Source organism: Escherichia sp. E2562 (assembly GCF_005781075.1).
Classification (GTDB): Bacteria; Pseudomonadota; Gammaproteobacteria; order Enterobacterales; family Enterobacteriaceae; genus Escherichia.
In genome coordinates this window covers 1-57,671 of the sequence record NZ_VATM01000021.1, presented here as the reverse complement: position 1 = coordinate 57,671, position 57,671 = coordinate 1, and the positions used below count along the sequence as shown (strand labels likewise).

Genomic DNA, 57,671 nt, shown 5'->3' with positions numbered 1-57,671 from the left:
GGGCCTTTGACCAGTCACGGAAGCCTTAAAGGTTTACTTTAAGATAACGTGCGCGTCGATCCTCGGATAATAAGCTCGCAGTCCATTAAACGTGAGCCGCTTCCGACCGTTTGCCCCTGCATTTGATCAAGCAGTAACAGCATAGCTTCCCGACCAATTTCGTAGCGCGGCTGTGCAATGGTTGTCAGCGGCGGATCGCAAAATTGTGTCAGGTCGATGTTGTCAAAACCGATTATGGAAAGGTCGTCAGGGACTTTCAGCCCCTGGCGTTTCGCCTGAGAAAGTGCGCCGAGCGCCATGACATCGCTATGACAGAAGACGGCAGTTGGCGGTTGCGGAAGGTCGAGCAGCTGTTGCATGGCTTTACTTCCGGCTTCGAAGGTGAAGTCGCCCCGGGCGATATATTGCGGATCAACCATAATGCCGCAGCGACGCAGTGCCTGCACGTAGCCTTGTAGACGGTAGTGACACAATGGCATCTCTTCGGGGCCGGCAATACAGCCAATCAGTTTATGCCCTTGTTCATACAGATAATTTACGGCATCAAAGGCAGCGGTCAGGTTGTCGATATGAACCGTAGGCAGTTCCAGCTCTGGTGCGAATTCGTTCGCCATCACCATCGGCGGCAGATTACGTTGTTCCTCTATGCTTGCATCAAACGGCAGCCTTGAACCCAGCAGCAACATGCCATCAATTTGTTTGGTGATGATCAAGTCGATAAAGGTCTTTTCCTGCTGATTTTGGTGTGCGCAGTCGCCAATCAGTACCAGATATCCATGACTTGCCGCCGTGACTTCGATACCGCGAATAATTTCGCTAAAGAAGGGGTCGCAGATATCCGGGACAATCACCAGAATCGTTCGGGATTCATTACGCTTAGCGTTACGCCCCATTGGCTGCGGAAAATAACCCACTTCCCGGGCTGCTTTTTCAACCCGATTACGGGTGGCCAGGGAGACTTTATCTGGATTCATTAATGCTCGGGAGACGGTCGCTGTAGAGACTTTTGCCTTCAGGGCAACGTCTTTCATTGTTGCGGCAGTTTCCTGCTTCTTCGCTTTCACACTCACTCCTCGCCTGGCACGTCAGGCGTACTACATCCATGTTTACTTCATATCGGCAACATTTTTAGCAGATAGTGCGTGAAAACGGTTACAGAATTTTCATGAAAAGTGTGATGAATATTTAATTTTTCGATCCGCCTCGCATCGTGAGTGGTTTACCCCTCAATGGGATCAACATCCAGCACCCATTTCACTTTGCGTGAATCCGGTATGGTATTGATAAGCGCCAGTGTGCCATTGATGATGTGTTGTAAACGCACGCGGGAAGGGTGCTGCAACAAGATTTGCCAGCGCCAGCGACCGCCGCGTTTAGGCGCCAGCGCCGGAACCGGGCCGAGAACCCACAATTTGTCATCCGCCAGTGGGCTGGAGAGAAGCAGATTACGCAACTGTTGCAGGAACAGCGGCGCGTGCTGATTGTTATGATCCTCCGCGCGCACAATCACATGGCTGGTCCACGGCGGCAGTTGCATCATTCGCCGCTCGGCCAACGCTTGTTCCGCAAAAGCGTCATAACCTTTATACAGCAAGGTTTGTAAGAGAGGATGTTCCGGATGGTGCGTTTGCAGCACCACTTCGCCTTGTTTACCTGCGCGTCCGGCACGGCCTGCCACCTGGGTGTATAGCTGGGCAAAACGCTCCGCCGAGCGAAAATCGGCAGAAAACAGCGCGCCGTCCACGTCCAGTAATGCAACCAGCGTTACATCCGGGAAATGGTGACCTTTCGCCAGCATTTGCGTGCCAATCAAAATTCGCGCGCCGCCGCGATGCACTTCTGCCAGTTGCTGCTCCAGCGCGCCTTTACGGCTGGTGGTATCGCGGTCGATACGTGAAATGGCTACACCAGGGAAAAGCGGCGCTAACGTCTGTTCAAGTTGTTCTGTTCCCAGACCCACCGGCACCAGATGGGTAGAGCCGCAGGACGGACACTGGCGCGGTACTGGACGCTGACTGTCGCAATGATGGCAGCGCAAATGCTGCTGCGCCTGATGCAACGTGTAGTAGTGATCGCAACGTGGACATTCGGCAATCCAGCCGCAGTCGTGGCACAGCAGTGCAGGCGCAAAACCACGGCGGTTAAGAAAGAGAATGACCTGGTTATCGGCCTGCAAATGCTGGCGCATACGGGTGATTAACGCCGGAGCCAGCCCCGCCTGCACCTTCTGACCTTTTAAATCCAGTACATGTTGAATTGCCGGACGCGCATTACCCGCCCGACGTGTCAGACGCAGCAGGCGGTATTTTTTCTGCTGCACGTTGCATAACGTTTCCAGCGCGGGTGTTGCCGAACCGAGAATTATCGGGATTTTCTCGCTGTGCGCGCGATATACCGCCAGGTCGCGGGCATGATAGCGCCAGCCTTCCTGCTGCTTGTAGGAACTATCGTGCTCTTCATCGATAACAATCACACCGAGATTTTTAAACGGTGTAAACAGTGCGGAACGGGTGCCAATCACAATCGCCGCCTCGCCATTTTTCGCTTTCAGCCAGGCCGAAAGGCGCTCACTGTCATTCAGGCCGGAATGCAGAACTTCCACTGGCGCATTAAACCGTTCACGAAAACGGGCGATCGTCTGGGGTGTCAGGCCGATTTCCGGCACCATCACCAGCGCCTGCTTGCCCTGAGCGAGCACGTTTTCCAGCACGCTCAAATAAACCTCTGTTTTACCGGAACCGGTAACGCCCGCCAGCAGCCAGGCAGAAAAAGTATCCGCCGCGCTATGAATTGCGCCAACGGCGGTGGCTTGTTCGGTATTCAGCCGTAGACGTTCGCCAGTAACAGCATAGTTCGTTCGCCAGTCGCTAAATTCCGGCGTTTCGCTTGCCAGCTCGCAAAGACCTTTTTTGCGCAGCGCCTGTAGTGCGGCATCGTTGAATTCAAGTTCCGCTACCTGGTCACGCCAGATTTTCCCTTGCCGCAACGCCGCCAGCGCCTGTTGTTGCTTAGGCGAACGTTTCAGGCTATTGATATCCACCGCCTGGCCTTGTTCGGTAGCAAACCAGTACCACATGGGCGCGTTCGCCGCAGGCCGCCCCTGGCGCAATAAAATCGGCAAGGCATGAAACAATACATCGCCAATTGGATGATGATAGTAATCCGCCGCCCAAAGCAGTAAGCGCCAAACGGAACTGGAAAAAACGGGTTCACTGTCCAGCACTTCTACTACGGTTTTCAGTTCGTTGAGCGGCAACTCGCTGACGTCGGTAACTGACACGACAATCCCGATGCGCTCCTGCTGTTTGCCAAACGGCACGCGCACGCGACACCCGGCTTTAACAGTCATGCCTTCTGGCAGGAGATAGTCAAAGGTGCGGGGAAGCGGAACGGGCAAGGCAACGTGGGCAACGGGCATAGCATCATCCTGACTTGAAATTCGGTGGAACAGTATACACATTGCGGTAGAGGAGTGCGGATCAGTTTGCATACGCTGGTTAATTTCTGTATGATTCGGCGCCTTTGATACGAAATGATCGTATTGAAACTATACTTTAAACATCGCGTGGTGTCTGGCGTTAGGGCTGGAAGAGCGACGCGGCCTTAAACCGAGGTTTTCCCATGAAAAAAGATATTCACCCGAAATACGAAGAAATTACTGCTAGCTGCTCTTGCGGTAACGTAATGAAAATCCGCTCCACCGTTGGTCATGATCTGAACCTCGACGTGTGCAGCAAGTGCCACCCGTTCTTCACTGGCAAACAGCGTGATGTTGCTACCGGTGGCCGTGTTGACCGCTTCAACAAGCGTTTCAACATCCCGGGCAGCAAATAAGACCGGATTTCCGAAAAAAGCGCCGAACGGCGCTTTTTTTGTGCCTGAAAACTTTCATTAGCAGGATAACGTATTGGATTGTTATCTTTCCTTTACATCGCGAAAATCCATTTTATCAATACCGTATTTTTTCATGCGCAAATACAGCTTTTTTCTGGGGATCTGAAAGTAATCGGCAACGTCGTTGATACGTCCCTGGAAGAAGTTGAGTGCATCAATAATTATTTGTCTTTCATAGCTTTCTACACGTTCATCAAGTGGTGTTGGATCAGCATCCATCATCTGCAAACTGACTGAATCGTCCAGCATTAAAACACCCACAGCCACCAATTCTGCTGCATTTATTAATTCAATGATATTACCGGGCCAGGTTCGCGCCATCAGTCGCTTATAAAACGTTTTCCCCAGCAGCGGTTGTTGGCGATTTAATCGTTTACAGGTGAGAGTCAGATAATGGTGAAAAATAGGCTCAATATCCCCCGGGCGTTGACTTAGCGGTGGGCATTCGATGTGGGTAAGTGAAAAAAGAAAATACAATGCGGGAATAATTTTTTGTGTGGCGGCAAGTGCAGCCAGAGGGCTTTGATTAACAACAATCAGACGAAACGACCGATCCTGTGGGCGTTCCTGGAGTTGAATCAAGAGACGCTGATTTTCTTGCGTTAAATATTCAAGTTCTTTTAATAACAGCGTGCCACCTTTGGCTTCTTCCACCCATTCTTCCAGCGGTTGCTGACTATTAGCGCTGAGTGTGCGTTCAATTAAAGGCCTTTCCTTGCGAGAACTAAATTGGTGAAGATAATGGGCGGCTAATGTTCTGCCGGTTCCAGGTTCGCCGTAAAAACAGACGGGAAGATCGGTTTCTGCCAGAGTTTCAAGCTGCTGACGCGTCTGACGAACCCAGCCACTGTTACCAATTAAGTGCCGATTAAATTGCGCTCGTCGCCATTTTTTTTGTTCCAGATAATCTTCACGCTCTGCCAGCGCTTTTTCGATAAGCGATAAAAATTGTTCCGGATTAATCGGTTTTTGCAGGAAATCCCACGCTCCTTTTTTTACCGCTTCAACGGCCATTGGGACATCGCCGTGGCCGGTGATCATCAGAATGGGAAGATTAGGATCAATCAGCATTATTTTTTCCAGCAGCATAATGCCTGAAATATCCGGCATGCAAACGTCGCATACCACGATTCCTTCCCAGGTATCTTGCAGCAATTGCAGCGCTTCTGAAGGATTGCTACAGGTACATACGGCATAACCCTCTTGCTGTAAGAGAGAACTGTAGGCTTGCAGAACATCATTGTCGTCATCAATGAGCAGTATTGTTGGAGTTGTATCTGTCATGCTTAAAGTTTCCTGAAACATAGAATAACCAACGCATGGCGGTCGAGGGTAGACGCGATATATAGCTCTCCCTGGCACTGACGCATAATAGAATGACTAATCGAAAGACCAATACCTAAACCTACAGCTTTGTCAGTCGTAAACGGTGTTAATAGTCGATCAGCCAGAAGCACTGGCCAGCCTTTTCCATTATCAGCAATATAGAGCGTTAACGTGGTGTCTTCTTCTTCAAAGTTAATGGTTATTGTGGGCGGTTTTTCCTGACTGGCTTCCAGGGCATTCGTAAATAAATTAACTAAAACTTGTTGAATCAAAACATCGTCGCCATAAACGGCAGGAAAATTATCCGGGTAGTGAAGAGATGCTTTCAGTGGCCGATGTTTCAATGCCAGAAGCTCCCAGGATGAATAAATTACCTGCTGTAAATTAATTGCTCCACCTACGAGTTCACCATCGCGGCGGCGGGCGAAGTTTCGCAGTCGTTTAACGATATTATCCATGCGCTCAACCAGCGATCGCATCGTAACGATATAGTTTTTCGCCAAACCAGCGTCTTGTTGCTCTATTGCGCGATTGGCGCTGAACAAGTACATAGATAATGCATTAAGCGGTTGATTGATTTCATGTGCCAGTGTTGTCATTGTCTGCCCGACTACGGCCAGTTTGGCGGTTTGGATCAATTCACTTTGTGCTGTTCGCAGATTTTTTTCTGTCGCGATTCGATCACAGATTTCCTGCCCCAGTTGACGTTGCTGCTGATTAATTTGCGCTATCGTCTGGCGGAGCAGGTTGGCAATTCTACCAAGCTCATCATTGCCGGAGACTGGAATATCTGCATCGAGTTCACCGTTACTTAATTTGACGACGGCATCATTCAGTAAGCGAAAACGGCGGATCATTCTTGGCCGAATGTAGAAGTAATTCACCAGAATAACGAACAGTAAGGCCGTCACCATAGCGGCAAAAATCAGTAGTCCACTAATTTGCATTATTTTTTCTAATCGCAGATTGAAAGTTTGTAGCTGTTGATGGCTATTACCCAGTTGCGTTTCTAATTGGCCACGTATTTGCGTAAATACACGCTCTTTATCCCTGATGGTATTCATAAGGGTCTGTTGAGCCTGCTGCCAGGCGGCCAGAGTTTCGGGTAGATAATTTTTCTGTGTACCCAGTTCCCACAGGGAATAAACTGTCTGGTGTAATGTAATAGTGCTGGAATAAGAAGCTAACGACCGCACATTTTCGTCAATGCTATGCTTCAAAAAATCCAGGTATTGAATATGTTGTCTTAACGACTCGGTATCATTGTTATGCGTGTTAAGCATCTCCTTTAAGGTACTGACGATTTCAGTTTCTATATGTGAGAGTTCGAAAACGAGCTGCAACTCGTTTTGAATAGATTGCAGTGCATTTTGCAACCCCTGGTTTTCGTGAAGATCTTTCCGTTGGCTGAGTTGATTGAGCAATGATGATTGTTGCCAACTTAAATCCTGAGTCAGGGAGTTGAGTTCATTATTGAAATCGTCATGCAACCAGTTAACTCTTGAAGAGATAACGTCGAGTTTTCCGTTTTCCTTATTATGTTCATTTAATGCTTTATCGAGATTACTCAGCAATTTGTGACTACTGGCGACCTGTTGGTTAAGCGCACTTTGATGTACTGAATCAAGATGGGGATTAATTGACTGAATTTTTTGTAGCCGTTGTTCAATTTGCTCTCTTACCTGAAGGCGGCTATCGGTGTTGGTTGTCTGTTGTAGTTCATTGAATTCATTTACCAATGCCGTAAGGTTTTCTTCAAAAAGAAATGAAGCCTGAATTCGTGGGAAATAATCGTCAAGTGCGTAGCGAACCTGGGAATTTTGTTCATGCCAGGAATAAAGGCTAACTACACTAACGAATAGCGTAAGAACGGCACTAAAAACAAAGGCGAGACGCAAGCTCGTCCCGATAGTATGTAGTTGTTTCACTTTAATGACTCAAGTTGCGTATTCACTAATTGCTGCTGCTGCAGGAAAAACTGCTGCCATGCCATAATCTGGGCTTCACGAAAACCTGATTGCAGTTCGAATTGCTGTAGATATGTAGGATTAACAGACTGTTGCGGAGTAACGGGAACCGCGGTTAATAGTGCGCGCATCTCTGGCAATGTCCGCTTAAGCCGATGTTCTGCGGCATATAATGCTTTCCAGCTTTTCTGAAGCTCGGTAAGGCGAAAAGTAATCGCATAATCAAATAACAATTGCACGAGCTTTTGGCGTTGCATGATCAACGGGTAATCAAGCGAAGGAGATGCAAATAACCGCATTTGTTGGTCAGCGAGTGGAGTGCCGGAGGGCAGAGGATATACCGGATACTTCCCTGAATCAGAATCGCTCAGTGCTTGCTGACCTTCCGGACTCAACAAGAAATCAATAAAACGTCCCGCCTCTTGTGGATGATTACTGCCTTCTGTAATGGCAATAAACATAGGCGCTGCGCGCGAGTTGGGGAAATAGCTGAAACGTAAAGTTGAATTATTAAGCAGTACGTTAGCGTAATTGTCGATTACCGGACCAGCGTCCCCCAGTCCTGTACTGATCTTATTTGCTACGCCGAAGCTACGTGATGAAATGGTGGCGAGATTACCGCCTATTTTCAGTAGTGTACTCCAACCGCTACTCCATCCTTGTTGCTGCAGAAGATCTTCAATCATCAGATGAGTAGTATCTGAACGAGAAGGACTGCTCATTAATAGCGTTCCTTGATAACGCGACTTACTTAATTCCTGCCATGACGTTGGCACCGGCTCTTTTTTGTCTTCCAGATGCGCCACATTGATAAGAATGCCGTAGCCCGATATGGCAACAGCAACGGTGGTTGAACGAATGGATTCCGGTACTAACTTTCTACTTGTTTCTATTTGATTATTAAATGGCTGGAGCAGATTTTTACTTTGTAACCGCTGTAGCAACATAGGGGATGAACTCAGTACCAGATCAATATTTTCACCCAATGGATTTTCCAGCAGGCGCTCAATAGATGCACTGGTTCGGTTGAGCGTACGGATTTTGGTTGCCTGTGGTTGCTTTTGCCATTGACTGATAATGTGCTCTGTCGCTTCCGAAGAAAGCGTTGTAGCAATCACTAATTCATGCGCTGAGGCAACGCTGATATATAAAATCCAATAGATTAGTGCTCTTTGTATAATGCGAATCATGTCAAAAATCCCATTAATAAGAGATAAATTCCTGGGCTGTAATCCATGTTGTTATCCATTAGTTAACATAAGCAACGAACTTCAAGCCATGTGTTTTTGTATTTGTAAATTATCATTAATTCGGCAAGCAACCAGCATTACTATATCCGCAAGTGACTGTTACGGAAATGCGCATTAATTAATTTCCACATTTTCGCTCTCAGATTCAGGTTCTGACTGTATAGCAGTAAAAAATGAAATTTGTTGTTGGCGGCTTCATCCCATTTTTTTACTCGTTGAGGATGGTAATAACAAGCACTATCGTAAATAGGGTCATCTGCGGTGGCCTGATGCAGACTTAGCGTCTCAGTAATCATGACGGAGTTCCAGTCTTCAGAAACCATAAAAAAGGCCCTAATTTGAGCGCAAATCAGCGTGTTACGACGGATATCCTGAAGGTGTTCAGACTCTGCTTTTTGTTGTGCGGTGATGAAGGTTTTCATGTTGTGCAGCATGGTTCTCTGGCATAACAAGAACAAGTATCTTCAATGATCCCGATTATAGAAGCAAAATATGTGATTGAACTCAAAAAATGAAAATTTTAATAAAACTAATTTTTTTTAAATTGGGCCTGTTGTAACACGTTAAGGTTTAAATAATAACCATGTTGCATTTTCCAAAATCAAATATGGGAAAGAAATGGAACATTGAATTTGTTTTTTTGAGTCAGTTTTGACTCATTTGCCCTGTATTGTAACTTAAACTCTCTTGCTTCACTATCTTCAAAACTCACTAAGCAAAGGCTTTTTAAATACTCATCAGAGAGTAGTAATGAGCATTGCTATGAATATTATTATTTGATTAAACAACACTATGAACTGGAAGGTGATATATGCTTTCTTTATTGAAACCTAAAGTGGCAACACATAAGGTTCCTGAAAGTGAAGTGAAAAGTACCTATAATCGTTACCGTATGCAGGCGTTATTCAGCGTATTTATCGGTTATCTTTCGTATTACATTGTCAGGAATAACTTTGTTCTCTCTACACCGTATTTAAAACAAGAGCTCAATCTTTCTGCGACGCAAATAGGGCTGTTAAGCAGTTGTATGCTGATAGCCTACGGTATTAGTAAAGGGATAATGAGCAGTCTGGCGGATAAAGCTAATCCTAAAGTATATATGGCAGTGGGTTTAATACTTTGTGCTCTCGTTAACGTGGCACTTGGTTTTAGTTTCGCATTCTGGATGTTTGCAGGACTTGTCATTCTGAATGGTTTCTTTCAGGGAATGGGTGTTGGCCCGTCATTTATTACGATCGCCAACTGGTTTCCTCGTAAAGAACGGGGCATTGTCGGCGCGGTCTGGAATATTTCGCACAACGTGGGTGGTGGTATTGTTGCTCCGATTGTCGGCGGCGCATTTGCCGTACTGGGCACTGAACACTGGAAAATAGCAACATATGTTATTCCAGCGATTGTCTCTGTTGTCATTGCTATCGTGGTACTGATGTCAGGTAAAGGTTCACCGGTAAGTGAAGGTTTGCCGCCATTAAACGAAATCGTTCCGGACGACGTCAGCATTAAAGCAAAAGATGATCGTGCGCCGGAAGATATGACGGCCTGGCAAATTTTTTGTACCTATGTGCTTAAAAATAAGAATGCCTGGTTTGTCTCTTTCGTTGATGTTTTTGTCTATATGGTGCGTTTCGGAATTATCAGCTGGTTACCTATTTATTTGTTAAGCGTGAAGCATTTTACAAAGACCGAAATGAGTACGGCATTTTTAATCTTCGAATGGGCGGCTATTCCAACGACATTATTTGCTGGCTGGTTGAGTGATAAATTATTTCATGGTCGCCGTATGCCGCCAGCGATTATCAGTATGGTATTGATTTTCTTCTGCCTGTTGGGCTACTGGAAAAGCGATTCTCTACTCTCTATTACTATTTTCGCTGCTTGCGTGGGCTGCCTTATCTATGTTCCGCAGTTCCTGGCCTCTGTTCAGACAATGGAAATTGTTCCCAGTTTTGCCGTGGGCTCCGCTGTCGGTTTGCGTGGTTTCATGAGCTATATTCTTGGAGCGACGCTTGGTACAAGCCTGTTTGGTATTATGGTCGATGAGGTTGGTTGGGATGGTGGTTTTTATCTTCTGCTTGCTGGTGTTATCTGTTGCATCATTTTCTGTACGTTAACGCACTTTGGTGCGATTGCTATGGAAAAACAACGTCAAAATGATGCTGAGACGTATCAACCAGAGCTTCAGACCCAAAAAAGCTAAGTTTTAGGGCCAGTCACGATGTGATTGGCCCACTTGCTTCTCCGCACAATTACCTTTCATCATCGATTTCGTACCCGTTTGGTTGCGTAAAGCGCATTTCGAGTTATGGCAAAACGCGATTAACGTTTGCGGCGTGAACGCCAGCCGTGTTCACAGTAATCCATTACCAGGAAAACAGCGGCCATTCTTTGGCAACCGTGGTGAGTTGTGGCGCATCGAAAACGGCTTGTGGCGAAACCACCGTTTCCTCAAGCGGGATATTTTTACCGTATCGTTCTTTAAGCTTTCCCTGGACCAGCGGGTTGCTAAGATCGAATTCTTTCAGCTTTTGCTGTTCACCTATGCGCATTCCCAGCGCGTTCTGATAAACCTTCCAAACGACTTCCGAGCAGTACTGACGATCATCGCTCCACGAGAAGCTAAAGTCATACGGTTTGCCGAGATAACGTTTTGCCGTTTGCGCCAGTTTTTGCTGTTGTTCGGTATTCAGTCCGCCTTCAACGCGGCGAACAATGTATTTGCCATCTTCACCGTGGGCGATCCACTGCTTGAGGGGGGTATATTTCACCGGGCCGACCGCTTCAAAAACGTAGGGCTTTTTGTTGCGTATCACCAGCATACCGGTGTGGCTGTAATCGGAATGAGTTGCCAGTTGGATCGCTTTACTTTGCGATGAGCGAGAGATCTGAAAGATGATGTCGCCGGTTTGTGGTTGCCAGGCAAAGGCAGGTACAGAAACCAGCAGGCTGAGGATCAGCAGCCTGTTTTTCATAGTTAAACGTCCATGTATAAAAAAAGCGGCTGGTTAACGCCAGACCGCTTTTTTCAGCATTAGTATTCCCACGTCTCCGGGTTAATCCCCATCTCACGCATGATCTCTTTTGCCGCTTCCGGAATTTCGTCGCTGCGCTCTTTACGCAGGTCGGCATCATCCGGCAGAGGTTGCCCGGTAAAGGCATGCAGAAACGCTTCGCACAGCAGTTCGCTGTTGGTAGCGTGACGCAGGTTGTTCACCTGACGACGCGTGCGTTCATCGGTGAGGATTTTTAACACCTTAAGAGGAATGGAAACCGTAATCTTTTTGACTTGTTCACTCTTCTTGCCGTGCTCAGCGTATGGGCTGATATATTCGCCGCTCCATTCAGCCATGAGATACTTAATCCTCTTCGTCAATAAATTGAAACCAGACCACACAATTAATGTGGGTAATGGCCATAAACCCGCATAGTTTACCGTACAGGCGCTACCGTGACATCGTGTAATGCACCTGTCGGCGTGATAATGCATGTAATTTTAACGGTTATTGGGGAATTGCTCAATCTATACGCAAAGAAGTTTAGATGTCCAGATGTATTGACGTCCATTAACACAATGTTTACTCTGGTGCCTGACATTTCACCGACAAAGCCCAGGGAACTTCATCACATGACGCGTAAACAGGCCACCATCGCAGTGCGTAGCGGGTTAAATGACGACGAACAGTATGGTTGCGTTGTCCCACCGATCCATCTTTCCAGCACCTATAACTTTACCGGATTTAACGAGCCGCGCGCGCATGATTACTCGCGTCGCGGCAACCCAACGCGCGATGTGGTTCAGCGGGTGCTGGCAGAACTGGAAGGCGGTGCTGGTGCAGTACTTACTAATACCGGCATGTCCGCGATCCACCTGGTGACTACCGTCTTTTTGAAACCTGGCGATCTGCTGGTTGCACCGCACGACTGCTACGGCGGCAGCTATCGCCTGTTTGACAGCCTGGCAAAACGCGGCTGTTATCGCGTGCTGTTTGTTGATCAAGGTGATGAGCAGTCATTGCAGGCGGCACTGGCGGAAAAACCTAAACTGGTGCTGGTAGAAAGCCCAAGTAATCCATTGTTACGCGTCGTGGATATTGCGAAAATCTGCCATCTGGCAAGGGAAGTCGGGGCGGTGAGCGTGGTGGATAACACCTTCTTAAGCCCGGCATTGCAAAATCCGCTGGCATTGGGTGCCGATCTGGTGTTGCATTCATGTACGAAATATCTGAATGGTCACTCAGACGTGGTGGCCGGCGTGGTGATTGCTAAAGACCCGGACGTTGTCACTGAACTTGCCTGGTGGGCAAACAATATTGGCGTGACGGGCGGCGCGTTTGATAGCTATCTGCTGCTGCGCGGCCTGCGTACTCTGGTGCCGCGTATGGAGCTGGCCCAGCGCAACGCGCAGGCGATTGTGAAATATCTGCAAACCCAGCCGTTGGTGAAAAAACTGTATCACCCGTCGCTGCCGGAAAATCAGGGGCATGAAATTGCCGCGCGCCAGCAAAAAGGCTTTGGCGCAATGTTGAGTTTTGAACTGGATGGCGATGAGCAGACGCTGCGTCGTTTCCTGGGCGGGCTGTCGTTGTTTACGCTGGCGGAATCGTTAGGGGGAGTGGAAAGTTTAATCTCTCACGCCGCAACCATGACACATGCAGGCATGGCGCCAGAAGCGCGTGCTGCCGCCGGGATCTCCGAGACGCTGCTGCGTATCTCCACCGGTATTGAAGATGGCGAAGATTTAATTGCCGACCTGGAAAATGGCTTCCGGGCTGCAAACAAGGGGTAAAAATGAGTGTGATTGCGCAGGCAGGGGCGAAAGGTCGTCAACTGCATAAATTTGGTGGCAGTAGTCTGGCTGATGTGAAGTGTTATTTGCGTGTCGCGGGCATTATGGCTGAGTACTCCCAGCCCGACGATATGATGGTGGTTTCCGCCGCCGGTAGCACCACTAACCAGTTGATTAACTGGTTGAAACTAAGCCAGACCGATCGTCTCTCTGCGCATCAGGTTCAACAAACGTTGCGTCGTTATCAGTGCGATCTGATTAGCGGCCTGTTACCCGCCGAACAAGCCGATAGCCTCATTAGCGCTTTTGTCAGCGATCTTGAGCGGCTGGCGGCGCTGCTCGACAGTGGTATCACCGATGCGGTGTATGCAGAAGTGGTGGGCCACGGGGAAGTGTGGTCGGCACGCTTAATGTCTGCGGTGCTTAATCAACAAGGGCTGCCTGCGGCCTGGCTTGATGCCCGCGAGTTTTTACGCGCCGAACGCGCCGCACAACCGCAGGTTGATGAAGGGCTTTCTTATCCGTTGCTGCAACAGCTACTGGTACAACATCCGGGCAAACGTCTGGTGGTGACTGGGTTTATCAGCCGTAACAACGCTGGTGAAACGGTGCTGCTGGGGCGTAACGGTTCCGACTATTCCGCGACACAAATCGGTGCGCTGGCGGGCGTTTCTCGTGTAACCATCTGGAGCGACGTCGCCGGGGTATATAGCGCCGACCCGCGTAAAGTGAAAGATGCCTGTCTGCTGCCGTTGCTGCGTCTGGATGAAGCCAGCGAACTGGCGCGTCTGGCGGCTCCCGTTCTTCACGCCCGTACTTTACAGCCAGTATCCGGTAGCGAAATCGACCTGCAGCTGCGCTGTAGCTACACGCCGGATCAAGGCTCCACACGCATTGAACGCGTGCTGGCTTCCGGTACTGGCGCGCGTATTGTCACCAGCCACGATGATGTCTGTTTGATTGAGTTTCAGGTGCCTACCAGCCAGGATTTCAAACTGGCGCATAAAGAGATCGACCAAATCCTGAAACGTGCTCAGGTGCGTCCACTGGCAGTTGGCGTGCATAACGATCGCCAGTTGCTGCAATTTTGCTACACCGCAGAAGTCGCTGACAGTGCGCTGAAAATCCTCGACGAAGCGGGATTACCCGGCGAACTGCGCCTGCGTCAGGGGCTGGTACTGGTGGCGATGGTTGGGGCGGGCGTCACCCGTAACCCGCTGCATTGCCACCGCTTTTGGCAGCAATTGAAAGGCCAGCCGGTCGAGTTTACCTGGCAGTCGGATGACGGCATCAGCCTGGTGGCAGTACTGCGCACCGGACCAACCGAAAGCCTGATTCAGGGGCTGCATCAGTCCGTCTTCCGTGCAGAAAAACGCATCGGCCTGGTGCTGTTCGGCAAGGGCAATATCGGCTCCCGCTGGCTGGAACTGTTCGCCCGCGAGCAGAGTACGCTCTCGGCACGCACCGGCTTTGAATTTGTGCTGGCAGGCGTGGTGGACAGCCGTCGCAGCCTGTTGAGCTACGACGGGCTGGACGCTAGCCGCGCGTTAGCCTTCTTCAACGATGAAGCGGTCGAGCAGGATGAAGAGTCGCTGTTCCTGTGGATGCGCGCCCATCCGTATGATGATTTAGTGGTGCTGGATGTTACTGCCAGCCAGCAGCTTGCTGATCAATATCTCGATTTCGCCAGCCACGGTTTCCACGTCATCAGTGCCAACAAACTGGCGGGAGCCAGCGACAGCAATAAATATCGCCAGATCCACGACGCCTTCGAAAAAACCGGGCGTCACTGGCTGTACAATGCCACCGTCGGTGCGGGCTTGCCGATCAACCATACCGTGCGCGATCTGATCGACAGCGGCGATACTATTTTGTCGATCAGCGGGATCTTCTCCGGCACGCTCTCCTGGCTGTTCCTGCAATTCGACGGTAGCGTGCCGTTTACCGAGCTGGTGGATCAGGCCTGGCAGCAGGGCTTAACCGAGCCTGACCCGCGTGACGATCTCTCTGGCAAAGACGTGATGCGCAAGCTGGTGATTCTGGCGCGTGAGGCAGGTTACAACATCGAACCGGATCAGGTACGCGTGGAGTCGCTGGTGCCTGCCCATTGCGAAGGCGGCAGCATCGACCACTTCTTTGAAAATGGCGATGAACTTAACGAGCAGATGGTGCAACGGCTGGAAGCTGCCCGTGAAATGGGGCTGGTGCTGCGCTACGTAGCGCGTTTCGATGCCAACGGCAAAGTGCGTGTAGGCGTGGAAGCGGTACGTGAAGACCATCCGCTGGCATCATTGCTGCCGTGCGATAACGTCTTTGCCATCGAAAGCCGCTGGTATCGCGATAATCCGCTGGTGATCCGTGGGCCTGGCGCAGGGCGCGACGTCACCGCCGGGGCGATTCAGTCGGATATCAACCGACTGGCGCAGTTGTTGTAATCCTGAGCCAGAGAAAGCAGTATTTTCGTTACGCGCCCTGCGGAAAGCGGGGCGCTGTGAGTAAATTCTGCCTGTTTATGTAGCCAGTGGATAAAATGTCTGCTGGTTGCTAATGAGAGCATTTCAGCTTTGCTGTTATTTCCGCCCGTTAATGCACATACCATTTTACGATTTTTTCCCTGAACCCAGAGTTGCCACTGATTTTTCCACCAGCCGTGATAAGTTGCTCCCTGAAAACTCCAGGACGTATTTTCGGTACAGTCAGTTATTTCCTCTTCAATAAACCAAATTTCACCTTGCTGTTGGCGAAACAGATCAGCCCAAACCGTAATAATGGCGCCTCTTAAAAAACACTCGTGTGAAATAACCTGTGTTTTAACTGTCGGGAATAGAATATTCAGTACCCTGAAATGCCCGTGCGCTGTGATAACAGGACGCAGAATAGCGCCTTTAGCATTGCGCTTGAGCGCTGCACTGCCATACTGAATTTCATCAAACTGACTGCGGCGTAGAAATTGTGCTTCGCGTATATCAACGCGTTGTACAATATTATTGTCGTGTAACTCTGGTTCTGCATTTCCTCTGTATCGATAATGCAGACTTTCTCCAGCTTGATGCTGCGTGTAATTAGTAGAAAGATGAAGAATATTACCGCGAAGAGCATCAAAACTCATTAAAACATACAATTTTTGCCCGCCGCTGGCTCCCTGAAATGGCACCAGAAGAGCAACCGTTTCGATTATTTCGGGAGGCGTTATTTCTTTTTGATATTGTTTAGGTGTCCAGACTTTTTTGCAGTTACGGCATTGAATGCGTTGCGAACCCTGTGGATTGTGACCATAACAAATTGTCTCTGTGCCATAACATACCGGGCAGAAATGGCCCTTTTCAGAGGCCCACGTAGATAAGTGAACTGTCAACCAGTCACGAAATTGTTGTTCGTCAAACAACGGTGGATAGCTTCCACATGCCCGGCAGTGCAATGCTGCATAACCCAGTCGATAGTCAGGCCAGCTGTAATCTGTCGATGTTGACCGTCCTAAATTACGGCAACCAAACGACTTGCAGGCATTAATCGTAAACAGAGTCGACATATATCACCAACGATTTCACAAGGTCGTTGATTTTGTCCGGCAACGCTCCCTTGTGGATGTGATTACTCTCACATAAATAACTCTTTCAGAACGTAATGTAGCAAGCCTTTAAATCACTGAAAGGGACTATTTATGAAAATTAAAATGCTTGCTGCGGGTATTGCATTAACACTGCCGTTCTGGGCTTGCGCCAAAGATGTCACTATCATTTATACCAACGATCTCCATGCACATGTAGAGCCTTATAAAGTGCCATGGATCGCTGACGGTAAACGAGATATTGGCGGCTGGGCAAATATCACTACGCTGGTTAAATAAGAAAAAGCAAAAAATAAAGCGACATGGTTTTTTGATGCAGGTGACTATTTTACCGGGCCCTATATTAGCAGCCTGACCAAAGGCAAAGCTATTATCGATATTATGAATACCATGCCGTTTGATGTCGCCACAATAGGCAACCATGAATTTGACCACGGCTGGGACAACACATTATTACAGTTGAGTCAGGCAAAATTCCCGATTGTGCAGGGCAATGTTTTTTATCAGAACAGCAGTAAATCATTCTGGGATAAGCCCTATACCATCATCGAAAAAGACGGTGTGAAAATAGGCGTTATAGGTTTGCACGGAGTATTTGCCTTTAATGACACGGTATCCGCTGCCACGCGAGTGGGTATTGAGGCGCGCGATGAAATTAAATGGCTACAACGTTATATCGATGAACTCAAAGGCAAGGTTGATTTGACCGTCGCCCTGATCCACGAAGGTGTTCCGGCCCGCCAGTCCAGTATGGGAGGCACAGATGTGCGTCGCGCGTTGGATAAAGATTTTCAGACGGCAAGTCAGGTGAAAGGACTGGATATTTTGATCACCGGACATGCACATGTGGGTACGCCGGAACCGATTAAAGTCGGCAATACGCTCATCCTCTCTACTGACAGCGGCGGGATTGATGTGGGCAAACTGGTTCTCGACTACAAAGAGAAGCCGCATGATTTTACGGTGAAAAACTTCGAGCTTAAAACCATTTACGCCGACGAGTGGAAGCCCGATCCGCAAACAAAACAGGTGATCGACGGCTGGAATAAAAAGCTGGATGAAGTGGTGCAACAAACGGTGGCGCAATCGCCGATTGAATTAAAACGTGCCTATGGTGAATCGGCTTCCCTCGGGAACCTGGCGGCTGACGCTTTACTGGCAGCGGCAGGTAAAAACACCCAAATAGCCTTAACCAACTCTGGCGGTATCCGCAATGAGATCCCCGCAGGGGCGATTACGATGGGCGGCGTCATCAGTACCTTCCCGTTCCCCAACGAACTGGTGACGATGGAACTCACGGGTAAACAATTACGCAGTTTGATGGAACACGGCGCAAGTTTGAGTAATGGCGTTTTGCAGGTATCGAAAGGCCTGGAAATGAAGTACGACAGCAGTAAGCCGGTTGGTCAGCGGGTTATCTCACTGACTCTGAATGGCAAACCGATTGAAGATGCGACGGTTTATTCTATTGCTACTCAGAGTTTCCTTGCTGATGGTGGAGATGGTTTTAGCGCCTTTACCGAGGGGAAAGCGCGCAACACAACGGGCGGTTATTACGTTTATCACGCCGTGGTTGATTACTTCAAAGCGGGTAACACCATCACGGATGAACAGCTCAACGGTATGCGTGTGAAAGATATCAAGTAATCATACGCATTGAGTTGGTTTACACCTTATTGCCGGATGACGATATCGACGTACATCTCATTCGGCATGTGTATTACGCCGATTCCCGCACCACCAGTTGCCCGGAAAGCGCAATTCTTTGGGTTTGCAAATCCGGGTCTTTTAATTTGCGAATCATCAGGGTCGCTGCCTGGCGTCCGGTTTCTTCACTGGCGGAAGATACATAGGTGAAAACAGGAGAGGTCAGGTTGATATGCAGCATATCTTCAAAACCAATTAGCGCTACCTGCTGGGTCAGAAAGACGTCTTTCCCGACGGTACGCCCCACCTGATGTATGCCGTTGATGCTGCCAATCATGGCCTCGGGCGAATGGCAGAGCAGGGCGGTAATGGCGTTGTTATTTTCCAGCAACTGGCGCGTTGCCATGCTGGCAGCCCAGGTGTCACCGTCACAGGCTGGCGTGAACTCGTCACGACAAGCAATGCCAAATTTTGCCAGGGTCTGGCGAAAACCAACCAGTCGCTGCTGACGGATAAGATCACTTTCTCTGCCACCGAGATAGGCAATGTAACGATGGCCGCGCTCAATTAAATAACGTGTGGCAAGACTTGCTGCCTGCTGGTTGTCACGCAATACCAGGTTGCACTCATCTTTGATAGGCGTTTGTGACGCGACAACAAGGGGAAGCGAACACTGGCGGATTAGCGTGGGGAGGGTTTCACGATGCGCATCGGAAGCCAGATAAATCACTCCGGCAACACCTTGTTGCTTGAAGGAAAGTAAACAACGTTCAAGATGTTCATGTTCGTTCTGTGGTTGCCCAAGGAATACCATATAGCCCCTGGCTTCCAGTTCCTGAACAATACTGGCCATCACTTTGATGGAAAAGCTATCGCTAAAATCACGTAAAATCAGTCCGATAATATTTGACGTGTGGGAACGTAAATTGGCGGCGGCAACATTATGCACGTAGCCCAGTTCGTCAATAGCAGCATGAACTTTTCCGATGGTCGCCTCTGAGATTTTCCCTTTCTGGCGCAGCACTAGCGACACGGTAGAGACGGAAACTCCGGCTCTTTTGGCAACATCAATTATGCTGACTTTCTTCAAACTCACTCCCTGAACAACGTTGATTCTTTAAATAGCAAGAAGGTTCTGGTCAGGGACCAGAACCTCTGACATCGAGTAATCTTAAGGCTATTTACCGATCATCGTCGACATGGTTTGCGCGATAAATTGCGCTCGCGCGCCAAAAATGACCTGAATGCCGTTATCGCCAACATAAACCACGCCACGGGCGCCAATATTATTTAGACCATCCTGATCCACCGCTTCTTTATCAGAGACTTCCAGACGTAAACGCGTGATGCAGGAGCCTACCGATTTAATGTTTTGCTGACCGCCAAGCAGCGTGATGATTTCTGTTGCCAGCTCGTCATCGGTTTTATCGTTAGCGCTAACCGTAGTTTCAGTACGACCAGGCGTTTTCACATCAAAACGACGAATAACAAAGCGGAAGGTGAAGTAGTAGATCACCGCCATTGGCACGCCGACGATAATGGCGCTCAGGAAGTTGGTTTTATAGCCGTTAAAGGATGGCAGGATGCCAAACGAAATATAGTCAATCAGCCCCGCAGAGAAGGATTTGGCAATATGTGCATGCAGCAGATACATCGCCATATAGGAAAGGCCCGCCATTATGGCATTGAAGATATACAGCACAGGGGCGACAAAGATAAATGTAAATTCAACGGGTTCTGTAATACCGGTCAGAAAACAGGTTAATGCGGCAGAGAACAGAATACCGGCGGCAATTTTCTTATTCTTTGTGTGCGCTTCATGGTACATCGCCAGGCACGCCGCAGGCAGGGCAAACAGCATCAGGGGGAATTCGCCTTGCATAAATTTACCGGCGTCATGATAACTGTCGCTGCTAAATGATTTCACCCCTTCTTCCAACATCTTGAACCAAATCGTCTGATCGCCGTGAATCATTTGCCCGGCATGGGTAGTGTAATCCCCAAAAGAATACCAAAACGACGGATACCAGATGTGGTGCAAGCCAAGCGGAATGAGCGCTCGTTCAGTTACACCAAAAATAAAGGTCGATGCTGCCTGGTTGTTACCATTAACGATAACCGATAATGCATCGATTCCTGACTGAATGTGTTGCCAGACATAGGGTAGTAACAGGCCAAGAATGAAGGAGAGAAAAGCCGTCGCGATAGCGACAAAGCGTTTCCCGGAGAAAAAACCAAGGAATTCTGGCAATTGCATGGTATGAAAACGGTTGTAACACCACGCCGCCAGGATCCCGCATATCAGGCCGCCAAAAACGCCCATTTGCAATGTAGGGATACCCACCACCATCGCGTATTTGCCGCCTTGCCCGGCCATTTCTGGCGTGATGCTAAGTACGGTGCTGATGGTGATATTGGTGACAAAAACGGAAACGGCTGCGGATAACGCCGCAATTCCTGATTCAGAAGCCAGCCCTACGGCGGAACCGATAGCAAAAAGCATCGGCAAGTTATCAAAAATAATGCCGCCTGCATTCATCATCAACGGCAAATGGAATTTATCTCCGAACGCCAGTAACAGCCCAGCGGCAGGCAGAAGCGAAATTGGCAGCATTAGGGCGCGACCAATCATCGACAATTTAGAAAGTGACTTCACGAAACTCGACATCAGATTCATGCTGATTTCCCCCGAATAGCGCATAAATCTGCGCGAATTAGTCTTTTTTTGTATAAGTAGAACGTTCTAGTAGAACGTTCTACTTATCGTGGGGGATGCATAATTGCTCTGCAACATAATTTTGGAGAAATTGTTAATAGTTTGAAGTAGTTCAAATAATAAACATGCAGTATTGAATGCAAATTATGGTATCTATTTGTTTTATTTAAATAAGTGTCCAGCTAACACAGACGAGCATATTAATTAACTCTTATTTAAATAAATTTGAAGCCGATGGCTTATCCGTTTATTCATTACTTCGCGCGCGATAATGTGAGAGAACCCATTTACCCTCACATTCAAATGAAGAAAATTCATCTTCACTGATTATTCCTCACCATCATGGGGCATTTTTCGGTTGACGCCCCTCGGCTTTTCCTTCATCTTTACATCTGGACGTCTAAATGGATAGATGTTCACAACACAACATATAACTACAAGCGATTGATGAGGTAAGGTATGAGCTTTTTTCACGCCAGCCAGCGGGATGCCCTGAATCAGAGCCTGGCCGAAGTCCAGGGGCAGATTAATGTTTCGTTCGAATTTTTCCCGCCGCGTACCAGTGAAATGGAGCAGACCCTGTGGAACTCCATCGATCGTCTTAGTAGCCTGAAACCGAAATTTGTTTCAGTGACCTATGGCGCAAACTCCGGCGAGCGCGACCGTACGCACAGCATCATTAAAGGCATTAAAGACCGTACTGGTCTGGAGGCTGCACCGCATCTCACCTGCATTGATGCGACGCCTGACGAGCTGCGGACCATCGCCCGCGATTACTGGAATAACGGTATTCGCCATATCGTGGCGCTGCGTGGCGACCTGCCGCCGGGAAGCGGTAAGCCGGAAATGTATGCCTCTGACCTGGTGACGCTGTTAAAAGACGTCGCGGATTTCGATATCTCCGTGGCGGCGTATCCGGAGGTGCATCCGGAAGCGAAAAGCGCCCAGGCGGATTTGCTTAACCTGAAACGCAAAGTGGACGCCGGCGCCAATCGCGCAATTACCCAATTCTTCTTTGATGTCGAAAGCTACCTGCGTTTTCGTGATCGCTGCGTTTCGGCGGGTATCGATGTGGAAATTATTCCTGGCATTTTGCCCGTCTCTAACTTTAAACAGGCGAAGAAATTTGCTGACATGACCAACGTACGCATTCCGGTGTGGATGGCGCAAATGTTTGATGGTCTGGATGATGACGCCGAAACCCGCAAGCTGGTGGGTGCGAATATTGCGATGGATATGGTGAAGATTTTAAGCCGTGAAGGGGTGAAAGATTTCCACTTCTATACGCTTAACCGCGCTGAAATGAGTTACGCGATTTGCCATACGCTGGGTGTTCGACCTGGTTTATAAGTGCTTTGGTTTCTGTAAAAATCACACGGTGATCACAAAATTAAAACAAAGCACAAAATGCCTCCTCGAAGCGAGGGGGCAGACAAGTAAAACTATTGACTCGCTTTTTCTCCTTCATTCCTTAAAAGAACAGAGAGAAAACAGGGATAAAACCCTTTTTTATAAGGTATTTGTCCGTAATCGGACATAATCAAAAAGGCTTATTTAAGATCAATTTGATCTACATCTCTTTAACTAATGATATGTAAGATCCCAACTATCGCATCCGTGGATTAATTCAATTATAACTTCTCTCTAACGCTGTGTATCGTAAGGGTAACACTGTAGAGGGAGTATATTGATGAGCACGTCAGACGATATCCATAACACAACAGCAGCCGGAAAATGCCCGTTCCATCATGGCGGTCATGACCAGAGCGCCGGTGCGGGAACAACCACTCATGACTGGTGGCCAAAACAACTCCGTGTTGACCTGTTAAACCAACATTCTAACCGTTCTAACCCACTGGGTGAGGACTTCGACTACCGCAAAGAATTTAGCAAGCTAGATTACTACGGCCTGAAAAAAGATCTGAAAGATCTGCTGACAGAGTCTCAACCGTGGTGGCCAGCAGACTGGGGCAGCTACGCTGGCCTGTTTATTCGTATGGCCTGGCACGGCGCGGGGACTTACCGTTCAATTGATGGTCGTGGCGGCGCGGGTCGTGGTCAGCAACGTTTTGCACCGCTCAACTCCTGGCCGGATAACGTCAGCCTGGATAAAGCGCGTCGTCTGTTGTGGCCAATCAAACAAAAATATGGTCAGAAAATCTCCTGGGCCGACCTGTTTATCCTCGCGGGTAACGTGGCGCTGGAAAACTCCGGTTTCCGTACCTTCGGTTTTGGTGCCGGTCGTGAAGACGTCTGGGAACCGGATCTGGATGTTAACTGGGGTGATGAAAAAACCTGGCTTGCCCACCGTAACCCGGAAGAACTGGCAAAACGCCCATTAGCAGCAACCGAAATGGGGCTGATTTACGTTAACCCGGAAGGACCAAATGCCAGTGGCGAACCGCTTTCTGCGGCTGCAGCTATTCGCGCGACATTTGGCAATATGGGGATGAACGACGAAGAAACCGTTGCGCTGATCGCGGGTGGTCATACGTTAGGTAAAACTCACGGCGCAGGCCCGGCAACGCACGTAGGTCCTGATCCAGAAGCGGCCCCGATCGAAAACCAGGGCTTAGGCTGGAAAAGTGATTTTGGTTCCGGTGTCGGTGCTGATGCCATTACGTCAGGTCTGGAAGTGGTCTGGACCCAGACGCCGACCCAGTGGAGCAACTATTTCTTCGAAAACCTGTTCAAGTATGAGTGGGTACAGACTCGTAGCCCGGCAGGCGCCATCCAGTTTGAAGCTGTAGATGCACCGGAAATTATCCCGGATCCGTTCGATCCGTCGAAGAAACGTAAGCCGACGATGCTGGTCACTGACCTGACGCTGCGTTTTGATCCAGAGTTTGAGAAGATTTCACGTCGCTTCCTTGACGATCCGCAAGCGTTCAACGAAGCCTTTGCCCGTGCGTGGTTCAAACTGACGCACAGGGATATGGGGCCGAAATCTCGTTACATCGGACCGGAAGTGCCGAAAGAAGATCTGATCTGGCAAGATCCGCTGCCACATGCGTTCTTCAACCCGAGCGAGGAAGATATCCTTAACCTGAAGACGGCGATTGCTGAGTCTGGTCTCTCTGTGAGCGAGCTGGTTTCTGTTGCCTGGGCTTCTGCCTCCACCTTCCGCGGTGGGGATAAACGTGGCGGTGCCAACGGTGCGCGTCTGGCATTAGCTCCGCAGCGCGACTGGGAGGTTAATGCCGCAGCAGCACGCGCATTGCCGGTGCTGGAGGGGATCTATAAATCCTCACACACGGCTTCACTCGCTGACATTATTGTTCTCGCCGGTGTTGTTGGTGTCGAAAAAGCGGCGAGTGCTGCGGGTATCAGCATCAGTGTTCCGTTCACACCTGGCCGCGTAGATGCACGTCAGGATCAGACGGATATCGAGATGTTCGAGCTGCTCAAACCTGTTGCTGATGGTTTCCGTAACTATCGCGCTGCGTCGGGCGAGGCTACCACTGAATCACTGCTGATCGATAAAGCGCAGCAACTGACGCTGACTGCACCAGAAATGACTGTGCTGGTGGGCGGGATGCGTGTGCTGGGCGCCAACTTCGATGGCAGCAAAAACGGTGTCTTCACTGACCGTGTGGGCGTATTGAGCAATGACTTCTTTGTGAACTTGCTGGATATGCGCTACGAGTGGAAAGCGACCGACGAATCGAAAGAGCTGTTCGAAGGCCGTGATCGTGAAACGGGTGAAGTGAAATACACCGCTAGCCGTGCGGACCTGGTATTTGGTTCTAACTCCGTTCTGCGTGCACTGGCAGAAGTTTACGCCAGCAGCGATGCCCACGAGAAATTTGTTAAAGACTTCGTGGCAGCATGGGTGAAAGTGATGAACCTCGACCGTTTCGACCTGCTGTAATCTGACCTTCTTCAGCGACTGCCTTTCAGGCAGTCGCTGAAGTTTCTTTACCGGCGTATAGTGTCCACAGGAAAACTACACACTGGATCTCTCATGTCTGCCGCAGGAAAGAGCAACCCACTGGCAATCAGTGGCCTGGTTGCGCTCACACTTATCTGGAGTTATAGCTGGATTTTCATGAAGCAAGTCACCAGCTACATCGGTGCCTTCGACTTCACCGCCTTACGCTGCATTTTCGGCGCTCTCGTTTTATTCATCGTTCTTTTGTTACGTGGTCGCGGAATGCGCCCGACGCCGTTTAAATACACCTTAGCCATTGCCCTGTTACAAACCTGCGGGATGGTTGGCTTGGCGCAGTGGGCGCTGGTCAGCGGTGGAGCGGGGAAAGTGGCGATCCTGAGCTATACCATGCCGTTCTGGGTGGTGATTTTCGCCGCGTTGTTTCTCGGTGAACGCCTGCGACGTGGGCAATATTTCGCGATTCTGATTGCCGCTTTCGGTTTATTTTTGGTGTTGCAGCCGTGGCAACTCGATTTCTCTTCGATGAAAAGCGCCATGCTGGCGATCCTCTCCGGCGTCAGTTGGGGGGCGAGCGCCATTGTCGCTAAACGCCTTTACGCCCGTCATCCGCGCGTGGATCTATTGTCGTTAACATCCTGGCAGATGCTGTATGCGGCGCTGGTGATGAGCGTGGTCGCCTGGCTGGTGCCGCAACGTGAAATTGACTGGCAGCCCACCGTGTTCTGGGCGCTGGCCTACAGTGCAATTCTGGCGACGGCGCTGGCGTGGAGCTTATGGTTGTTTGTATTGAAAAACTTGCCTGCCAGTATTGCCAGTTTAAGCACACTGGCCGTTCCCGTTTGCGGCGTACTCTTTTCCTGGTGGCTGCTCGGTGAGAATCCTGGTGCGGTTGAAGGTAGCGGTATTGTGCTGATTGTGCTGGCATTGGCGCTGGTGAGCCGTAAGAAAAAAGAAGCCGTCAGTGTAAAAAGGATCTGAATTTTTTCTTCATGTGGGGCGAGCTCTTATTTAACAAAATAGCGATAGTGCCCCACAATCCGCCAGCTAAACAGCACATCTTCTTCCTGCGCGCCCGCGCCAATGTTATGTATCACCAGCGGCGTACCGTCGCGGGCGAAGCCATCTGAAACTACCCCAATATGTGCCAGCCCGTTGTCCAGTCGCCAGGAGACAATATCGCCCGCTTGATAGTCACCAGCGTTTTTGCTGGTGGGGCGTGTTTTATCGTGGCGGGTAAACCAGGTTTCCAGATTAGGCACCCGACGGTGATCGATGTTGCTGTCCGGGCGCTTTAACTTCCACTTTTGCGGATAATCGGCAAAATTCTTCGCCATATCTTCGTGAACCAGTTTCTGCAAATCGACCTTCTGGCTGCGCAAGGCGCGGATCACCTCATCGGAACATACGCCGCGTTCTTGCGGGACATCACCGCCAGGATAGGTAAGCTGCACATACGCCGGATCGTAAAATAGCGTGCTGCCAATTTGCTGTCTGGCACCGTCCGCGATGGCAAGATTGGTGTTGGCCTGGATTGGTACCACGGCTGGTGGAACGGCGGGAGATTTTAAGGGGGGGCTGGTAAATGCCGTTAGCAGGCTGACCAGCGCCAGTGAAGCTTTCATCTGTTTCATCCGTGAAAATAAGAGTCACAGATTCGACCTTCCGGGCTAACGATTGTTCTGTGGAGAAAATGTCCAGAAGCGGATAAAAAAACTCCCAATCAACGTGGGAGTTTCAGATTACTGGCACAGAGTGCCGGATGCGACGTGAACGCCTTATTTGGCCTACAAAAACACGCAAATTCAATATATTGCAGAGATTAGATAGGCCACATAAGCGTAGCGCATCAGGCTATTTTGCGTTCAAACTCCCGGACAAACCGGGAGTTTGACATAGGTTATTCCCACTCTTGCAGGAAACGCTGACCGTACTGGTCGGCTACCAGCAGTGCGGCGTAAACCTGATCTGGCGTCGCGCCGCCAGGCATGTTGTGAATGGTTTCACCTTCTGCACATGCTGCTTCTGCCACAATTCGCATTTTCGCCGGGACATCTTCTTTAATATCCAGTTGAGCGAGAGTTATTGGCAAACCTACCGCATGGCTAAGTGCGGCTACGGTTTCGATTTCCTCAACCGGCGCGTTTTCCAGAACCAGCTGCGTCAGCGTACCGAATGCCACTTTTTCACCGTGATAATAGTGATGCGCATCTGGGATAGCGGTCAGGCCGTTATGCACCGCGTGTGCCGCCGCCAAACCACCGCTTTCAAAACCAACGCCGCTCAAATAGGTGTTCGCTTCAATCACGCGCTCCAGCGCCGGAGTCACTACATGCTGTTCGGCGGCAAGCATCGCTTTTTCGCCTTCTTCCAGCAGGGTGTTGTAGCACAGTTCAGCCAGCGCCAGCGCCGCCTGAGTACACTTACCGCCCGCCATGGTGGTCGCGCCGCTACGAGAGCATGCACGCGCTTCAAACCAGGTCGCCAGCGCATCACCAATACCCGCTGCTAACAGACGCGCAGGTGCGCCCGCGACGATTTTAGTATCGACAATGACCATATTCGGGTTATTTGGCAGCAGCAGATAGCGGTCAAATTCACCATCATCGGTGTAAATAACAGACAACGCACTGCACGGCGCGTCGGTAGAAGCGATGGTCGGTGCGATTGCTACCGGAACACCCATGAAATGCGCCAGTGCTTTGGCGGTATCAAGGGTTTTACCGCCGCCAATACCGAGAATCGCGCCACACTGTGCCGTTTCGGCAATGCCGCGCAGACGATCGATCTCATTTTGCGAACATTCACCGCCAAAGGGGGCGATTTCAACAACCAGCCCGGCATCTTTAAAGCTTTGCTCGACGGTTGCCTGAGCAAAACCTAATACAAATTTATCGCCAACAACCAACCAACGTTCTGCCAGCGGCTTCAGGTATTCGCCCAGGCGATTAATGACATCAGCGCCCTGGATGTATTTACCCGGTGATTGAATAATGCGGTCCATAATTGCTCCTTTAGAGATGAGTAGTGCCAAATGCGGCATTCCAGTCGTGCTCGAACTTCTCTATAGCCGACTCTACCGCAGGGGTGTTGAGCATTTGTTGCGCTACATCTAAGGGCAGTGTGATGGATTCACATCCTGCCAACAAACAATCCAGCGCCTGACGTGGTGTTTTAAAGCTGGCAGCCAGCACCATGCTTTCTGGCGCGTGCATTTCCAGTAACGCTTGCAGCTCCTGGACGGTACGAATGCCGTCTCCGCCCTGAGCGTCCACGCGATTTACATAGGGAGCAACGTATTTTGCCCCTGCCAGCGCGGCCAGCAATCCTTGCGCGGCGCTGTACACTGCGGTGCCAAGTGTAGTAATACCCTCTTTTTTCAACAATTTAATTGCTGCCAGACCTTCTGAGGTTACCGGAATTTTCACCACAATGCCCGGAATAACGTCGCGCAGGCGCTTCGCTTCCTCCACCATCCCCTGCGCGTCGCGGCTCATGGTCTGAGCAAACAGAATGCCTTCATCACCAATCGCTTTTTGCAGACGCGGCAGCACTTCCCAGATGGACTCCTTGCTGGCAGCGATAATGCTCGGGTTAGTTGTTACCCCGGCAATGGGGAATATGCGTGCCAGACGTTCGACTTCTGCGACGTTAGCGGTGTCCAGATACAGTTCCATGATGTTTCCTTTTACAGTTCCAGTTCATGTTGCAGCAGGCTGGCGATAGCGTCGGCAGAGGCGGCGTTAACCAGCGCGTTACGGAATTCTTCGTGCATGATGCGACGAGCGAGACGCGAGAAAATGCGCATATGCTGATCGCCCGCGGCGTGTTTGTTCAGCGTTAACATAATGATGAATTGCGCTTCATCATCGCCCCAGCGCACCGGCGCTTGCAGACGCGCTACGCTGATGGTGGATTGCTCAATGTGTTCTGATTTGCTGTGTGGAATGGCGAAACTAAAGCCCAGACCGGTAGAGAAAACGGCCTCGCGTGCCCACAAGTCGGCTTCCAGTTTACGCGGATAGCGGCAGCGGCCCGCCAGCAGCAGGTTATCGGTCATGCCTTTGAGCACTTCTTCTTTGCTGCGCCAGTCACTTTCCAGCGTGATGCATTCGGCGGTGACCAGCGGTGCGTCCTGTTGCGTCATACGGAATTGCGCCAGCAGGTGTTCCACTTCCAGCGAAGTTCGGCAGGCCATTGCCTGGTTGAGCAACTGGCGGCATTCGCGGCTATCAAGCTGTGCCATTCGCGCTTTCGCTGCCGGAATTGACGGTGCGCTCATGCTGAGTTCATCCAGACCTAAACCAATCAGCAACGGCAGCACGGAACCTTTCGCCCCCAGTTCTCCGCACAGACCAATCCATTTCCCCTGGCGATGCACCGCCTGCACGGCGTAATCGAGCGCCCGCAAGAATGCCGGATTCAGGCTGTTGTAGTGACGAGTAACCTTAGCGTTATCGCGATCCACCGCCAGCAGATACTGCGTCAGGTCATTACTGCCGATACTAAAGAAATCAATCTCTTCGCAGCATTGATCGATGATGAACATCACCGATGGCACTTCCAGCATAATGCCGAGCTGGATCTTCTCATCAAACGGAATGTGTTCGTTACGTAGCTGCTGTTTGGCTTCTGCCAGTTTTTCTTTCACCCATAAGATCTCTTCCATTGAAGAGATCATCGGGATCATGATTTTCAGGCTGCCGTGAGCAGAGGCGCGCAGGATCGAGCGTAGTTGTGTGGTGAACAGCGAGGCGTATTCTTCATAAATACGCACCGCGCGATAACCGAGGAACGGGTTAGCTTCTGCCGGAATGTTCAGATAATCAACGGGTTTGTCACCGCCAATATCCATAGTGCGCACAATAATGCTGCGCCCGTTGGCGGACTCCAGCGCCTGACAAAAAATGTTGTACAGCTCGCTTTCGCCCGGTGCACTGGTGCGATCCATATAGAGCATTTCAGTGCGGAACAAACCAACGCCTTCCGCACCATTGCCAAATGCGGCCTGCGCTTCCACGGAGTGGGCGATGTTCGCCGCGACTTCGATACGGATACCGTCAGCGGTACGCGCTTGCTGGGTCAGCCAGACACGCTGTTGCTCACGCAGAGCGTCCTGTACGCGGGCTTCTTGCTGATAATAACGGGCTACGGCTTCCCCTGGCTCAACCACAATTGCCCCGGCGTTGCCGTCGATATAAATCGTTTGTTGCTGCCACGGGGTAAGGGCATCGATATCCACACCAACCAGCGTCGGAATGTTGAACGAACGAGCAAGAATTACCGTGTGTGAGGTGGTGCCGCCGCTTTTGAGCAACAATCCTTTGAGGTGATTTTTATCCAGTTCGAGGAACTGGCTGGGGGTCAGTTCATCCGCCATACAAATAGCGGGATGTGTCAGTTTACCTGGCGCCGGAAAGCGTTGTTCACCGTAGATTTGCTGGAGTAGCTGGAAGCACACGTCGCGCACATCCAGCGCACGCTCTTGCAGGTAGCTACTGCTGGAACGGGCGAACTCTTCGCAAAAGTGATTCGCGCTGGCAACAATCGCTTCGGCGCAGCTTAATCCCTCGCTAACGCCTGCCAGTAAATGTTCGCGCAGGGACGTGTCGCCAGCCAGCGAGCGGTGCGCTTCCAGAATCGCGCTGGTAGCACCGTCGCTATCCAGCAGACGAAACTCAATGTTTTTCATCACCAGCGTCAGGCCGTTTTCCAGCGCGGATTGCTCAGCGTCCACACCTTTGGCGGCGGGAAGATTACCCAGTGCGTTGAGATCTAACGATGAAATTGGCGTCAGCGTGCCGCCTGCGCTACCGCTACATACGGTGCGGGCGCGAATAATGCGCGGATTCAAATTAGTGAGTGAAACCGGCAGCGGCTCCAGCTCGTCAGATTTAACTTCTGCCAGCGGCGCATCGCAGTGGGGGAATTCATCACGTAACCACTGGCTCAAGCGCTGGTGTGCTGCTTGTTCGTCAGCCCCGGAAATCAGTAACTGGCAGTTATCGCCCACCAGTGTATCGGTGCCAATCAGCGCCAGGGCGCTTTTGGCGTTGCCTTTACGGTCAGTACGCAGGTTATGCCACTCAATTTGAGATGAAAAAGTATTACACAGCGTTTCAACGTGGCTTGCCGGACGCGCATGTACGCCGTTAGGCAGCTCACAAATAAATTCCACAATCAGGGCCATTGCCTCTCTCCCGGTACGGTTTTCTGTTTACAGGATAAGAGCGCATGGCAACGACCTGCCATGTGACAAATCTGCCAAAAGCTGGACAAATGTAATGTAACCGCCAATTTGCGACGCGTCTCACAAGACGCGCCATTCCGGCATGATTCCGAGTTAACGCAAGTTATGAGGCGGATCGCATTTTTGTACTGACATTACAAAAGTCCAGTAAATGGCCTTTTTATCCACTGTTTGACCTGCTTGCGATTGCCTATTGTTTCTCCCATCAAAAAATATGGACATAGGCTTGGGTAAGCCTGGGAGCGACTTATGAATGAGTTGGTACAGATCCTGAAAAACACTCGTCAGCACTTAATGACGGGCGTTTCACACATGATTCCCTTCGTGGTATCGGGCGGTATTTTGCTGGCGGTTTCCGTCATGTTGTATGGCAAAGGCGCAGTGCCGGATGCCGTAGCCGATCCGAATCTGAAAAAACTGTTTGATATCGGCGTTGCAGGTTTGACGCTGATGGTGCCTTTCCTCGCCGCTTACATCGGTTATTCCATTGCAGAACGTTCTGCGCTGGCCCCGTGTGCTATCGGTGCCTGGGTTGGTAACAGCTTTGGTGCGGGCTTCTTTGGTGCGCTGATCGCCGGGATCATCGGCGGCATTGTGGTGCATTACCTGAAGAAAATCCCGGTGCATAAAGTTCTGCGCTCGGTGATGCCTATCTTCATTATTCCGATCGTCGGTACCTTAATTACCGCTGGCGTCATGATGTGGGGGCTGGGCGAGCCGGTAGGCGCGTTGACTAACAGCCTGACTCAGTGGCTTCAGGGTATGCAGCAAGGCAGCGTGGTGATGCTGGCGGTGATTATGGGGCTGATGCTGGCGTTCGATATGGGCGGCCCGGTTAACAAAGTGGCCTATGCGTTTATGCTGATTTGCGTCGCTCAGGGTGTTTATACCGTGGTGGCAATTGCTGCCGTGGGGATCTGTGTTCCGCCGCTGGGCATGGGGCTGGCAACGCTGATTGGTCGTAAAAATTTCTCCGCAGAAGAGCGCGAAACCGGTAAAGCGGCGCTGGTAATGGGCTGTGTTGGCGTCACCGAAGGGGCGATTCCTTTCGCTGCCGCCGATCCGTTGCGTGTCATTCCTTCCATTATGGTAGGGACTGTCTGTGGCACGGTGACCGCAGCAATGGTAGGTGCGCAGTGCTATGCAGGCTGGGGTGGTCTGATTGTGCTGCCGGTGGTTGAAGGCAAGTTGGGTTACATCGCGGCAGTGGCTGTTGGGGCTGTAGCAACGGCTATCTGCGTTAACGTGCTGAAAAGTCTGGCGCGTAAAAATGGGTCTTCGACTGATGAGAAGGAAGACGACCTGGATCTGGATTTTGAAATTAATTAATTGAGGAACGAGCCATGACGAAAATTATTGCAGTAACCGCATGTCCTTCAGGTGTTGCCCATACCTATATGGCGGCAGAGGCGCTGGAAAGTGCCGCGAAAGCGAAAGGCTGGGAAGTGAAAGTAGAAACCCAGGGGTCGATTGGTCTGGAAAACGAACTGACTGCGGAAGACGTGGCGAGCGCCGATATGGTGATTCTGACCAAAGATATCGGCATCAAGTTTGAAGAGCGTTTTGCTGGCAAGACCATCGTGCGCGTCAACATCAGCGATGCGGTAAAACGTGCTGACGCCATCATGAACAAAATCGAAGCCCATCTGGCACAGACTGCTTGAGTTTTTAGCCCGCCTGAAACGGCGGGCTTGTTTTTCCCTACAGGAGTTCCTCATGACGAATCGTATCTCTCGCCTTAAAACTGCATTGTTTTCCAATACCCGTGAAATCTCGCTGGAGCGTGCGCTGCTTTACACTGCCAGTCATCGGCAAACTGAAGGCGAGCCGGTGATATTGCGTCGGGCGAGAGCAACAGCGTATATCCTTGAACATGTTGAAATTTCGATTCGTGATGAAGAACTGATTGCCGGTAACCGCACCGTAAAACCGCGCGCCGGGATTATGTCGCCGGAAATGGACCCTTACTGGTTGCTGAAAGAGTTGGATCAGTTCCCGACGCGCCCGCAAGACCGCTTCGCCATTAGCGAAGAAGATAAACGTATCTACCGCGAAGAGTTGTTCCCGTACTGGGAAAAACGTTCGATGAAAGATTTCATCAACGGGCAGATGACGGATGAAGTAAAAGCCGCGACCAGCACGCAGATTTTTAGCATCAACCAGACGGATAAAGGCCAGGGACACATTATTATTGATTACCCGCGCCTGCTGAATCACGGGCTGGGTGAGCTGGTGGCGCAGATGCAGCAACATTGCCAGCAACAGCCGGAGAATCACTTTTATCAGGCTGCGCTGTTACTGCTCGAAGCCTCGCAGAAACACATTTTGCGTTACGCCGAACTGGCGGAAACGATGGCGGCAAACTGCACAGATGCCCAGCGTCGCGAAGAACTGCTGACTATTGCGGAGATCTCCCGCCATAATGCCGAACATAAGCCGCAGACGTTCTGGCAGGCGTGCCAGTTGTTCTGGTACATGAACATCATCCTGCAATACGAATCCAACGCTAGTTCGCTGTCGCTGGGGCGCTTCGACCAGTATATGTTGCCGTTCTATCAGACATCATTAACCCAGGGCGAAGATCCGGCGTTCCTGAAAGAACTGCTCGAATCTTTATGGGTGAAATGCAACGACATCGTACTGTTACGTTCTACCAGCAGCGCGCGTTATTTCGCAGGTTTCCCGACAGGTTATACCGCACTACTCGGCGGGTTAACCGAGAACGGACGTAGCGCAGTGAACGTACTTTCGTTCCTTTGTCTTGATGCCTATCAGAGCGTGCAGTTGCCGCAACCGAACCTGGGCGTGCGCACTAACGCCTTGATCGACACGCCGTTCCTGATGAAAACCGCAGAAACCATTCGCCTCGGCACCGGTATTCCGCAAATCTTCAACGATGAAGTGGTGGTGCCCGCATTCCTCAACCGTGGCGTTTCGCTGGAAGATGCGCGCGATTATTCAGTGGTGGGCTGCGTGGAATTATCTATTCCTGGCAGAACCTACGGTCTGCACGACATCGCGATGTTTAACCTGCTGAAAGTGATGGAAATCTGCCTGCATGAGAATGAAGGCAATGCCGCGCTGAGCTATGACGGTTTGCTGGAACAGATCCGCGCCAAGATCAGCCACTACATCACCCTGATGGTTGAAGGCAGCAATATTTGTGATATCGGCCATCGCGACTGGGCACCTGTACCGCTGCTCTCGTCTTTTATCAGCGATTGTCTGGAAAAAGGTCGCGATATTACCGATGGCGGCGCGCGTTATAACTTCTCCGGTGTACAGGGGATCGGTATCGCCAACCTGAGTGATTCTCTCCATGCGTTGAAAGGGATGGTTTTTGATCAACAGCGTTTAAGTTTTGACGAATTGTTGTCGGTATTAAAAGCGAACTTCGCAACGCCAGAAGGCGAAAAAGTCCGCGCTCGCTTAATTAATCGCTTCGAGAAATACGGTAACGATATCGACGAGGTGGATAACATCAGCGCCGAGCTGTTGCGCCATTACTGCAAAGAAGTGGAAAAATACCAGAACCCGCGTGGTGGTTACTTCACGCCGGGATCGTATACCGTTTCTGCTCATGTCCCGTTGGGATCGGTGGTTGGTGCGACGCCAGACGGTCGTTTTGCCGGAGAACAACTGGCAGACGGCGGCTTGTCACCCATGCTGGGCCAGGATGGGCAAGGACCAACGGCGGTACTGAAGTCCGTCAGTAAGCTCGATAACACGCTGCTTTCTAACGGGACGTTGCTGAACGTGAAATTCACTCCAGCTACCCTGGAAGGTGACGCGGGATTACGCAAACTGGCTGACTTCTTACGGGCATTTACCCAGCTTAAGTTGCAGCATGTTCAGTTTAACGTGGTGAATGCCGACACGTTACGTGAAGCCCAATTACGCCCGCAGGACTATGCGGGGCTGGTGGTACGCGTTGCCGGATACAGCGCCTTCTTTGTCGAACTGTCGAAGGAGATCCAGGATGACATCATCCGCCGGACAGCGCATCAGCTGTAACGTTGTGGAAACGCGCCGCGATGATGTGGCGCGCATTTTCAACATTCAGCGTTATTCGCTGAATGACGGCGAGGGCATTCGCACGGTGGTTTTTTTTAAAGGCTGCCCGCATCTTTGCCCGTGGTGTGCTAATCCGGAGTCGATCTCCGGCAAAATCCAGACGGTGCGCAGAGAGGCGAAATGTCTGCACTGCGCGAAATGTTTGCGCGATGCGGATGAATGCCCCTCCGGGGCGTTTGAACGGATTGGTCGCGATATCAGCCTTGACGCTCTGGAACGGGAAGTGATGAAAGATGACATTTTCTTTCGCACGTCCGGTGGCGGCGTCACGCTTTCTGGTGGCGAAGTGTTGATGCAGGCGGAGTTTGCTACCCGTTTTTTGCAACGACTGCGGCTGTGGGGCGTGTCATGCGCCATCGAAACTGCCGGAGACGCGCCAGCCAGCAAGCTGCTCCCGCTGGCGGCATTGTGCGATGAAGTGTTGTTCGATTTAAAAATTATGGACCCGACTCAGGCGCGGGATGTGGTGAAGATGAACCTGCCACGCGTACTGGAGAACCTGCGTTTGCTGGTGAGTGAGGGTGTCAACGTGATCCCGCGTTTGCCGCTGATCCCCGGTTTCACACTCAGCCGGGAGAATATGCAGCAGGCGCTGGACGTGCTGATCCCGCTGAATATCAGGCAAATTCATCTGTTACCGTTTCATCAGTACGGCGAGCCGAAATACCGCCTGCTGGGGAAAACATGGTCGATGAAAGAGGTTTCTGCGCCGTCGTCAGTCGATGTGGCAACAATGCGCGAAATGGCAGAACGGGCCGGATTTCAGGTTACCGTGGGAGGTTAAAATGGCATACCTGGTGGCAGTAACCGCCTGCGTGAGCGGCGTGGCGCATACTTATATGGCGGCGGAACGGCTGGAAAAATTATGTCAGATAGAGAAGTGGGGCGTCAGCATTGAAACCCAGGGCGCGCTGGGAACGGAGAATCGTTTAGCGGACGAGGATATCCGCCGGGCGGATGTCGCGCTGTTGATTACGGATATTGAGCTTTCCGGTGCCGAGCGATTTGAACATTGTCGCTACGTGCAATGCAGTATCTACGCGTTCCTGCGTGAGCCGCAGCGGGTGATGAGCGCGGTGCGCAAAGTGCTTTCTGCGCCGCAGCAAACCCATCTTATTCTGGAGTAGTTGGTTTTTCTGTCAGTTGGCTGTGGTACTGCCGACGATATTCCGACGGCGAGCGTTCGGTATTTTTACGAAACAGACGGCAGAAGTAGTTGCTGTCGACAAAGCCGCAGGCGTGCGCCACCTCTTTTACCTTCAGGTCATACCCTTTCAATAACGTTTTAGCGTGCTCCAGTCGCGTGTGATTCAGGTATTCGTTAAAACCAATGGCCCCCGTTTTTTGAAACAGATGCGAGAGGTAATTTGGCGAAATATAGAATGCCTGTGCGACAGATTCGCGGGTAAGCGCGGAGGCATAGCGTTCGTCGATATAATCACGAATAGCTTCGAATAGAGCCTGGCTGCGTGAGGCGGTCTGGATTTGGCTGCCAAGCAAATCGCGGCAGTGGCTAAGCAGGCTGGCGACGATAAGCCTTGCCGTTTGCTGCTCCTGTGGCTGCATTTGCATTTCATTGAGCGTTTGTAGCAGAAAAGAACCAATGCGCGGGCCGCGTCGGGCGACGTGCTGCTTCGCCAGATTTTGATACTGTTTGCCATCCCATTGCACGACGCTGAAGCCGAGTTGCTGTTTGCCAAACAGCACACTAAAGGTGGTCGCGGGTGTTTTCCATTGTGGGAAATTCCAGCCGCCAGCGGGAACGTACAGCACATCGCCGGGAACTAACGTTGCTCCAGCGCCGGTATCAACAAACTCACCTTCCAGCACAATTTCCAGCCGTGGAAAATCGACCTGATACGCAAGATCGGGCGCCGGACCGTTGCTGCTGGCAAAGTAAATCTGGCGCAGCGACAGCGGGCCGTTTATCAGGCGGGAGAGCAGATAGCTGACGTCGTGATACATGTTATTCCCTTAGGTATGTAGACGGGAAAACAGTAACTGGCATTATAAAAAAAGGCCACCTGAAAAGTGTGGCCTGATGGGAGTTCGATGTAAACATTGTGGCAGTTTCAGTCGCCTTGTATTGCCGGATGCGGCGTGAACGCCTTATCCGGCAAATAGCATCTGGCTGATAATTACTGATTACCCACCTGATCGCCATACGGCAGAGTGTCGTAATCGATCAGCGCATTTTTCTTATACGGGTTACCAATCCAGCGGGTAGTTTCTTTGAACTGCGGATTCACCACCGAACGGGTTGGATCGTAACCGTCGTAAGATAAACCTGCCAAATCCGACCAGGTGTGGATCAGTTCCGCCAGGCTGTATTTACGATCAACATCCTGCGAGAAATCACGCGGATGAGTCGCCTGCCATTTTTCCGACGTCCACAGCAGGAACGGAATGGTGTACATATGGCGCGTTGGGTTATCTTCGTTACGCCCCTGAGTTTTGTGTGGCGGCGTGTCGTAAACCTCTTCACCGTGGTCAGAGAAGTAAACCAGGAAACCGTTCGGGTCTGCTGCTTTAAAGTCTTTAATCAGGCTGGCAACCACATGATCGTTGTACAGGTTAGCGTTGTCATAGTCGTTATATGACTCCAGCTCTTCTGCGCTTAATCCCGGCGGAACATGATCGGTATTGCCATCAAACTTGCCCTGATTTTCCGGGTAACGGTATTTGTATTTGATATGCGTACCCAGCAGATGAACGATGATCAGTTTCTTCGGCGCAGGGTCCTTCAGCACTTCCTGGAACGGCTTCAGCACGTTGGTGTCGTATTCACGCGCACTCTGTGTACGTTGCTGGTTCATGTAGTACTGCTTGTCGGTCTGGCGCGAAAATACCGTCAACATGGTGTTGCGGGCAGTCATCGTCTGCTGGTTGGTTATCCAGAAGGTTTTATAACCTGCCTGTTTCATCATGTTCATCAGTGACGGCTGTGTCAGATACAGGTCCGGGTTCTTTTCGTTGGCAAAGGTCAGCGCCTGTTGCAGGATTTCAATGGTGTACGGACGAGACGTAACCACGTTATTGAACACGGTCAGGTTCGGATCGGTTTTATGCAGCGCATCCAGTTCCGGCGTGGTTTCACGCGGATAGCCGTACAGGCTCATGCGTCCACGCTGGGTCGATTCGCCAATCACCAGTACTAAGGTGCGCGGTTCGTTACCCGATTCGTCTTTGAAATTAGCCAGTGGCGGTAACGCGTTATTTTCATTCAGTAGCTTCGTCAGTGAGTTAAGTTGTTGACGATACTGATAATAACCGGTCAGAAATTGCCACGGTGCGGCAGGTTCCATGCGTGATGCCAGATTATCCAACGTTTTCTCAAACGGCTTGTGTTTGATAAACGTGTTCATGGCGATAGGGTGCAGAATCAAACCATAAAGCAGGGCAAAAGAGACGATATAACGCCACGGCTTTGGAATATAGACCGGGCGCAGGCGCGTCCACAGCAAAATTGCCACCGCCGTATAGGCCAGCGCGATAAGCACAATCTTCAGGCTGAAATACTGGCTTAAATACTCGCTGGCTTCGTTGGTGTTGGTTTCAAACATCACAAACAGAACGCTCTGCGAGAACTCCTGACCGTAGATGACGTAGTAGCACAACGCTGCCAGAGACGCCGCCCACAGCATTACGCCGATTACTGCTGCGATAATCTTAATCCGCTTCGGAAAGAGGAATACCGGGATCAACCACAGCGAACTGAACAGCAGCGAGTCGCGAATGCCGTTGGTGCCGCTGTAGCCGCTGATGTAAATAATGGCCTGTAACAGGGTAGAGAAAAACCAAAAGTAGAGCAGTGCCCAACCCAGGGCTTTCCAGCTAAAAATGGGTTTAGTCTGGACTTCAGTGGAATGCATAGTAAGAACCCGTTTTGGATAATAGCGCCGAATGTAAGGACAAAACCTTAAGGATATCTGAAGGGATATCCAGAATCTGGGTGAAATGCAGACAGAAATATATTGAAAACGAAGGTGTTAGAACAGAAGTATTTCAGAAAACCCTCGCGCTATTGCACGAGGGTTGATAGAGGAGGGGTGTTAGCCAGTATTACGCATACCTGCCGCAATTCCGGCAATAGTGACCATCAACGCTTGTTCGACGCGGGGATCCGGTTCCTGTCCTTCTTTTTCTGCCAGGCGCGAACGATGCAGCAACTCTGCCTGCAGTACGTTCAGCGGGTCAGTGTATATATTTCGTAGCTGAATAGACTCGGCAATCCACGGTAGATCGGCCATCAGATGGGAGTCGTTGGCAATCGCCAGCACCACTTTGATGTCTTCTTCTTGCAGATTGCGTAACTCTTTACCTAACGGCCACAGTGCTTTGTCGACCAGGCGTTGGTCATAGTATTCCGCCAGCCACAGGTCTGCTTTGGCGAAGACCATCTCCAGCATGCCGAGACGCGTTGAGAAGAACGGCCAGTCGCGGCACATGGCTTCCAGTTCGCTTTGTTTACCATCTTCCACCACTTTTTGCAGCGCCGTACCCGCGCCCAGCCAGGCGGGGAGCATCAGGCGGTTTTGTGTCCAGGCAAAAATCCACGGAATGGCGCGCAGAGACTCGACGCCGCCGGTTGGACGACGTTTCGCCGGGCGTGAACCTAACGGCAGTTTGCCCAGTTCCTGTTCTGGCGTAGCGGAGCGGAAGTAAGGGACAAAGTCTTTGTTTTCACGCACGTAGCCACGGTAGAGATCGCAGGAGATGACTGACAGTTCATCCATAATGCGACGCCAGCTCTCTTTCGGCTCAGGCGGTGGCAGCAGGTTGGCTTCCAGAATCGCCCCGGTGTACAGCGACAAGCTGCTAACGGTGATTTCTGGCAGACCGTATTTAAAGCGGATCATCTCGCCCTGCTCGGTTACGCGCAGGCCGCCTTTCAGGCTTCCCGGCGGTTGCGACAGCAGCGCCGCATGGGCTGGTGCGCCGCCGCGACCAATGGAACCGCCGCGACCGTGGAACAGTGTCAGTTCAATGCCCGCTTTTTCGCAGGTTTTGATTAACGCGTCCTGTGCCTGATATTGCGCCCAGGAGGCCGCCATCACGCCCGCATCTTTTGCTGAGTCGGAATAGCCAATCATCACCATCTGTTTGCCCTGAATCAGACCGCGATACCAGTCGATATTCAGCAGTTGGGTCATGACATCGTTGGCGTTGTTCAGGTCATCGAGAGTTTCAAACAGCGGTGCGACCGGCATCGCAAATCCAATACCCGCTTCTTTCAGCAGCAGGTGGACGGCCAGTACGTCGGACGGCGTTTTCGCCATCGAGATCACGTAGGCGGCAATAGAGCCTTGCGGCGCTTCGGCAATCACTTGACAGGTATCAAGCACTTCGCGTGTTTCGGCGCTTGGTTGCCAGTTGCGTGGCAGAAGCGGACGTTTGGAGTTCAGTTCGCGGATCAGGAACGCCTGTTTGTCGGCCTCTGACCAGCTTTCGTAATCGCCAATGCCGAGATAGCGGGTCAGCTCGCCCAGCGCTTCGGTATGGCGGGTACTCTCCTGACGGATATCAATACGCACCAGCGGTACGCCGAAACATTTCACGCGGCGCAGGGTGTCGAGCAGATCGCCGTTGGCTATGATCCCCATGCCACACGCCTGAAGTGACTGGTAGCAAGCATAGAGCGGTTCCCACAGTTCTTCATTCTGCGTCAGCAGACCTTCCGGCTTCGGCAGCTCTTCGCCTTTCAGACGCGCCTCCAGCCAGGCCTGTGTCGCCATCAGGCGAGAACGCAGGTTTTTCATCAGATAGCGATACGGTTCTGCGGCACCTTCTTCGCCAACCAGCGCCAGCAGTTCTGGGGTGGCCTCAACCATCGACAGTTCAGAAACCAGAACCTGAATATCTTTCAGGAACAGGTCGGTGGCTTTCCAGCGACTGAGCAGCAGGACACGGCGGGTGATATCAGCGGTTACATTAGGGTTGCCGTCGCGGTCGCCGCCCATCCACGAGGTAAAGCGTACCGGAACAAATTCGACCGGCAGCTTATAGCCGAGGTTCTCTTCCAGTTGTTCGTTCAGTTCGCGCAGGTAATTTGGTACGCCTTGCCACAGGCTGTTTTCCACCACGGCAAAGCCCCATTTCGCTTCATCAACCGGAGTTGGGCGCAGCTTACGGATTTCATCGGTATGCCATGATTGGGCGATCAGCTGGCGCAGGCGGCGCATCAGTTGGTGGTGTTCGTAGTCGGCGATATCTTTGTTATCGAGCTGCTTTAAGCAGGCGTTCACTTCCACCATTTTGTGGATCAGTGTCCGACGCGTAATTTCGGTTGGATGAGCCGTGAGGACCAGTTCCAGCGACAGCGATTCCACTGCTTTTTTGATGGTGTCTTCGCTCAGTTCCGGCTGGTTTTTCAGTTTACGCAGGGTGCGGGCGATCACCTCCGGATTGCTGGCAGCCTCGCCTTTCGGCGAAATGCTGTGGTATTGCTCGGCAGTGTTGGCCAGATTCAGGAACTGACTAAACGCACGCGCAACGGGCAGCAGCTCGTCGTTCGACAAATTTTGTAAAGTGGTGAGTAACTCCTGGCGGTTAGCATCATTGCCAGCGCGTGAAGATTTGGACAACTTACGGATAGTTTCTACGCGTTCAAGAATGTGTTCTCCCAACGCATCCTTGATGGTTTCTCCCAGCACTTTGCCGAGCATACTGACATTACTACGCAATGCGGAATATTGTTCGTTCATATGACCCCAGACACCCATCTTATCGTTTGATAGCCCTGTATCCTTCACGTCGCATTGGCGCGAATATGCTCGGGCTTTGCTTTTCGTCGTCTTTTATAAAGCCACGTAAAAGCGGTGACGTCAAATGCTGCGAAATCGCTTCAGCAAACGAATAAATAGCAGGAATTTACGCCATTAAATTCACAACGTTTTAAATAAGCGTAACTTATGGGAATGTTAAAAAATCGTCATACATAACACCAAAGGTGTAGGTCGGATAAGATGCGCAAGCATCGCATCCGACATTATTGTGGCACCGGAGTTTGGTAACGGTGCCGGATGCGGCGCGAGCGCCTTATCCGGTCTACGTTTTAATGCCAGCAAAAATGGTGAATCACCTGGGTAATCAATTCACGGGTGGGCTTGATAAAACGCGTCTCCAGATATTCATCAGGCTGATGGGCTTGATTGATTGAGCCCGGGCCTAGCACCAGCGTCGGGCATAGCGTCTGAATAAACGGTGCTTCAGTACAGTAGTTCACCACTTCGGTCTTTGCACCGAGCAATTTCTCAACCACTTCAACCAGTTGATGATTTGGCGGGCATTCATAGCCTGGGATCGGTGGGTGCAACTCTTCGACCGTTAGACGGCCCGGCCAGCGTTCGCTCACCGGAGCCAGCGCGTCGTTGAGCAAACCATTAAGTTCGTTGAGCGTCATGCCCGGCAGCGGGCGAATATCCATATGCAACTCACAGCAGGCGCAAATTCGGTTAGAGGCGTCGCCGCCATGAATATGCCCGAGGTTGAGCGTGGGATACGGCACGGTAAACGCTTCATAGTGATAACGTTCTTTAAGATTATCGCGCAATTGCAAAATATGGCCGATCGCGTCGTGCATCAGTTCAATAGCGTTAACCCCGCGCGACGGATCGCTGGAGTGGCCCGACTGACCCATAATTCGAATGGCATTTGAGATGTGGCCTTTATGCGCGCGTACCGGTTGCAGCGACGTTGGTTCGCCAATGATGGCGCAATCCGGTCGCAGGGAGGTGGTTTCGGCAAAATAACGCGCTCCCGCCATACTGGTTTCTTCATCGGCAGTCGCCAGAATGTAGAGCGGTTTTTTCAGTTTAGTGACGTCGACATCGCGTAGCGCATCGAGGATAAACGCAAAGAAGCCTTTCATGTCGGCGGTGCCTAAGCCGTAAAGCTTGCCGTCATGCTCCGTCAGTGTAAACGGATCGCGCGTCCAGCGACCGTCATCAAATGGCACCGTATCGGTATGCCCCGCCAGCAACAAGCCGCCAGCCCCCTGTCCGGTACTTGCCAGCATATTAAATTTGTTGCGAGTTCCTGGCACAGGCTGCACTTCCACATTGAAGCCTAAATCTTTAAACCAGTCCGCCAGCAGAGTGATTAAATCTGCATTACTTTGATCGAGTGCCTCTTCCGTGGCGCTTATTGAAGGTGTGGCAATCAGAGCGCGGTAAATCTCGATAAATGGCGGTAATTTGTTTTTCATTGTTGACACACCTCTGGTCATGATAGTATCAATATTCATGCAGTATTTATGAATAAAAATACACTAACGTTGAGCGTAATAAAACCCACCAGCCGTAAGGTGAATGTTTTACGTTTAACCTGGCAACCAGACATAAGAAGGTGAATAGCCCCGATGTTGAATACGCTGATTGTGGGTGCCAGCGGCTACGCTGGCGCAGAGCTAGTGACCTATGTAAATCGCCATCCGCATATGAACATAACCGCTTTGACTGTCTCAGCGCAAAGCAATGATGCGGGAAAGTTAATCTCCGATTTGCATCCGCAGCTCAAAGGCATCGTTGATCTGCCGTTGCAGCCGATGTCGGATATCAGCGAGTTTAGCCCAGGGGTGGATGTGGTGTTTCTCGCCACCGCCCATGAAGTTAGCCACGATTTAGCGCCGCAATTTCTTGAAGCGGGCTGTGTGGTGTTCGACCTTTCCGGCGCATTTCGCGTTAACGACGCCGCCTTCTATGAAAAATATTACGGCTTTACCCATCAATACCCGGCATTGCTTGAGCAGGCGGTCTATGGCCTGGCGGAGTGGTGTGGCAATAAATTAAAAGAAGCGAACTTGATTGCGGTGCCGGGCTGTTATCCGACGGCGGCACAGCTGGCGCTGAAACCGTTGATTGATGCCGATCTTCTCGACCTCAGTCAGTGGCCGGTGATTAACGCCACCAGCGGCGTGAGCGGAGCAGGGCGTAAGGCAGCGATTTCAAATAGCTTTTGTGAAGTGAGCCTGCAACCGTATGGCATCTTTACCCATCGCCACCAGCCGGAGATCGCTACGCATCTCGGTGCTGACGTCATCTTCACCCCGCATCTGGGCAATTTCCCGCGCGGTATTCTCGAAACCATTACCTGCCGCCTGAAACCGGGCGTGAGTCAGGCGCAAGTGGCGCAGACATTACAGCAGGCGTATGCGCATAAACCGTTGGTGCGTCTGTATGACAAAGGCGTTCCGGCACTAAAAAATGTCGTCGGGCTGCCGTTTTGCGATATCGGGTTTGCCGTTCAGGGCGAGCATCTGATTATTGTGGCGACCGAAGATAACTTACTGAAAGGCGCGGCGGCACAGGCAATCCAGTGTGCCAATATTCGTTTCGGCTATGCCCAAACGCAGTCTCTTATTTAAGGGTGCAATGATGAATCCATTAATTATCAAGCTGGGCGGCGTACTGCTGGATAGCGAAGAGGCGCTGGAACGGCTGTTCAGCGCACTGGTGAAATATCGTGAGTCACATCAGCGTCCGCTGGTTATTGTCCACGGCGGCGGCTGCGTGGTGGATGAGCTGATGAAAGGGCTGAATCTGCCGGTGAAAAAGAAAAACGGCCTGCGGGTGACGCCTGCGGATCAGATAGACATTATCACCGGAGCGCTGGCGGGAACGGCAAATAAAACCCTGCTGGCATGGGCGAAGAAACATCAGATTGCGGCCGTAGGTTTGTTTCTCGGTGACGGCGACAGCGTCAAAGTGACCCAGCTTGATGAAGAGTTAGGCCATGTTGGACTGGCGCAGCCAGGTTCGCCTAAGCTTATCAATACGTTGCTGGAAAACGGTTATCTGCCGGTGGTCAGCTCCATTGGCGTAACGGACGAAGGACAACTGATGAACGTCAATGCCGACCAGGCGGCGACGGCGCTGGCGGCAACGCTGGGCGCAGATCTGATTTTGCTCTCCGACGTCAGCGGCATTCTCGATGGTAAAGGGCAACGTATTGCCGAAATGACCGCCGCGAAAGCGGAACAACTGATTGAGCAGGGCATTATTACCGACGGCATGATTGTAAAAGTGAACGCGGCGCTGGATGCTGCGCGCACGCTGGGCCGTCCGGTAGATATCGCCTCCTGGCGTCATGCGGAACAGCTTCCGGCACTATTTAACGGTATGCCGATGGGTACGCGGATTTTAGCTTAAGTTTTGTTGGCCGGAGGCGCAGCTTTCCGGCATTGAATTTCAACATAAGGAAACAGAGTTATGGCACTTTGGGGCGGGCGTTTTACCCAGGCAGCAGATCAGCGGTTCAAACAATTCAACGACTCACTGCGTTTTGATTACCGTCTGGCGGAGCAGGATATTGTTGGCTCTGTGGCCTGGTCCAAAGCCCTGGTAACGGTAGGTGTGTTAACCGCAGAAGAACAGGCGCAACTGGAAGAGGCGCTGAACGAGCTGCTGGAAGATGTTCGCGGCAGGCCACAACAAATCCTCGAAAGCGACGCCGAAGATATCCATAGCTGGGTGGAAGGCAAACTGATTGACAAAGTGGGTCAGTTAGGCAAAAAACTACATACCGGGCGTAGCCGTAATGATCAGGTAGCGACTGACCTGAAACTGTGGTGCAAAGATACCGTTAGCGAGTTGCTGACGGCTAACCGTCAGCTGCAATCGGCGTTGGTGGAAACCGCACAAAACAATCAGGACGCGGTGATGCCAGGTTACACTCACCTGCAACGCGCCCAGCCGGTGACGTTCGCTCACTGGTGCCTGGCGTATGTTGAGATGCTGGCGCGTGATGAAAGCCGTTTGCAGGACGCGCTTAAGCGTCTGGATGTCAGCCCGTTAGGCTGTGGCGCACTGGCGGGAACGGCCTATGAAATCGACCGTGAACAGTTAGCCGGCTGGCTGGGTTTTGCTTCGGCGACACGTAACAGTCTCGACAGCGTTTCTGACCGTGATCATGTGCTGGAACTGCTTTCTGCTGCCGCTATCGGCATGGTGCATCTTTCGCGTTTTGCTGAAGATCTGATTTTCTTTAACACCGGCGAAGCGGGGTTTGTCGAGCTTTCTGACCGCGTGACTTCTGGTTCATCATTAATGCCGCAGAAGAAAAATCCGGATGCGCTGGAGCTGATTCGCGGTAAATGTGGGCGGGTGCAGGGCGCGTTAACTGGCATGATGATGACGCTGAAAGGTCTGCCGCTGGCTTACAACAAAGATATGCAGGAAGACAAAGAAGGTCTGTTCGACGCGCTCGATACCTGGCTGGACTGCCTGCATATGGCGGCGCTGGTGCTGGACGGCATTCAGGTGAAACGTCCGCGTTGCCAGGAAGCGGCGCAGCAAGGTTACGCGAACGCCACTGAACTGGCGGATTACCTGGTGGCGAAAGGCGTACCGTTCCGCGAGGCGCACCATATCGTGGGTGAAGCAGTGGTGGAAGCCATTCGTCAGGGCAAACCGCTGGAAGAGCTGCCGCTCAGTGAGTTGCAGAAATTCAGCCAGGTGATTGGCGAAGATGTCTATCCGATTCTGTCGCTGCAATCGTGCCTCGACAAGCGTGCGGCAAAAGGCGGCGTCTCACCGCAGCAGGTGGCGCAGGCGATTGCTTTTGCAAGGGCGCGGTTGGGGTAAGAACATTTATATGTACAAATTTGAGCCTGGCTTATCGCCGGGCTTTTTTATGGCAAAAAAAAGCGGATCCTGGAGATCCGCAAAAGTTCACGTTGGCTTTAGTTATTCGAGTTGAGAAACTCTCGAAACGGGCAGTGACTTCAAGGGTTAAAAGAGGTGCCGCTCCGTTTCTGTGAGCAATTATCAGTCACAATGCTTGATAGGGATAATCGTTCGTTGCTATGCTACCTATCGCCATGAACTATCGTGGCAATGGAGGATGGATAATGAATATTCGTGATCTTGAGTACCTGGTGGCACTGGCCGAGCACCGCCATTTTCGGCGTGCGGCAGATTCCTGCCACGTTAGCCAGCCGACGCTTAGCGGGCAAATTCGTAAGCTGGAAGATGAGCTGGGCGTGATGTTGCTGGAGCGGACCAGCCGTAAAGTGTTATTCACCCAGGCGGGAATGCTACTGGTGGATCAGGCGCGTACCGTGCTGCGCGAGGTGAAAGTCCTTAAAGAGATGGCAAGCCAGCAGGGGGAGACGATGTCCGGGCCGCTGCATATTGGCTTGATTCCCACGGTTGGGCCTTACCTGTTGCCGCATATTATCCCGATGCTGCACCAGACCTTTCCGAAGCTGGAAATGTATTTGCATGAAGCCCAGACCCATCAGTTACTGGCGCAACTGGACAGTGGCAAACTCGACTGCGTGATCCTCGCGCTGGTGAAAGAGAGCGAAGCATTCATTGAAGTACCGTTGTTTGATGAACCCATGTTGTTGGCAGTCTATGAAGATCACCCGTGGTCTAATCGCGAATGCGTGCCGATGGCCGATCTGGCAGGGGAAAAACTGCTGATGCTGGAAGATGGTCACTGTCTGCGCGATCAGGCAATGGGCTTCTGCTTTGAAGCTGGAGCGGATGAAGATACACACTTCCGCGCGACCAGTCTGGAGACGCTGCGCAACATGGTGGCCGCAGGTAGCGGGATCACTTTATTGCCTGCGCTGGCTGTACCGCCAGAGCGCAAACGCGATGGCGTCGTTTATCTGCCGTGCATTAAGCCGGAACCACGCCGTACCATTGGTCTGGTTTATCGTCCAGGCTCACCGCTGCGCAGCCGCTATGAGCAGCTGGCAGAGGCCATCCGCGCAAAAATGGATGGCCATTTCGATAAAGCGTTAAAACAGGCGGTTTAAGCCGTTTAATGCCGCTACCCGATAGGCTTCCGCCATGGTCGGGTAGTTAAAGGTGGTGTTGACGAAGTACTCAATAGTGTTGCCGCCACCTTTCTGTTCCATAATCGCCTGACCGATATGAATAATTTCGGCAGCGCGCTCACCAAAGCAATGGATCCCCAGAATCTCTTTCGTTTCCCGATGGAACAAAATTTTCAGCGTACCCACGTTCATGCCAACGATTTGTGCACGTGCCAGATGTTTAAACTGGGCGCGGCCTACTTCATACGGTACTTTCATCGCGGTCAGCTGCTGTTCGGTTTTGCCCACAGAGCTGATTTCTGGGATGGTGTAAATACCGGTAGGGATATCTTCAATCAAGTGCGCGGTGGCTTCACCTTTTACCAGCGCCTGCGCGGCAATGCGCCCCTGGTCATAGGCCGCTGAAGCCAGGCTTGGATAACCAATCACGTCGCCCACCGCGTAAACGTGCGGCTGCGCGGTCTGATACATGCTGTTGACCTTCAGCTGTCCGCGACTGTCAGTTTCCAGCCCAATGTTCTGTAACGCCAGCGAATCGGTATTACCCGTGCGACCGTTGGCATAGAGCAGACAGTCGGCTTTCAGTTTTTTGCCCGACTTCAGATGCATGATCACACCGTCGTCACAGCCTTCGATCTTCTCGTACTCTTCGTTGTGACGAATCACTACGCCACTGTTCCAGAAGTGATAGGAGAGCGAATCTGACATCTCTTGATCGAGAAACGCCAACAGGCGATCGCGGGTATTGATCAGATCTACTTTTACATCCATACCGCGGAAGATCGACGCATATTCACAGCCGATCACTCCAGCACCGTAAATAAGTACATGGCGCGGTTCGTGGTGCATGCTAAGAATTGAGTCGCTGTCGTAAATGCGTGGATGGGTGAAATCGACGTCTGCTGGATGATAAGGGCGTGAGCCGCAGGCTATGACAAATTTTTCTGCGGTTAACGTTTCGACCGTGCCGTCCGGGCAGTCCAGCGCCAACGTATGCTCGTCAACAAAGCGAGCGTTCCCCTGCAATATTTCACAGTGATTACGTTCGTAAAATCCCTGACGCATGCGCGTTTGTTGATTAATCACGTTATCGGCATGGTTAAGGATATCGGCAAAAGAAGAGCGGAGCAGTCGGGAATGGTCGCTGTAAAGTGGGTTTTGATTGAATTCTATAATGCGGCTGACGGCGTGACGGAGGGCTTTCGACGGGATGGTTCCCCAGTGGGTGCAACCGCCGCCAACATTTTGATAACGCTCGATAACTGCGACGCGCGCACCTTGCTTAACAAGACCCATTGCAGCGCCTTCGCCGCCGGGGCCGGAACCTATTACTATGGCATCGTAATCGTAGGAATGTGGCATGGTAGGGCTTACCTGTTCTTATACATAAAAGCAACAGAATGGTAACATTTTATCGCGGGTAAGCCAATTGATCCCCGTCATTTATCTGGCTATATCGTGAGCGGCCTTTGCTTTGTCTGCTCCCTTCTTATTTTATTTATTCACTATTAATTGCTTTTTCTTATGGCTGATAGTTTTATCTTGCCGAAGTGTGCTTTTTTGTTATTGTCTGTGTTAAATATTCTTATAAAACAAACATATAAATATTTTATATTGATGACTTATTTATATTTATACCATCAATAAAATCCGTTAATTAACCTGTTTATAAGTGAATAAAGGAATAGTCGATGATCGAACACTACATTCGTGGGTTTGAGGAAGAGTTGCGCGAGATCCGCCACCAAATCCACGAAAACCCGGAGTTGGGGCTACAAGAATTTAAAACCAGTGCTCTGGTTGCGGAAAAGCTGCGCCAGTGGGGCTATGAGGTTGAGCAAGGGCTGGCGACGACGGGGATAGTGGCCACGTTAAAAGTGGGCGACGGAGAGAAAAGTATTGGCCTGCGGGCGGATATGGATGCGCTGCCAATTTATGAAAATAGTGGCAAGCCCTGGGCCAGTAAACATCCAGGTTTAATGCACGCATGCGGGCATGACGGCCATACCACGATATTACTAGGAGCTGCGCGTTATCTTGCCGAAACTCGTCGTTTTAACGGCACGTTACGTCTTATCTTCCAGCCCGCAGAAGAGATGATTAACGGCGGCGAGATTATGGTTAAAGAAGGTCTTTTTGACCACTTCCCCTGCGATGTGATTTTCGGGATGCACAACATGCCGGGCTTGCCGGTTGGCAAGTTTTTCTTCCAGCCAGGGGCGCTAATGGCGTCAATGGATCAGTTCCATATTACGGTTCGTGGTTGTGGCGGACACGGTGCGATCCCGCACAAAGCCATCGATCCGGTGCTGGTCGCGGCACATATCACCACCGCATTACAAAGCATTGTGTCGCGCAATGTCGATCCGCTGGAAGCGGCGGTAATTACCGTTGGCAGCATTGTTGCGGGTGAGGCCGCTAACGTCATTCCTGACAGTGCTGAGATGAAAATCAGCGTCCGCTCTCTTAGCCGCGATACCCGACAACTTCTTCTGACCCGTATTCCGGCTCTGGCGCAAGCCCAGGCTGTCAGCTTTTGCGCTACGGCTGATGTGACGCATGTTAACGGTACGCCGGTATTAGTGAATGACGAGGAGATGGCGCGCTTCGCCTGGCAGGTGGCGTGTAAAACGTTTGGTGAAGATCGGGCCGAGTTTGGCATCAAGCCCCTGATGGGCAGTGAGGATTTCTCTTTCATGCTGGAAGCCCAGCCGAAAGGCGCTTTTTTGCTGTTCGGTAATGGCGATGTCGGGGAAGGTTCCTGCATGGTGCATAACCCGGGCTACGACTTCAACGATGCAAGTCTGGTCCCGGCGTGCAGCTACTGGGGCGCCCTGGTAGAAGCCTGGCTGCAATAAATAAAACAACACACAACAACACTTTCTGGCAAGGAACATGGAATGACGGCGATCGTAAATGGAAGCGTGATTGTGAAGAAAAAGCCCAGCGGTAAGCGGGTGATTTTTGCTTCGGCGTTTGGCAATGCGCTCGAATTTTTTGATTTTGGCGTTTACAACTTTTTTGTGGTCTATATCAGTACGCTTTTCTTCCCGCCCAGCGCTGATCATAATGTCGCGCTGTTACTGGCATTTGCAACGTTTGGCGTGAGTTTTTTTATGCGCCCGCTTGGTGGAATTATCGTCGGGGCCTGGGCCGATCGTTTCGGACGTAAACCCGCGATGGTGTTCACCATTGCCCTGATGAGCCTCGGTACGCTGATGATCGGCATCGCGCCGACCTATGCGACGGCGGGCTATTGGGGAACGGCGACGTTGGTACTGGCGCGTCTGATTCAGGGTGTTGCGGCAGGTGGTGAAGTCGGCGCCTCAATGTCTTTACTGGTTGAATCAGCTCCGGCAAATCGTCGCGGTTTTTACAGCAGTTGGTCGCTGGCGACCCAGGGGCTGGCAACGACCTTTGGTGGTGTTGTCGCTTTAGGTCTGAGCACTTGGCTACCGTTTGCCACAGGTTCAGAAACCGTAATGGCAGAATGGGGCTGGCGTGTGCCATTTTTTATTGGCGTGTTATTAGCACCGATCGGTTGCTGGTTGCGTCTGAGCCTGGAAAATGACGTACCTGAACCTGTACACAATAAAAAAGCTGCTGCCAGCGAAAGCGCGTTCTCTCTGCTCCTGCAACATAAAGCGACTATCATTAACGGCGTTTTACTCGCTATCGGTAGCACGGTAGCAACCTATATTTCCCTCTTTTACTATGGCACCTGGGCGGCGAAGTATCTGGCAATGCCTCAACACTATTCTCATGCAGCGATGTTACTGGCGGGGGTAATTACGTTTGTGGGCGCGCTGTTGGTGGGGATGCTATGTGATTCGGTCGGGCGTAAAAAGCTGATTTTAATCTCCCGTGTGATGGTGCTGATCTGTAGCTGGCCGTCATTCTGGTTGTTGGTGAATTACCCAAGCCCCGGCATGTTGCTGACGGTAGTTTTCGTGATGGTCAGCTTTACCACGCTTGGTGGGGTACCAGTGATGTTGTTGATCTCTGAACTGTTGCCGAAACGGATTCGGGCATTGGGTTTTGCGCTGGTTTATAGCATTGGTGTAGCAATCTTCGGCGGTTTTGCGCAATATTTCGCCACGCAATCCATCGTGTTACTGGATAGTCTGACGGCTCCGGCGTGGTATCTGGGCGGAGGCACGTTGCTGTCGATGCTGGCGTTATTGTTTGTAAAAGAACCGGCCAAAGAGTTGCAGTAAATGTGTTTTATTGCGCTACCGTTCATTCACAACACTGGAGCAATCCAGTATGTTCATTCTCTGGTATAGTGCCAGCAGTACTTTTGGCAAGGATTCAGACATCGTGATGGGCGTAAGAGCGCAGCAAAAAGAAAAAACCCGACGTTCGCTGGTAGAAGCCGCATTTAGCCAATTAAGTGCTGAACGCAGCTTCGCCAGCCTGAGTTTACGTGAAGTGGCGCGTGAAGCGGGCATTGCTCCCACCTCTTTTTATCGGCATTTCCGCGACGTAGACGAACTTGGCCTGACCATGGTTGACGAGAGTGGTTTGATGCTGCGTCAGCTTATGCGCCAGGCGCGTCAGCGTATCGCTAAAGGCGGGAGTGTGATCCGTACCTCGGTATCCACATTTATGGAGTTCATCGGTAATAATCCTAACGCCTTCCGGTTATTATTGCGGGAACGCTCCGGCACCTCCGCCGCGTTTCGTGCCGCCGTTGCGCGTGAAATTCAGCACTTCATTGCGGAACTTGCGGACTATCTTGAACTCGAAAACCATATGCCGCGCGCGTTTACTGAAGCGCAAGCCGAAGCAATGGTGACGATTGTCTTCAGTGCGGGTGCCGAGGCGTTGGATGTCGGCGTCGAACAACGTCGGCAATTAGAAGAGCGACTGGTACTGCAACTGCGAATGATTTCGAAAGGGGCTTATTACTGGTATCGCCGTGAACAAGAGAAAACCGCAATTATTCCGGGAAATGTGAAGGACGAGTAATGAAACAAGCAAATCAAGATAGAGGTACGCTGCTGCTGGCGTTAGTTGCTGGCTTATCGATTAATGGTACTTTCGCAGCGCTGTTTAGCTCCATTGTGCCATTTTCTGTATTCCCGATTATTTCCCTGGTGCTGACGGTTTACTGCCTGCATCAACGCTATCTTAATCGCACTATGCCGGTCGGCTTGCCGGGTCTGGCAGCTGCCTGTTTTATTCTCGGCGTTCTGCTTTATAGCACTGTGGTTCGTGCAGAATATCCGGATATCGGTTCTAACTTCTTCCCGGCTGTGCTGTCCGTTATTATGGTGTTCTGGATTGGCGCGAAGATGCGTAACCGTAAGCAGGAAGTTGCTGAGTAATCGGTATCATGCCGGATGCTGGCGCATCCGGCATGGGGTTTACTTCGCGGTCAGTAATACGCCGCACTCCATATGGTGCGTGTAGGGGAACTGATCAAACAGAGCCAGACGTTCAACCTTGTGCGTCTGGCTTAATGTTTCCAGATTCTTACACAGCGTTTCCGGGTTGCAGGAGATATACAGAATACGCGGATATGCCTGCACCATTTTCTCGGTTTCACTGTCCAGACCGCTGCGCGGTGGGTCGACAAAAATGGTTTCGCACTGATAACTCTTTAAGTCGATCCCTTGCAGGCGGTTAAACTCGCGCACACCATTCATCGCCTGAGTAAATTCTTCCGCCGCCATACGAATAATTTGTACGTTATCAATATGGTTAGCTGCGATGTTGTATTGCGCGGCAGCGACCGACGGCTTGGCGATTTCGGTGGCTAATACCCGATCAAAATTGCGCGCCAGTGCTAATGAAAAGTTACCGTTGCCGCAGTACAGCTCCAGCAAATCGCCTTTTGAGCCTTTGGTGACGTCCAGCGCCCATTCCAGCATCTGAATATTCATCGCCGCGTTTGGCTGGGTGAAACTGTTCTCCACCTGACGGTAGATCATCTCTTTTCCGGCGACCGGCAGACGCTCGTCGATGTAATCTTGATCCAGCGCGATTTTGGTTTTCGTTGCCCGACCAATCAGATGCACATTCAGATTCTGCGCGCGCAACGCATCGCGCAGGGCTTCCGCCTGCTGACGCCATTCGTCATCCAGCTTTTTATGGTACAGCAGAGAAACCACCGCCTGATTACTCAGCGTGGTGAGGTAATCAATCTGGAACAACTTGTGGCGCAGAACGGGATTATTACGCACACCCGCAATCATCGCCGTCATCAACTGGTTGATGAGTTCACTGGCGGCAGGGAAGCTATCCACGCGGATACGGCTTTTGGTTTGTTGATCGAAAATGATGTGGTACAGGTCATCGCCATCGTGCCAGATGCGGAACTCTGCACGCATCCGGTAATGGCTGACCGGCGAGCGAAACACTTCCGGAACCAGGTCAGAAAACGGTGCCATCATACTTTGCAAACGTACCACTTTTTCGGCTAACTGCGCTTCATACTGTTCTGTTGGAAGGTGTTCGGGGGTCATGATGTATCCTGAAAAATTAAAGTACGCGGCGATTGTAGGGATTGCTCATCAGATGTCCAGATCTTGATGAATTCCTATTTGTGAGCTACGTCTGGACAGTAACTTGTTACAACCTGTAGCATCCACTTGCCGGTCCTGTGAGTTAATAGGGAATCCAGTGCGAATCTGGAGCTGACGCGCAGCGGTAAGGAAAGGTGCGATGATTGCGTTATGCGGACACTGCCATCCGGTGGGAAGTCATCATCTCTTTGTATCTTCAGATACCCCTCCAAGCCCGAAGACCTGCCGGCCAACGTCGCATCTGGTTCTCATCATCGCGTAATATTGATGAAACCTGCGGCATCCTTCATCTATTGTGGATGCTTTACAATGATTAAAAAAGCTTCGCTGCTGACGGCGTGTTCCGTCACAGCCTTTTCTGCTTGGGCACAGGATACCAGCCCGGATACTCTCGTTGTTACTGCTAACCGTTTTGAACAGCCGCGCAGCACTGTGCTTGCGCCAACTACTGTTGTGACGCGTCAGGATATCGACCGCTGGCAGTCAACCTCGGTCAATGATGTGCTGCGCCGTCTCCCTGGCGTGGATATCACCCAAAATGGCGGTTCAGGTCAGCTTTCTTCTATTTTTATTCGTGGCACAAATGCCAGTCATGTGTTGGTGTTAATTGATGGCGTCCGCCTGAATTTGGCGGGGGTGAGTGGTTCTGCTGACCTTAGTCAGTTCCCTATTGCGCTTGTCCAGCGTGTTGAATATATCCGTGGGCCGCGTTCCGCCGTTTATGGTTCTGATGCAATAGGCGGGGTGGTGAATATCATCACGACGCGCGATGAACCTGGAACGGAAATTTCAGCGGGGTGGGGAAGCCATAGTTATCAGAACTACGATGTCTCGACGCAGCAACAACTGGGGGATAAGACACGGGTAACTCTGTTGGGCGATTACGCTTATACCCATGGTTATGATGTTGTCGCTTACGGCAATACAGGAATGCAAGCGCAGCCTGATAACGATGGTTTCTTAAGTAAAACGCTTTATGGTGCGCTGGAACATAATTTTACCGATGCCTGGAGCGGCTTTGTACGTGGCTATGGCTATGATAATCGGACCAATTATGACGCGTATTATTCTCCGGGTTCACCATTGGTCGATACCCGTAAACTCTATAGTCAAAGTTGGGACGCCGGGCTGCGCTATAACGGCGAACTGATTAAATCACAACTCATTTCCAGCTATAGCCATAGCAAAGATTACAACTACGATCCGCATTATGGTCGTTATGATTCGTCGGCGACGCTCGATGAGATGAAGCAATACACCGTCCAGTGGGCAAACAATGTCATCGTTGGTCACGGTAGTATTGGTGCGGGTGTCGACTGGCAGAAACAGACTACGACGCCGGGTACAGGTTACGTTGAGGATGGATATGATCAACGTAACACCGGTATCTATCTGACCGGGCTGCAACAAGTTGGCGATTTTACCTTTGAAGGCGCAGCACGCAGCGACGATAACTCACAGTTTGGTCGTCATGGAACCTGGCAAACCAGCGTCGGATGGGAGCTCATCGAAGGTTATCGCTTCATTGCTTCCTACGGGACATCTTATAAGGCGCCAAATCTTGGACAACTGTACGGCTTCTACGGTAATCCGGATCTGGACCCTGAGAAAAGCAAACAGTGGGAAGGCGCGTTTGAAGGCTTAACAGCAGGAGTGAACTGGCGTATTTCCGGATATCGTAACGATGTTAGTGACTTAATCGATTATGACGACCATATCCTGAAATATTACAACGAAGGGAAAGCGCGGATTAAAGGTGTCGAGGCGACCGCCAATTTTGATACCGGACCACTGACGCATACTGTGAGTTACGATTATGTCGATGCGCGCAATGCGATTACTGACACGCCGTTGTTACGCCGTGCTAAACAGCAGGTGAAATACCAGCTCGACTGGCAGTTGTATGACTTCGACTGGGGTATTACTTATCAGTATTTAGGCACTCGCTATGATAAGGATTACTCATCTTATCCTTATCAAACCGTTAAAATGGGCGGTGTGAGCTTGTGGGATCTTGCGGTTGCGTATCCGGTCACCTCTCACCTGACAGTTCGTGGTAAAATAGCCAACCTGTTCGACAAAGATTATGAGACAGTCTATGGCTACCAAACTGCAGGACGGGAATACACCTTGTCTGGCAGCTACACCTTCTGAACCACGTCCCACCGTGCTGGTGTTTGACTCCGGCGTCGGTGGGTTGTCGGTCTATGACGAGATCCGGCATCTCTTACCGGATCTCCATTACATTTATGCTTTCGATAACGTCGCTTTCCCGTATGGCGAAAAAAGCGAAGAGTTTATTGTTGAGCGTGTGGTGGAAATTGTCACCGCAGTGCAAGAGCGTTATCCCCTTGCGCTGGCTGTGGTCGCTTGCAACACCGCCAGTACCGTCTCACTTCCTGCATTACGCGAGAAGTTTGCGTTCCCGGTTGTCGGTGTCGTTCCGGCAATTAAGCCAGCGGCACGCCTGACAGCTAATGGCATTGTCGGATTGCTGGCAACTCGTGGTACGGTAAAACGTTCTTATACCCATGAGCTGATCGCGCGTTTCGCTAATGAATGTCAGATAGAGATGCTGGGCTCGGCAGAAATGGTTGAGTTGGCTGAAGCGAAGTTGCATGGCGAAGAAATCTCTCTGGATGCGCTAAAACGTATCCTGCGTCCGTGGTTAAGAATGAAAGAGCCTCCAGATACCGTTGTTCTGGGTTGCACCCATTTTCCTCTACTACAAGAAGAACTGTTAAAGGTGCTGCCAGAGGGAACCCGGCTGGTGGATTCTGGCGCAGCGATTGCCCGCCGAACGGCCTGGCTGCTGGAACATGAAGCTCCGGATGCAAAATCTGCCGATGCGAATATTGCCTTTTGTATGGCAATGACGCCAGAAGCTGAACAATTATTGCCCGTTTTACAGCGTTACGGCTTCGAAACGCTCGAAAAACTGGCAGTTTCAGGCTGATTTGGTTGAATGTTGCGCATTCGGAAAATTATTT

General features: G+C 51.1%; 43 protein-coding genes, 1 pseudogene and 1 riboswitch. Of the genes and pseudogenes, 23 read left to right on the top strand and 21 right to left on the bottom strand.

Going from position 1 to position 57,671, the window contains the following annotated elements; translation table 11 throughout:
* Positions 1-38: 38 nt before the first annotated feature.
* Entirely contained in the window at positions 39-1,064 is a 1,026-nt protein-coding gene (gene cytR / locus FEK43_RS20480) for a DNA-binding transcriptional regulator CytR (protein WP_130206604.1), read from the bottom strand.
* 155 nt (positions 1,065-1,219) lie between these two features.
* Complete coding sequence (gene priA / locus FEK43_RS20475) at positions 1,220-3,418, bottom strand: primosomal protein N' (RefSeq protein ID WP_131161568.1); 2,199 nt, start codon at positions 3,416-3,418, stop codon at positions 1,220-1,222.
* A gap of 203 nt (positions 3,419-3,621) precedes the next feature.
* Here priA and rpmE point away from each other — a divergent pair, with 203 nt between their 5' ends.
* A complete protein-coding gene (rpmE, locus tag FEK43_RS20470; protein ID WP_000710769.1) occupies positions 3,622-3,834 on the top strand; it encodes a 50S ribosomal protein L31 in 213 nt (70 codons plus the stop codon).
* A gap of 81 nt (positions 3,835-3,915) precedes the next feature.
* Here rpmE and FEK43_RS20465 read toward each other — a convergent pair whose 3' ends face one another.
* The 4 genes from FEK43_RS20465 to FEK43_RS20450 form a co-directional block, all read right to left on the bottom strand.
* Positions 3,916-5,178, bottom strand: coding sequence for a sigma-54 dependent transcriptional regulator (locus tag FEK43_RS20465; RefSeq protein WP_130215272.1), 1,263 nt, complete (start codon positions 5,176-5,178; stop codon positions 3,916-3,918).
* Positions 5,179-5,180: 2 nt separating this feature from the next.
* Positions 5,181-7,148, bottom strand: a complete 1,968-nt coding sequence (locus FEK43_RS20460; RefSeq protein WP_135408543.1) for an ATP-binding protein — start codon at positions 7,146-7,148, stop codon at positions 5,181-5,183.
* Positions 7,145-8,377, bottom strand: coding sequence for an ABC transporter substrate-binding protein (locus FEK43_RS20455; RefSeq protein WP_135408545.1), 1,233 nt, complete (start codon positions 8,375-8,377; stop codon positions 7,145-7,147). The genes FEK43_RS20460 and FEK43_RS20455 overlap by 4 nt, the downstream gene beginning before the upstream one ends.
* 140 nt (positions 8,378-8,517) lie before the next feature.
* The gene (locus tag FEK43_RS20450; RefSeq protein WP_130206594.1) at positions 8,518-8,859 is read right to left on the bottom strand and encodes a hypothetical protein; all 342 of its coding nucleotides are present in this window, start codon (positions 8,857-8,859) and stop codon (positions 8,518-8,520) included.
* A 389-nt stretch (positions 8,860-9,248) separates the two neighbouring features.
* On the opposite strand from FEK43_RS20450, the gene FEK43_RS20445 reads away from it, so the two are divergent.
* A complete protein-coding gene (locus FEK43_RS20445) occupies positions 9,249-10,634 on the top strand; it encodes an MFS transporter (protein WP_130206592.1) in 1,386 nt (461 codons plus the stop codon).
* 163 nt (positions 10,635-10,797) lie between these two features.
* On the opposite strand, the gene FEK43_RS20440 is transcribed toward FEK43_RS20445, so the two are convergent.
* Together FEK43_RS20440 and metJ are read right to left on the bottom strand one after the other, a co-directional pair.
* Entirely contained in the window at positions 10,798-11,406 is a 609-nt protein-coding gene (locus tag FEK43_RS20440; protein WP_135408547.1) for a YiiX family permuted papain-like enzyme, read from the bottom strand.
* Between the two features lie 59 nt (positions 11,407-11,465).
* Positions 11,466-11,783 (bottom strand): met regulon transcriptional regulator MetJ, encoded by a 318-nt coding sequence (gene metJ, locus FEK43_RS20435; protein ID WP_000852812.1) that lies wholly within the window; start codon positions 11,781-11,783, stop codon positions 11,466-11,468.
* A 276-nt stretch (positions 11,784-12,059) separates the two neighbouring features.
* Between metJ and metB the strand changes: the two genes are divergently transcribed.
* Together metB and metL are read left to right on the top strand one after the other, a co-directional pair.
* Positions 12,060-13,220: a cystathionine gamma-synthase gene (metB, locus tag FEK43_RS20430; RefSeq protein ID WP_135408549.1), complete on the top strand. Its 1,161-nt coding sequence runs from the start codon at positions 12,060-12,062 to the stop codon at positions 13,218-13,220.
* A 2-nt stretch (positions 13,221-13,222) separates the two neighbouring features.
* Positions 13,223-15,655, top strand: a complete 2,433-nt coding sequence (gene metL, locus FEK43_RS20425) for a bifunctional aspartate kinase/homoserine dehydrogenase II (RefSeq protein ID WP_135408551.1) — start codon at positions 13,223-13,225, stop codon at positions 15,653-15,655.
* Here the strand turns inward: metL and FEK43_RS20420 are convergent.
* Positions 15,619-16,749: a cytoplasmic protein gene (locus tag FEK43_RS20420; protein WP_135408553.1), complete on the bottom strand. Its 1,131-nt coding sequence runs from the start codon at positions 16,747-16,749 to the stop codon at positions 15,619-15,621. The genes metL and FEK43_RS20420 overlap by 37 nt on opposite strands.
* A 132-nt stretch (positions 16,750-16,881) precedes the next feature.
* Here FEK43_RS20420 and FEK43_RS20415 point away from each other — a divergent pair.
* Positions 16,882-18,435 (top strand): annotated as a pseudogene (locus tag FEK43_RS20415) (bifunctional UDP-sugar hydrolase/5'-nucleotidase).
* Positions 18,436-18,508: 73 nt separating this feature from the next.
* Here the strand turns inward: FEK43_RS20415 and malI are convergent.
* Together malI and FEK43_RS20405 are read right to left on the bottom strand one after the other, a co-directional pair.
* Positions 18,509-19,525 carry a Mal regulon transcriptional regulator MalI gene (gene malI / locus FEK43_RS20410; protein ID WP_135408555.1) on the bottom strand — a complete coding sequence of 339 codons (1,017 nt, stop codon included), beginning with the start codon at positions 19,523-19,525 and terminating at the stop codon, positions 18,509-18,511.
* An 87-nt stretch (positions 19,526-19,612) separates the two neighbouring features.
* The gene (locus FEK43_RS20405; RefSeq protein ID WP_135408557.1) at positions 19,613-21,112 is read right to left on the bottom strand and encodes a PTS transporter subunit EIIC; all 1,500 of its coding nucleotides are present in this window, start codon (positions 21,110-21,112) and stop codon (positions 19,613-19,615) included.
* Positions 21,113-21,610: 498 nt separating this feature from the next.
* On the opposite strand from FEK43_RS20405, the gene metF reads away from it, so the two are divergent.
* The 3 genes from metF (at position 21,611) to yijE (ending at position 26,021) form a co-directional block, all read left to right on the top strand.
* Complete coding sequence (metF, locus tag FEK43_RS20400; RefSeq protein WP_135408559.1) at positions 21,611-22,501, top strand: methylenetetrahydrofolate reductase; 891 nt, start codon at positions 21,611-21,613, stop codon at positions 22,499-22,501.
* A gap of 340 nt (positions 22,502-22,841) precedes the next feature.
* On the top strand, positions 22,842-25,022 hold the full coding sequence (katG, locus tag FEK43_RS20395; RefSeq protein WP_130222342.1) for a catalase/peroxidase HPI: 2,181 nt from the start codon (positions 22,842-22,844) through the stop codon (positions 25,020-25,022).
* A 93-nt stretch (positions 25,023-25,115) separates the two neighbouring features.
* Positions 25,116-26,021, top strand: coding sequence for a cystine transporter YijE (yijE, locus tag FEK43_RS20390; RefSeq protein ID WP_130206576.1), 906 nt, complete (start codon positions 25,116-25,118; stop codon positions 26,019-26,021).
* Positions 26,022-26,047: 26 nt separating this feature from the next.
* Here the strand turns inward: yijE and FEK43_RS20385 are convergent, their stop codons facing one another.
* From FEK43_RS20385 to ptsP, 4 genes are all read right to left on the bottom strand, one after another.
* Entirely contained in the window at positions 26,048-26,665 is a 618-nt protein-coding gene (locus FEK43_RS20385; RefSeq protein WP_135408562.1) for a DUF1287 domain-containing protein, read from the bottom strand.
* Between the two features lie 275 nt (positions 26,666-26,940).
* Positions 26,941-28,044: a bifunctional L-1,2-propanediol dehydrogenase/glycerol dehydrogenase gene (gldA, locus tag FEK43_RS20380; RefSeq protein WP_130206574.1), complete on the bottom strand. Its 1,104-nt coding sequence runs from the start codon at positions 28,042-28,044 to the stop codon at positions 26,941-26,943.
* A gap of 10 nt (positions 28,045-28,054) precedes the next feature.
* Complete coding sequence (gene fsa, locus FEK43_RS20375; protein WP_130206572.1) at positions 28,055-28,717, bottom strand: fructose-6-phosphate aldolase; 663 nt, start codon at positions 28,715-28,717, stop codon at positions 28,055-28,057.
* An 11-nt stretch (positions 28,718-28,728) separates the two neighbouring features.
* On the bottom strand, positions 28,729-31,230 hold the full coding sequence (gene ptsP / locus FEK43_RS20370) for a phosphoenolpyruvate--protein phosphotransferase (RefSeq protein WP_135408564.1): 2,502 nt from the start codon (positions 31,228-31,230) through the stop codon (positions 28,729-28,731).
* A 309-nt stretch (positions 31,231-31,539) separates the two neighbouring features.
* On the opposite strand from ptsP, the gene FEK43_RS20365 reads away from it, so the two are divergent.
* The 5 genes from FEK43_RS20365 to FEK43_RS20345 are packed head-to-tail and all read left to right on the top strand — an operon-like array spanning position 31,540 to position 36,491.
* On the top strand, positions 31,540-32,619 hold the full coding sequence (locus FEK43_RS20365; RefSeq protein ID WP_130215303.1) for a PTS fructose transporter subunit EIIC: 1,080 nt from the start codon (positions 31,540-31,542) through the stop codon (positions 32,617-32,619).
* 14 nt (positions 32,620-32,633) lie between these two features.
* Entirely contained in the window at positions 32,634-32,954 is a 321-nt protein-coding gene (locus tag FEK43_RS20360; RefSeq protein WP_130206566.1) for a PTS fructose-like transporter subunit IIB, read from the top strand.
* 52 nt (positions 32,955-33,006) lie between these two features.
* On the top strand, positions 33,007-35,304 hold the full coding sequence (locus FEK43_RS20355; RefSeq protein ID WP_135408567.1) for a formate C-acetyltransferase: 2,298 nt from the start codon (positions 33,007-33,009) through the stop codon (positions 35,302-35,304).
* Positions 35,270-36,148 carry a [formate-C-acetyltransferase]-activating enzyme gene (locus FEK43_RS20350; RefSeq protein WP_135408569.1) on the top strand — a complete coding sequence of 293 codons (879 nt, stop codon included), beginning with the start codon at positions 35,270-35,272 and terminating at the stop codon, positions 36,146-36,148. Before FEK43_RS20355 ends, FEK43_RS20350 begins: the two co-directional genes overlap by 35 nt.
* A gap of 1 nt (position 36,149) precedes the next feature.
* Positions 36,150-36,491, top strand: coding sequence for a PTS fructose-like transporter subunit IIB (locus FEK43_RS20345; protein WP_130206560.1), 342 nt, complete (start codon positions 36,150-36,152; stop codon positions 36,489-36,491).
* Here the strand turns inward: FEK43_RS20345 and FEK43_RS20340 are convergent.
* The 4 genes from FEK43_RS20340 to argE all read right to left on the bottom strand — a co-directional run bounded on the left by FEK43_RS20340 (position 36,478) and on the right by argE (position 43,570).
* On the bottom strand, positions 36,478-37,329 hold the full coding sequence (locus FEK43_RS20340) for an AraC family transcriptional regulator (RefSeq protein WP_130206558.1): 852 nt from the start codon (positions 37,327-37,329) through the stop codon (positions 36,478-36,480). The two genes, FEK43_RS20345 and FEK43_RS20340, sit on opposite strands and share 14 nt — an antisense overlap.
* Before the next feature lie 173 nt (positions 37,330-37,502).
* Positions 37,503-39,236, bottom strand: coding sequence for a phosphoethanolamine transferase CptA (locus FEK43_RS20335; RefSeq protein ID WP_130259305.1), 1,734 nt, complete (start codon positions 39,234-39,236; stop codon positions 37,503-37,505).
* A 180-nt stretch (positions 39,237-39,416) separates the two neighbouring features.
* Positions 39,417-42,068 carry a phosphoenolpyruvate carboxylase gene (ppc, locus tag FEK43_RS20330; RefSeq protein WP_130206554.1) on the bottom strand — a complete coding sequence of 884 codons (2,652 nt, stop codon included), beginning with the start codon at positions 42,066-42,068 and terminating at the stop codon, positions 39,417-39,419.
* 350 nt (positions 42,069-42,418) lie between these two features.
* Positions 42,419-43,570 (bottom strand): acetylornithine deacetylase, encoded by a 1,152-nt coding sequence (gene argE, locus FEK43_RS20325; protein ID WP_130206552.1) that lies wholly within the window; start codon positions 43,568-43,570, stop codon positions 42,419-42,421.
* A 153-nt stretch (positions 43,571-43,723) separates the two neighbouring features.
* Here argE and argC point away from each other — a divergent pair, with 153 nt between their 5' ends.
* From argC to oxyR, 4 genes are all read left to right on the top strand, one after another.
* A complete protein-coding gene (gene argC, locus FEK43_RS20320) occupies positions 43,724-44,728 on the top strand; it encodes an N-acetyl-gamma-glutamyl-phosphate reductase (RefSeq protein WP_130206550.1) in 1,005 nt (334 codons plus the stop codon).
* Positions 44,729-44,735: 7 nt separating this feature from the next.
* Entirely contained in the window at positions 44,736-45,512 is a 777-nt protein-coding gene (gene argB / locus FEK43_RS20315) for an acetylglutamate kinase (protein ID WP_130206548.1), read from the top strand.
* 60 nt (positions 45,513-45,572) lie between these two features.
* Positions 45,573-46,946, top strand: a complete 1,374-nt coding sequence (gene argH / locus FEK43_RS20310; protein WP_135408571.1) for an argininosuccinate lyase — start codon at positions 45,573-45,575, stop codon at positions 46,944-46,946.
* A 266-nt stretch (positions 46,947-47,212) separates the two neighbouring features.
* Complete coding sequence (gene oxyR, locus FEK43_RS20305; RefSeq protein WP_130206544.1) at positions 47,213-48,130, top strand: DNA-binding transcriptional regulator OxyR; 918 nt, start codon at positions 47,213-47,215, stop codon at positions 48,128-48,130.
* Here the strand turns inward: oxyR and sthA are convergent.
* Positions 48,113-49,513 carry a Si-specific NAD(P)(+) transhydrogenase gene (gene sthA, locus FEK43_RS20300; RefSeq protein ID WP_001120822.1) on the bottom strand — a complete coding sequence of 467 codons (1,401 nt, stop codon included), beginning with the start codon at positions 49,511-49,513 and terminating at the stop codon, positions 48,113-48,115. The genes oxyR and sthA overlap by 18 nt on opposite strands.
* A gap of 329 nt (positions 49,514-49,842) precedes the next feature.
* Here sthA and FEK43_RS20295 point away from each other — a divergent pair, with 329 nt between their 5' ends.
* The 4 genes from FEK43_RS20295 to FEK43_RS20280 all read left to right on the top strand — a co-directional run bounded on the left by FEK43_RS20295 (position 49,843) and on the right by FEK43_RS20280 (position 53,481).
* Positions 49,843-51,009, top strand: a complete 1,167-nt coding sequence (locus FEK43_RS20295) for a M20 aminoacylase family protein (RefSeq protein WP_130206542.1) — start codon at positions 49,843-49,845, stop codon at positions 51,007-51,009.
* 42 nt (positions 51,010-51,051) lie between these two features.
* Entirely contained in the window at positions 51,052-52,368 is a 1,317-nt protein-coding gene (locus FEK43_RS20290) for a citrate-proton symporter (RefSeq protein ID WP_130206540.1), read from the top strand.
* Between the two features lie 103 nt (positions 52,369-52,471).
* Complete coding sequence (gene fabR / locus FEK43_RS20285) at positions 52,472-53,122, top strand: HTH-type transcriptional repressor FabR (RefSeq protein WP_001309117.1); 651 nt, start codon at positions 52,472-52,474, stop codon at positions 53,120-53,122.
* Entirely contained in the window at positions 53,122-53,481 is a 360-nt protein-coding gene (locus tag FEK43_RS20280; protein ID WP_000806411.1) for a YijD family membrane protein, read from the top strand. The genes fabR and FEK43_RS20280 overlap by 1 nt, the downstream gene beginning before the upstream one ends.
* 39 nt (positions 53,482-53,520) lie before the next feature.
* On the opposite strand, the gene trmA is transcribed toward FEK43_RS20280, so the two are convergent.
* The gene (trmA, locus tag FEK43_RS20275) at positions 53,521-54,621 is read right to left on the bottom strand and encodes a tRNA (uridine(54)-C5)-methyltransferase TrmA (protein WP_000187026.1); all 1,101 of its coding nucleotides are present in this window, start codon (positions 54,619-54,621) and stop codon (positions 53,521-53,523) included.
* A gap of 113 nt (positions 54,622-54,734) precedes the next feature.
* Positions 54,735-54,926, top strand: a riboswitch (cobalamin riboswitch).
* Between the two features lie 64 nt (positions 54,927-54,990).
* Between trmA and btuB the strand changes: the two genes are divergently transcribed.
* Together btuB and murI are read left to right on the top strand one after the other, a co-directional pair.
* Positions 54,991-56,835 carry a TonB-dependent vitamin B12 receptor BtuB gene (btuB, locus tag FEK43_RS20270; RefSeq protein ID WP_135408573.1) on the top strand — a complete coding sequence of 615 codons (1,845 nt, stop codon included), beginning with the start codon at positions 54,991-54,993 and terminating at the stop codon, positions 56,833-56,835.
* Positions 56,780-57,637, top strand: coding sequence for a glutamate racemase (gene murI, locus FEK43_RS20265; protein ID WP_131161587.1), 858 nt, complete (start codon positions 56,780-56,782; stop codon positions 57,635-57,637). Before btuB ends, murI begins: the two co-directional genes overlap by 56 nt.
* Positions 57,638-57,671: the final 34 nt, after the last annotated feature.

Coding starts and splice junctions, on each gene's coding strand:
- FEK43_RS20420 (WP_135408553.1), bottom strand. CDS start 16,749: ATGTCGACTCTGTTTACGATTAATGCCTGCAAGTCGTTTGGTTGCCGT.
- FEK43_RS20340 (WP_130206558.1), bottom strand. CDS start 37,329: ATGTATCACGACGTCAGCTATCTGCTCTCCCGCCTGATAAACGGCCCG.
- yijE (WP_130206576.1), top strand. CDS start 25,116: ATGTCTGCCGCAGGAAAGAGCAACCCACTGGCAATCAGTGGCCTGGTT.
- metL (WP_135408551.1), top strand. CDS start 13,223: ATGAGTGTGATTGCGCAGGCAGGGGCGAAAGGTCGTCAACTGCATAAA.
- argB (WP_130206548.1), top strand. CDS start 44,736: ATGATGAATCCATTAATTATCAAGCTGGGCGGCGTACTGCTGGATAGC.
- FEK43_RS20455 (WP_135408545.1), bottom strand. CDS start 8,377: ATGATTCGCATTATACAAAGAGCACTAATCTATTGGATTTTATATATC.
- metB (WP_135408549.1), top strand. CDS start 12,060: ATGACGCGTAAACAGGCCACCATCGCAGTGCGTAGCGGGTTAAATGAC.
- ptsP (WP_135408564.1), bottom strand. CDS start 31,230: ATGGCCCTGATTGTGGAATTTATTTGTGAGCTGCCTAACGGCGTACAT.
- sthA (WP_001120822.1), bottom strand. CDS start 49,513: ATGCCACATTCCTACGATTACGATGCCATAGTAATAGGTTCCGGCCCC.
- btuB (WP_135408573.1), top strand. CDS start 54,991: ATGATTAAAAAAGCTTCGCTGCTGACGGCGTGTTCCGTCACAGCCTTT.
- FEK43_RS20440 (WP_135408547.1), bottom strand. CDS start 11,406: ATGAAAAACAGGCTGCTGATCCTCAGCCTGCTGGTTTCTGTACCTGCC.
- FEK43_RS20295 (WP_130206542.1), top strand. CDS start 49,843: ATGATCGAACACTACATTCGTGGGTTTGAGGAAGAGTTGCGCGAGATC.
- katG (WP_130222342.1), top strand. CDS start 22,842: ATGAGCACGTCAGACGATATCCATAACACAACAGCAGCCGGAAAATGC.
- oxyR (WP_130206544.1), top strand. CDS start 47,213: ATGAATATTCGTGATCTTGAGTACCTGGTGGCACTGGCCGAGCACCGC.
- murI (WP_131161587.1), top strand. CDS start 56,780: ATGGCTACCAAACTGCAGGACGGGAATACACCTTGTCTGGCAGCTACA.
- gldA (WP_130206574.1), bottom strand. CDS start 28,044: ATGGACCGCATTATTCAATCACCGGGTAAATACATCCAGGGCGCTGAT.
- FEK43_RS20405 (WP_135408557.1), bottom strand. CDS start 21,112: ATGAATCTGATGTCGAGTTTCGTGAAGTCACTTTCTAAATTGTCGATG.
- trmA (WP_000187026.1), bottom strand. CDS start 54,621: ATGACCCCCGAACACCTTCCAACAGAACAGTATGAAGCGCAGTTAGCC.
- ppc (WP_130206554.1), bottom strand. CDS start 42,068: ATGAACGAACAATATTCCGCATTGCGTAGTAATGTCAGTATGCTCGGC.
- FEK43_RS20345 (WP_130206560.1), top strand. CDS start 36,150: ATGGCATACCTGGTGGCAGTAACCGCCTGCGTGAGCGGCGTGGCGCAT.
- FEK43_RS20335 (WP_130259305.1), bottom strand. CDS start 39,236: ATGCATTCCACTGAAGTCCAGACTAAACCCATTTTTAGCTGGAAAGCC.
- metJ (WP_000852812.1), bottom strand. CDS start 11,783: ATGGCTGAATGGAGCGGCGAATATATCAGCCCATACGCTGAGCACGGC.
- FEK43_RS20290 (WP_130206540.1), top strand. CDS start 51,052: ATGACGGCGATCGTAAATGGAAGCGTGATTGTGAAGAAAAAGCCCAGC.
- FEK43_RS20365 (WP_130215303.1), top strand. CDS start 31,540: ATGAATGAGTTGGTACAGATCCTGAAAAACACTCGTCAGCACTTAATG.
- FEK43_RS20350 (WP_135408569.1), top strand. CDS start 35,270: ATGACATCATCCGCCGGACAGCGCATCAGCTGTAACGTTGTGGAAACG.
- FEK43_RS20280 (WP_000806411.1), top strand. CDS start 53,122: ATGAAACAAGCAAATCAAGATAGAGGTACGCTGCTGCTGGCGTTAGTT.
- argC (WP_130206550.1), top strand. CDS start 43,724: ATGTTGAATACGCTGATTGTGGGTGCCAGCGGCTACGCTGGCGCAGAG.
- FEK43_RS20450 (WP_130206594.1), bottom strand. CDS start 8,859: ATGAAAACCTTCATCACCGCACAACAAAAAGCAGAGTCTGAACACCTT.
- FEK43_RS20355 (WP_135408567.1), top strand. CDS start 33,007: ATGACGAATCGTATCTCTCGCCTTAAAACTGCATTGTTTTCCAATACC.
- FEK43_RS20385 (WP_135408562.1), bottom strand. CDS start 26,665: ATGAAAGCTTCACTGGCGCTGGTCAGCCTGCTAACGGCATTTACCAGC.
- argH (WP_135408571.1), top strand. CDS start 45,573: ATGGCACTTTGGGGCGGGCGTTTTACCCAGGCAGCAGATCAGCGGTTC.
- metF (WP_135408559.1), top strand. CDS start 21,611: ATGAGCTTTTTTCACGCCAGCCAGCGGGATGCCCTGAATCAGAGCCTG.
- rpmE (WP_000710769.1), top strand. CDS start 3,622: ATGAAAAAAGATATTCACCCGAAATACGAAGAAATTACTGCTAGCTGC.
- priA (WP_131161568.1), bottom strand. CDS start 3,418: ATGCCCGTTGCCCACGTTGCCTTGCCCGTTCCGCTTCCCCGCACCTTT.
- FEK43_RS20465 (WP_130215272.1), bottom strand. CDS start 5,178: ATGACAGATACAACTCCAACAATACTGCTCATTGATGACGACAATGAT.
- FEK43_RS20445 (WP_130206592.1), top strand. CDS start 9,249: ATGCTTTCTTTATTGAAACCTAAAGTGGCAACACATAAGGTTCCTGAA.
- fsa (WP_130206572.1), bottom strand. CDS start 28,717: ATGGAACTGTATCTGGACACCGCTAACGTCGCAGAAGTCGAACGTCTG.
- FEK43_RS20360 (WP_130206566.1), top strand. CDS start 32,634: ATGACGAAAATTATTGCAGTAACCGCATGTCCTTCAGGTGTTGCCCAT.
- argE (WP_130206552.1), bottom strand. CDS start 43,570: ATGAAAAACAAATTACCGCCATTTATCGAGATTTACCGCGCTCTGATT.